Below are 57,671 nucleotides of genomic sequence, written 5' to 3'. Positions count from 1 at the left end.
AAGCCATAGATGATATGGGATTTGAGGAACCTTCTAAAATACAAGCACAAGTAATACCTGTATTATTAGATGGATTTGACGTTATAGGGCAAGCACAAACAGGAACTGGAAAGACTTTGGCATTTGGAGCACCAGTACTTAACAATATTACTTCAGCAGGAAATAAAGTTAAGTGTTTAGTTTTAGCACCAACTAGAGAACTTGCAATACAAGTAAATGAAGAATTAGTTAGAATAGCTAAACATACAAGGACTAGAATATTACCTGTATATGGCGGTCAACCTATAGATAGACAAATTAAGGCGTTATCAAGAGGTATAGACATCATAGTTGGAACACCAGGAAGAGTTTTAGATCTTATGAGAAGAAGAGTAGTTGATCTAAGAAACATAGAGTTCCTAGTTTTAGATGAAGCAGATGAAATGCTTAATATGGGATTTGTTGAAGATATTGAAGAAATAATAAAGAATACTAACGAAGAAAGACAAACTTTATTATTCTCAGCAACTATGCCTCAAGAAATAAAGAAATTAGCTAAGAACTATATGAAAGATGATGCTCAACATATATCTATCATAAAAAATGCTATGACAGTATCTACTGTAAGCCAATACTATTATGAAGTAAAACATAGTGATAGAGTTGAATCTTTATGTAGAATCCTAGACGTGGATGCACCTACAGCAGCAATAATTTTCTGTAAGACTAAAAAAGGTGTTGATGAATTAGTAGCATCTATGCAAGCAAGAGGATATAGCGTTGAAGGTATGCACGGTGACTTAAGCCAAAACTACAGAATGAATACTTTAAAGAAATTTAAAGAAGGAAACTTAGAATTCTTAGTAGCTACAGATGTTGCAGCTAGAGGAATAGATGTCGAAAATGTAACTCATGTAATTAACTATGATTTACCACAAGATACAGAATCCTACGTACATAGAATAGGAAGAACTGGTAGAGCTAATAGAGAAGGTGTTGCATACACTTTAGTTACTCCAAGAGAGTATAGAGCGTTAAAGCAAATAGAAAGAATTACAAATAGTAAGATAAAGAGAAAAAATATACCAACAATAGATGATATATTTGAAGCTAAATACAATAACATATACTCAAGAATTAAAGAAACTATTGAAGGTGAAGATTATAGTAAATTTATACCTTTAGCAGAACAAATAGATGAAGAATTCAATTTAGTACAGGTTGCAGCTTCACTTATGCACATAATCTACAATAAAGAAGTTTCTTATGATTATTCAGAAAATAATATAGGATCTACTACTTCTAAAGGAAGATATGAAAGATTATTTGTTAACTTAGGTAGAAAAGATGGAATGAATCCTAAGAGCTTTATAGCATTTTTAGGTGAAGGCTTAAGATTAAAGAAAGAAGATATAGGCGATATAGATATATTTGATAAATACTCATTTATCGATGCAACTGAAGAAGTAGCAAGAGACATAATGAAAAATTGTATAGGTAAGAGAGTTAGAGGAAGAAAAGTAAATATTGAAATCGCTAATTCGAAAAAATAAAATCCATTGGTCGCAAGGATTTGATAAGAGGTTATTCAGTGAATACCCTCTTTTTTTTCATCATATTATAGACATATAGCAAAAGAAAATTTAGAATAATCTTAATAACATAAATTATGAGAACTATGGAGAATTTAAAAGTAAGAAAGGATGAGTGAGATGAATTATAAAGAAGGAACTATATATAGTGGATTTAAATTAGAAAATATTAAAGATTTACATGAAATAAACTCCAAAGGGTTAGTGTTTACACATGAAAAAACAGGAGCTAAATTAATAAAAATAAGTAATGATGAAGATAATAAAGTATTTGCTATTACTTTTAAGACACCACCAGAAGATAGTACAGGAGTTGCTCATATATTAGAACATTCAGTTTTATGTGGATCTAAAAAATTTCCGAGTAAAGAGCCATTTGTAGAATTATTAAAAAGTTCTTTAAATACATTTTTAAATGCAATGACCTTTGCTGACAAAACCATGTATCCAATTGCTAGTAAAAATAAAAAGGACTTCTTTAATTTAATGGACGTATATTTAGATGCAGTATTAAATCCTAATATATACAAAGAAAAAGAAATATTCATGCAAGAAGGTTGGCATTATGAGATAGATAAAGAAACTGATGAACTTAAGATAAATGGAGTAGTTTATAATGAAATGAAGGGAGTATATTCATCCCCAGATTCCATTATTTCTAGAGCTAGTTCAAGGTCACTTTATCCAGATACTACTTATGGCAATGATTCAGGTGGTAGCCCAGCAGTTATCCCAAATTTAACTTATGATTATTTTGTTAACTTTCATAAAAGATATTATCATCCATCTAATAGCATTATATTTTTATATGGAGACGGCGACACTGATGAAGAATTAGCATTTATAAATGACAATTATTTAAATCAATATTCTTATCAAAATATCCCACCTAACTTAGGTGTTCAAGAAGCTTTTGAAAAACCTAAGGAAATAAAAATGTCATATGGAATTTCAAATGATGATGAAGTTAATAATAAATCCTATCTTTCTCTTAACTATTCAATAGGTAGAGCATTAGATAGAGAGTTGGTTTTATCCTTTGAAATTTTAGAATATATACTACTTACTGCTAATAATGCGCTCCTAAAAAATAAATTAATAAATAGTGGTATAGTTAAGGTAGTTACAGGAAGGTTTGAAGGTGGAATAAAACAACCATATCTTAATATAACTATTAAAAATACAGATGAAGAAAATAAGGCAAGTATAATAAACAAGATAGATGAAATTTTAACTGACATAAGTAAAAATGGAATTCCAGAAGATTTTATAACTGGAGCTGTAAATAGAAAAGAATTTGAATTAAGAGAAGCTAACTTTGGAGGGTATCCAAAAGGTCTTATATATGGAATTACGGTTCTAGAAAGTATGCTTTATGGAGGAGAACCTTTTTTAAATTTAGAATATACAGATATAATTAAATCGATAAGAGATAAATCATCAAAAGGATATTTTGAAGGATTAATAAATAAATATATTTTAGGTAATAATCACAAAACCATAATAAGTATGACTCCAGAAAAGGGATTAACTGAAAAAACTGAAATAGAACTTAAAGAGAAGCTTAAGGATATAAAGGCTACATTTACAGAAGATTATATAGAAAATATTAAAAAAGATGAAGAGAAATTAAGAAAAAGACAAATGACCCCAGATACTAAAGAGCAGTTAGATACATTGCCTAAGCTTACTTTAGAGGATATATCTAAGGATGTAGAGAAGATAAATTTAGTTGAAAAGAATATAGAAGGAATTAAAACTTTATTTACTCCTATGTTTACAAATAAGATTTCATATATAAAGTTAATCTTTGATGGAAGAGTAATAAATAAGGAAGAAGGTCAATATCTAGCTTTACTTTCATTTTTATTAGGAAGAATAAATACTCAAAATAGAAGCTATGAAGAACTTACAAATGCTATAAATATGAGTACAGGAGGAATAAGTTATTCCGCAAGAAGTTTTTATAAAAAAGATAATAAACAAGACTTCGTACCAGCATTTGTAGTAAATGGTAAGGCCTTAAGCTCTAAGATTTCTAGCTTACTTGAACTTATGACAGAGGTAGTAACTGAAACTTCATTTGAAGATAATACAAGAATACTTCAAATAGTAAGAGAAATAAAGTCTAGATATGAAGGTGCTATGGTGGCTTCAGGAAATGTTCTTGGTAGTTTAAGAGTGTTAAGTTATATGTCACCTAGAGGATATTTTGAAGACTCTATTGGAGGTATAGGATTATATAAATTTATATGTAATATAGAAAAGACACTAGAGAGTGATCCAGAGAGCGTTACTAATAAGTTAAGAGAAATAGCAGATTCAGTTTTCAATATTAATAATTTAACTATATCCTTTACCGAAGAAGATGAAAACATTTCTTTAATAGAAGATAATGTACAGATATTAAAGAAAGGTCTGATTAATAAACAAGTTAAAAATCAAGATTTTAATTATAAACTTGAAAAAATGAATGAAGGATTCTTAACTCAAGCAAACATAAACTATGTTACTTTAGGCGGCTGTTATTTAGATAAAGGATTTAAGTATTCAGGAAACATGAGAGTATTAAATACAATACTTAATTTTGATTATCTATGGAGTAAAGTAAGAGTTGAAGGTGGAGCTTATGGGGTAAGAGTTAACTTAAGTAAAGATGGATTCTTGTATTTTAGCTCATATAGAGATCCTAATATTATAAAAACATTTGATGCATATAAAGGCACTGTAGAGTATTTAAAGAACTTTAATGCAACTAAAGAAGAAATGGTGAAATATATCATAGGAACTGTAAGTAAATTAGATGTTCCTTCTAATCCGGATAGTAAAGCAGATAAAGCTGTAGTTGAGTATTATGCAGGATACACAGAAGAAGATTTAATAAGAGAACGAGAACAAGTGATAAACACTACATTAGAAGACATTAAAGCTTACGGTAATCTTATAGAAGAAAGTTTAAAAGATAATTGTATAGTTGTAGTGGGAAATGAATCTCAAATAAGATCTACAGAAAGTACATTTAATCATTTAGAAAACCTAATTAAATAGAAAATATAAAACTGCCCAATAGAAATATTGAGCAGTTTTATTTTATCTATGATTTTTCATGGCTTTAACACCTAAAACAAAAGCGAGAGTACCTACTCCTATTAAAGCCAAATGTTTTTTGCTAATGCAATAATCATGGGAGCAACAAGATATGTTAATATTATCTTCATCCATTCCCATTTCCATAGAAACAGAATTTTTGAAATCTTTTAACTTATCTTTAAGATAATCTACAGCACCATTCATTTCTTTAAAATATTTTTCACTCATATGGCATTCGCAATCATCTTCGCATTCTCTATGTCTTATTTTAGGAATTTTTGTTCTTCTAGATAAAGAAGAGTATTGTTTATCTAAGTTAACACCAAAACTACTGTACATATTAATCACCTCAGTATATAGTCTAACCAAATTTTATTAATATTAATTATATAAAAGTAAAGGATTTTATTATAAAATTAAATTATAGGTTTTAGTATACTGGTATCTTTAAAGAAATAAGAGGATAAAATACTAAAAGAAAAATTATTTTAGAAGGAGGGAAGCCTTTGAGTAATGAGAGAAGACTTAAATTTACCGGATTAGTTAACTTTAGAGATTTAGGTGGATACAAAACAAAGGATGGAAAAACTGTAAAATGGGGCAAATTATACAGGTCTGATGGATTAAATTCACTAACTGAAGAGGATAAGGTATCCTTTCTTAATCTAGGAATTAAGAGCATATTTGATTATAGAACTAAAGAAGAGGTGGATAAGAAGCCAGATCCTATCCTTGATGGAACAGAATATGTAAATATATCTGCCATGACTTTAGAAGATGGCAATGAAGTTAATTTAGATATGAAGGATCTAGCTAAAAACCTAGAACAAATAAGAGCTATAAAAAATCCATTAGATATACTTGGTAAAAGATATATACAAATGGCCTTCGGAAATGAAGCTTATAAGAAGCTAATAAATTATGCTTTAGATGAAGATAAATATCCAATACTTCAACACTGTGCCGCTGGTAAAGATAGAACAGGTATAGGAGCAGCTTTGTTATTGCTTGCAATAGATGTACCAGAAGAAACTATAATTGAAGATTATCTTTTGTCACAAGAATATTTCTATGAGTCAAATGAAGCTTATAAAAAAAGTATAAGGGATATAGAAAAGTATCCAGAGGTAGAATATCTCTTAGATGCTCTTATGGGGGTAAGGAGAGAGTATATTGAGGGTTTTTTATCAGCAATAAAAGAACGATATGAAAGCATAGACGAGTATCTAGAAACTGAATTTGGCCTTACTAAGGAAAAGAAAATAAAACTTAAAAATATGTTGTTAGAATAGAAAAACAGATGATTCTTTCCTAGAATCATCTGTTTTAATATGTTAATTTACAGTTGAAGTTTTATACTCTATTAATGCTTTTGCTAATTGATCAGCACAGGATGTTCCTTTTTGCTTACAATCAATTCCTTGAAGTTTAGATATAACTGTATCAATGTCGAGACCTTCTACTAAAGCACTTAAAGCTTGTAAATTTCCATTACAGCCAGCAACGTAAGAAACATTTTTTAGTTTATTATCATCAACATCAAAAGATATTTCCCTTGCGCATACACCTGAAGTTGTATATTTCATTTGTTATTCCTCCGAATTTATTATATAGTTGCTATCATTTCTATTTCGATTTGTGCGTCTTTTGGAAGCTTGGCTACTTGTACTGCACTTCTAGCAGGTGGATTTGCTGAGAAGTATGTTGAATAAACTTCATTCATCTTAACAAAATCATTCATATCTGCTAAAAATACAGTTGTTTTAATAACATTATCTAAGCTTGTACCAGCCTCTTCTAATATAGCTTTACAATTTTCTAAAGATTGTTTAGTTTGCTCTTCTATAGATGAAGGCATTGATCCATCTATAGGATTCAAAGGAATCTGTCCAGATGTGTATACTAGGTTTCCTATCTTTACTCCTTGAGAGTAAGGGCCTATAGCTCCAGGAGCTTTGGAAGTAGATATAATTTCTTTTTTCATTCTAACTCCTCCTAAGATTATATTGTTTAAGATAGATTTTAACATAGTAAAATCATGATTTCAATAAAGCTTAAATATAGATAAGGGAAATCCAAAAGTTACAGTTTACAGAAAATTAAAGTTTTTAGTAGATATTTATTGAATAATTAAAGAATTACTTTAAAATATAAGATAGAATAGTGTGACTGTGTAGAATTAGGGGATGAAATAAATGCGAGTAAAACTAGAAGAAATAATGGAATCATTAGTTATAACTGTAAGCTTAAGTGAGATAGCTACAAACACTACAATTAGAGAATACATAAATGGAGTAAAAACAGATAGGGTTAAAGGCGATTATATAAGTCATGCTAAGGGAACGGCTTTCATAGCATTAAAAATTTCAAACGAAATGAATTTACAATTAAGTTTGAAGAAGGATGCATATATATCTTCATATCTTCATGATTTAGGATTAGCTAAAGTTGCATTTAGAGAAGCTAACGAAGAAAAAATCTTAATGAATCATTGCGAGGACGGTTCGAAATTAATTGGAGGAATTCCTCACATAAAACATTTAGAAGAGTATATAAAATTTCATCATGAAAATGTTGATGGAACAGGCCCTTTTGGAAAAGTAGGTAAAGATATCCCCTTAATTAGTCAAATAATTAGAGCAAGTGATTTAATAGAAACTCACAATCACTTGATTGATAAAAGAGAACATAAAGAGTTATTTAAATTACTAGCCAGTAACTTGGAGAATTTTATTTCTGATGAAGTCATAAAAGCAGTGAATAGTATTACCTCAGATGAAGAATTTTGGAATGTATTAAATAATGAAAATGCTAGAGATTTATGGCTAGAACAAAATAAGCCCTTAATTAATGATGTCTTGAATGATGATGAATTTCAAGAAGTAGCTGAAGTTTATGCTGAAATAATAGACTCTAGAAGTTCTTTTACTGCAAGACATTCTAGAGGTATAGCTGAAATGGCTTATTGTATAGGTCGATACAAAGGATACGATGAAACTAAATGTATAAAACTTAAAATAGCTGGTTTATTACACGATATAGGAAAACTAGCAGTTCCTAAAGAGTTTATAAATAAAAATGGAAAACTTACTGAAGATGAATTTACCATAGTTAAAAGTCATGTTGATTATACTTATAGTGTTCTTAAACCATTGACAAGCATTAGCGAAGTAACAGAATGGGCAATAAGTCACCATGAAAAACTTGATGGAAGTGGTTATTCAAGAAAACTTTTAGCAGAGCAATTAGGAGAAGAACAAAGATTATTAGCAGTTTGTGATATATATCAAGCCCTTACAGAAAACAGGCCATATAGAAAAGGAATGGAAAAAAGTAAGGCTCTAGATATAATAGGTGAAATGGTTAAGGATAAAAAGATATGCCCCTCTGCTTACGAAGATCTAAAATCCACACTTCTGCTTATAGGTATTTAAAGTCTATACTAATATATATTAAATCGTAAAAACTACATTAATGTATATAATAATTTTAAATATAAGCCTAGGATAAAATCCTAGGCTTATATTTATACTTTTAAAGGTTGTTTCTCTTTAATTAATATGTGGATATCTTCATTAACTTTGGTTATAGCATCTATATATTTTGAGAAAGACAGGTCATAGGATTTAGTAAGTAATGCTTTAATTTCATCTGTTCCTAAAAAATAAATAAACTCTTCACCTGAGCCATACCCATCTCCAATAGGAACTACTTTATTACTTGAAACAACAGTACAAGTAGCCTTATCTACGTTGTCATCTAAAAAGTTTAAAAAACCTTCTATCTCATAGAAAGGAATTAAATCAGGACTAATAAATACCTTAGCCCAAAACGGATCATTTTTTGCATTAATCTCATATTTATTTACCCAGTAAAAATCTTTAAAAGTGTTTTCTATTCTAGCTTTCAAATCTCCAGGATTAATAACTCTTCTCTCCAAAACAATCACCAACCTTTCTTATATATTTTTAGATAAAAAGCTTGGACGTATACCTTGGAATAATTGGTGATTAAAAATAGATGCTTTTGAAAATACTACACTTAGAATAGAGTACTAAGGAGGAAAATAGTATGGATTTTACAGCAAACTTTCCAAAAAAGTTTCCTGAGCAACATCAAAATATCCAACCAGGGATAGAAAAGGAAATGAACCCTACACCAATTTTTAAATCAGGGGGTTATGGAATTATAAATGGAAAATTAAAAGATAAAGTAGCAGTAATTACAGGTGGAGATAGCGGAATAGGAAAAGCTGCAGCTATAGCTTTAGCCAATGAAGGAGCAGATATAGCTATAATATATAACAATGAAAATAAAGATGCAGAGGACATAAAAAATGAGATAGAAAAAGCAGGTCGTAAATGTATTTTAATAGCTGGAGATATCAAAATTAAAGATTTCTGCAATAAAGCTATCGAGAAAGTAATAAGTTCTTTAGGAAAGATAAATATACTAATAAATAATGCAGCTGTTCAATATGAACAACAAAATATAGAAGATATAACAGAGGAACAACTAAAAAAGACTTTTGAAACTAATATTTTTGGAACCTTTTTTATGACTCAAGCAACTATAGCTCATCTTCAAAAAGGAGATTCTATAATAAATACCACATCAATTACAGCATATAGAGGGCATGAAACTTTAATTGATTATTCTTCAACAAAAGGTGCGTTAACTAGTTTTACTAGATCATTAGCAATGAACCTTGTATCTAAAGGAATTAGAGTTAATGCGGTAGCACCAGGACCAGTTTGGACTCCACTTATTCCCGCCTCATTTGATGAAAAAAAGGTTGGAAATTTTGGAACAGATAATAAGCAAGGAAGGGCTGCTCAACCAGTGGAATTAGCAGGTGCTTATGTGTTTTTAGCATCCCAAGAAGCATCCTTTATAACAGGAACTACTATACATGTTAATGGTGGAGATATGGTAATGTCATAAAGCAGAATAATTATATATTTATTTAATGGTTATATGTTATAATATATAAAATATTTTGTTTAGGGAAAGCAAGGGGGCTTTAAATTGAATTGGGGAAGAAATATAGTAAAAGAAAGTAAAAGAATAGTAGTTAAGGTAGGAACATCTACCTTAACTTATGATAATGGTAAAATAAATTTAAAGAGAATTGATAAGCTGGCTATGGTGTTAGCAGATTTAAGAAATCAAGGGAAAGACGTGGTATTAGTATCTTCTGGATCAATTGGGGTTGGGTGTAGTAAACTTAATCTAGAAGAAAGACCTAGTACTATTAGAGAAAAACAGGCAGTAGCAGCTGTTGGACAGTGTGAACTTATGCATATCTATAGTAAGTTTTTTGGTGAATATGGAAACTTGGTTGGACAAGTTCTTTTAACAAGAGATGTAGTGGAAGACGAACATATAAGAAACAATGTTATTAATACTTTTGAAACACTATTAGAAAAAGGAGTAATTCCTATAGTTAATGAAAATGATACGGTGGCTATAGATGAGATAGAAAACATATGTAATTTTGGGGATAATGATAATCTTTCAGCAATTGTAGCAAAACTTATTAAAGGAGACTTACTTATTATATTATCTGATATAGATGGGTTTTATGATTCAGACCCTAGACATAACGAAGATTCAAAAATGATTAAAGAGATATATGAGGTAAATAAAGAACTAGAAGAATTTGCAGGTGGTGCAGGATCAGCTCAAGGAACTGGTGGAATGAAAACAAAACTTGCTGCGGCTAAGGTTGCTTTAGGAGCAGGAGTTAATATGATATTAACAAATGGTAAAGATCCAGAGATATTGTTTGATATTCTTGAAGGGAAAGACGTAGGTACGCTATTTATAAATAAAAGGGGGCTAATTAATGAGTAATTTAATTGAAATGGGAAAAGAAGCTAAAAAAGCTTCAAGATTTTTGGGGAATTCATCTACAGAAGAGAAAAATAAGGCGTTAAAAAAGATTGAAGAATTCATTCTTTTAAGAAAAAATGAAATAATAGCTGAAAATGAAAAAGATTTAGAAGTTGCAGAAGCGAAAGGCACATCAAAAGCTATGCTTGATAGATTAAGACTTACAGAAGCTAGAGTAGAAGAAATGGCAATAGGAGTAGGTCAAGTGGTTTCATTACCAGATCCAATAGGAGAAGTAGTGAGTATGTGGAAAAATCATGCGAACTTACAAATAGGTCAACAGAGAGTTCCGCTAGGGGTTATAGGAATAATATATGAAGCTAGACCAAATGTTACATTGGATGCAGCAGTACTTTGCTTAAAGACTGGTAATGCTACTATATTAAGAGGTGGAAGTGAAGCTATTAACTCGAACAAGGCAATAGTTAAGGTTATAGGTGATGCTTTAGAAGAAGTTGGGTTCCCAAGAAACTCAGTTCAGTTAGTTGGAGACACTAGCAGAGAAGTAGCTAAAGAGATGATGAAATTAAATAAGTATATAGATGTATTAATACCAAGAGGTGGAGCAGGATTAATAAAAACAGTGGTTGAAAATGCAACAGTTCCAGTAATAGAAACAGGAATAGGTAATTGTCATGTGTATGTTGATGGGGACGCAGACTTAGATATGGCTAAAAAAATACTTATAAATGCAAAATGTAGTAGACCATCAGTATGTAATGCCTGTGAAACTTTACTAGTACATGAAAACTTAGCTGAAAAATTTTTACCATTAGTTTATGAAGGCTTAAAGGAATATGATGTTGAAGTTAGAGGATGCGAAAGAACTCTAAAGATATTACCTGATGTAGTAAAAGCAACTGAAGAAGATTGGGATACAGAATTCCATGATTATATACTTGCGGTGAAAGTTATAGATTCTTTAGAAGAAGCTATAGAGCACATTAATACTCATGGAACAAAACATTCAGAGGCTATTGTAACTAACAATTACTTTAATTCTCAAAAATTCTTAAAAGAAATTGATGCAGCAGCGGTATATGTTAATGCATCAACAAGATTCACAGATGGTTTTGAGTTTGGATTTGGGGCAGAGATAGGAATAAGTACTCAAAAACTTCATGCAAGAGGCCCAATGGGGTTAAAAGAATTAACAACTATAAAATATATAATCTACGGCGAAGGCCAGATTAGGTAACCCTTATTACTGTAGAGGCTTCTTCTCAAGAGCTTCATTAAAGTCATTTTAATTAAATTAATTATGCTTATTAAAAAGCTAAAAAGGAAAATGTAATATTAAATTTAAAAAATAAATAAATCTATAAAAAAGAACTGTTGCACTGATTATTTAGTGCAACAGTTCTTTTGAATTTAATTAGTTTTTTATAAGTCTATAGCATTGAATTAATATAGTTGGAGCTAATGCAAGTCCAAATATTTGTGCTAAGTTAGTTAATGTTATAGTAGAAACTAAGAATAAAGAACTAAGTGGGGTTATAAATAATATAGCTAATAGTAGGGCTAAGCCTGTAAGTATAGCATACCAAATATATTGGTTAGTAAATAACCCTGTCTTAAGTATAGATTCTTTTCCTCTGCAGTTAAAGCTGTGGAATAATCTAGCTAAACATAAAGTTGAGAATGCAAGAGTGCTTGCCAAGTGCCTATCCCCTGTATTTAATCCTATATAGTAAGCAGCCATTGTAGCTATTGTTATTAACACACCTTCACTTAAGATGCTTTTCATAAAATCTTTAGTTAATATAGAAGCGTTAGCTTTTCTAGGTTTTTCCTTTAATAAATCACCTTTTGGTTTATCTACACCTATAGCTATAGCTGGTAGACTATCAGTTACCAAGTTTATAAATAGTAAGTGAACTGGTTCAAAAGGAAGTGGTAAACCCATAACTGAAGAATATAATACTGATAAAATACCAGCAGTATTTCCAGATAACAAGAACTTTATTGCGTTCTTGATGTTAGCATATATATTTCTTCCATTAGCAATAGCCTTTACTATAGTAGCAAAGTTATCGTCTGTTAATATCATGGAAGATGCATCTTTAGATACCTCAGTTCCTGTTATACCCATAGCAATACCTATATCAGCTTGCTTAAGAGCAGGAGCATCATTAACACCATCTCCAGTCATAGCTACTATCATTCCTAAATCTTGCCATGCACGAACTATTCTTATTTTATGTTCAGGAGTAACTCTTGCATAAACAGAAATCTTAGGAACTAATTCTTTAAGTTGTTCATCAGATATTTTGTCTATTTCTATTCCTTCTATGGCTTCAGAATCATTTTGAAGAATTCCTATCTCTTTAGCTATAGCAGAGGCTGTAATTTTATGGTCACCAGTAATCATAACAGGTTTAATTCCAGCTGATTTACAGTCTTCAACTGCTTTTGCTGATTCTTCTCTAGGTGGATCTATCATAGCCACTAATCCTACAAAAGTATAGTCAAATTCATCTTCTAAAGATATGTCTGTTTCAGCAGGAAGATTTTTATAAACTAATGCTAAAACTCTTAGACCTCTTTTTGAGAAGTTCTCATTAGCAGTTTCGATTATAGCTCTATCTTCAGGAGTTAAATCTCTTATACCTTCAGAAGTTTCTATGTGATTTATTCTATTAAGTAGTACATCTACTGCACCCTTAGTTATTAATCTATAAGAAGAATTAATTTTATGGGTTGTACTCATAAGTTTCCTGTCTGAATCAAATGGTATTTCACTTAATCTCTTATAAGAATCTCTAATTTCTTCTTCAGTCTTTGAATATTCAGAAGCAAGTTTTACAAGAGCTATCTCTGTAGGGTCACCTATTTCATTACCAGACTTTATAGAAGAATCATTACAAAGTGTTAAAGAATTAAGGAAAAAGCTATGTAAGTCATTAGATAAATTTAATTCATTGCTTTTTAAAGTAGAATTATCTATATACAACTCTTTAACTTTCATCTTGTTTTGAGTTAATGTTCCGGTTTTATCAGAGCAGATTATTGAAACAGAACCTAAACTTTCAACAGATTTCAGTTTTTTAACAATAGCACCTTCATGGGCCATTTTTTGAGTTCCTAAAGCTAAAACAATAGTTACTATAGAACTTAATGCCTCTGGAACAGCAGCAACAGCAAGAGCAACAGAGAACATTAATGAGTCTATTATTGGTAAGCCTCTATAAATATCTACTAAGAAAATAACCAAACAGATTGCAAGTATACCGATTGTAAGTTTTTTACCAAAATCATCTAAGCTTATTTGTAAAGGTGTTTTCTTTTCTTGAGTATTTTTAAGTAATTGAGCTATTTTACCTATTTCTGTATCCATACCAGTTCCAGTTATTAATACAGTTGCTCTTCCATAAGTTACAAGAGATCCTGAAAAAACCATGTTTTTTCTATCAGCTAAAGGTATGTTTTCATCGATTATTATCTCCGAATGTTTATCAATGTTTAAAGATTCACCAGTTAGGGAACTTTCATTAACTTGTAGTGAAAAGTTTTCTATAACTCTACCATCAGCAGCTATAAAATCTCCAGCTTCTAGAAGAACAATATCTCCAGGTAAAACCTCTCTAGATGGTATTTCTATTTTTACTCCATTTCTGATTACTTTAGAATTTGGAGCCGAGAGAGCTTTTAAACTTTTTAGTGAGGCTTCCGCTTTTACATGCTGGATTGTACCAAGTAAGGCATTAACAATAAGTACTATTAGAATTACTATGGTACTTTCTTTGTTTCCTACAGCAAAAGATACTATTGAAGCAGCTAGTAATACCCCAACTATAAAATCCTTGAATTGTTCTAGGAAAATTACTATTAGACTTTTTCTTTCGCTTTCAATAAGTTCGTTAAAACCATGTTTATTTCTTAATGAGTCCAAAGAGCTTGAATCAAGTCCGTCATTAGAAGTATTAAATTCGTTAAATAATTCATTGCTGGTCTTGTTGAAATGATTTTTCATATTGAATCCCCCTTTTTTGTAATAAAAAAGACCTTTAATATAATTCCTAATTTACAAAGAATTATATTAAAAGTCTCGTAACCTAAATTATTAGGTACACAACACCAGACTAAAAATAGTCGTACTGTTGATGGTGTGTTTGGAACTACTCCCTTTTAATCAAGTTTTAATTACCTTATAAAGTTATCATATATAATTTAAAATGTCAATATATATAATTTTACTTTAAACATAACAAAAAGGTTTAGTCAATAGACTAAACCCAAAGCAGTTAGTCATTAATTTTTTTTCTCATCTTTTCCTGCTTTTTAAGAACATCGGATTCACTTAATCCAGTTTCTTCAACTATTTGAGCTAAACCTATGTTTTTTTCAAGCATATCTCTTGCTTGCTCCATTTGTTTTTCATGCATTCCTTTTCTAACCAATCAGAATCACTCCTTTCTAACACTTACATAAAATATTGTTTTCATTTATCAGTTATTTTACCCGTAATATTGTGATAGAATATTTTGTATAAAGTGAAGGGAAACGAAATTATGAAAGAGTATACTTTAATTACAGGTGCTACTTCAGGTTTAGGCTATGAATTTTCAAAAATTTTTGCTCAAAACGGAAATAATCTTATACTTATAGGAAGAAGATTGGAAAAGCTTCAAGAGATAAAAAAAGAGTTAGAAAATCTAAACAACATAAAGATAGAAATTATTTCTGTAGATTTATCTAAAAAGGAATCTGTGGATTACATATATGATTTTGTGAATAAAAAAAATATCTTTGTGGATAATTTAATAAATAATGCTGGTTTTGGATCTTATGGAGCATTTTATAAAGTTGAAGAAGCAAAAGATTTAGAAATGATCGATGTGAATATTTATGCATTAACTAAATTAATAAAAAAATTCCTTCCGAGTATGATTGAAAAAAATAAAGGCGGGATTCTTAATGTAGCTTCTACAGCAGCTTTTGCACCAGGAGTTAATATGAGTGTTTATTATGCAACTAAGGCATATGTTTTATCCTTAACAGAAGCATTATATGAAGAGTGTTTAGGTTATAATATAAAAATTATGGCTTTATGTCCAGGGGCAGTAAAGACAGAGTTTCAGGAAATGGCTAAAGTAGAAAAGTCGGATATTTCGAAAAATAATCTAATGGATGCTACTTATGTAGTAAAAAAAGCTTATGAAGAATTTACTTATAAAAAAAGTGTTTTATTAGTACCTGGTTTTAAAAATAAATTCTTAATTCAAGCAGTGAGATTTATGCCTAGATGGGTTACTAGAAAAATTATAAAGAAAGTAAATAAAGGATAACTTTTAAATATTGGTATCAAATCATAATAATATGACGTTAAGATACTATATAGTTCTTAACGTCATAAACACAAAGTTATATTTTTACTGATTGGAAGATTTCTTTTGATATATCTTGTAAAATAGAAAAATTCTTTTGATCAGGACAAACGATTGCAATTTCTTCAATTCCTATATGAGAATCTAAAAAAATCTTAACTTCCTCTAAAGCTATGAAGGCCATTTCCTCCACAGGAAAGCAGTATACTCCACTATTCATAAAAGGAATAGCTATATTTTTTATTGGATGTTTATCAATATAATCTTGAGTCGAAAGAGTTAAGTCCTTTACTAAATGAGAAAATCTATTTTCATGTAACCTTCTTTGTTGTCTTTCAATTGCCTCTAGTGTTTGTTTTAGATATATATCTTTGTAATCAATACATAAACCTAAAGCATTTTTATAAGCATTTCTTAAAATGGTATGTTCATTATGTGTACCTCCCTGCCAAATAGGATTGACCATATGAATAATCCAGTAGATACCATTATCAGCTAAATTATAGGATTTAGTTATCTTAGCATATCCAAATTTACATCCCTCAAGAGATTTACACTCTTTCAATAAGCTATCACCACAGGTTCTATGAATTACTCCGTCTATCCCACCTCCCCCTAATAAAGAAGAGTTTGCGTTATTTATGATGGCTGTATAGTTTTCTTTAGTTATATCACCTAAAATTAATTTCAACTTACCCATAATATCACCCTTTTATTATTAAAAATATATAACACTATTAGTATATCCATGATATACCATATAATATGTATAATAATGGCTGTGTTAAATAAAAAATTAAATATATAAAGTAAGAGAAAAATCTTTTGGTCATTGATATAAATGGTAAATATTGATAGACTAAACTTAATAAATAATTGATAAGAGGTGAAATAATGTTAGAAATAAAGGAATTAAGTAAAAGATTTAAGAGTGTAAATGTAGTAGATAAACTTTCGTTTACAGTCAATGAAGGAGAAATAGTAGGACTACTTGGTGAAAATGGTGCAGGTAAAACTACAACTTTAAGAATGATATCTACTATGCTAAAACCAACAGAAGGTAGTGTGGTGGTTAATGGATATGATGTTATAAAACAGTCAGATAAGGTTAGGAATGAGATAGGGATCTTATTTGGGGGAGATGTAGGTATATATGATAGATTAACTGCTAAAGAAAATATTCAATATTTTGGTAGGTTATATGGAATGGCTGATGAAGAAATAAATAAAAGAATAGAGGAGCTATCTAAGGATTTAGATATGAAAGAATATATAGATAGAAGAGCTGGTAAGTTTTCTAGAGGTATGAAACAAAAGGTTTCAATAGCAAGAACAATAGTACATTCACCAAAGGTAATGTTGTTTGATGAGCCTAGTACAGGCTTAGATGTTTCCGCTGCTAGAGTTATACATGACTTTATAATTAAGTGTAAGGGAGAAAATAAAACAATTCTCTTATCATCTCATTCTATGAGGGAAGTTGAAAAACTTTGTGATAGAGTAGTAATAATTAATAAAGGAAAACTTGTAGAACAAGGAACTGTAAATGAGTTAAAAGCAAGATATAGAAATGAAGACTTAGAAGAAGTGTTTGTAGGGCTGATAGGAGGTAAAAATAATGAATAATTTTTGGGTTATTTTAAAGAAAGAATTAAAAGACATATTCAGAGATAGGAAAACTTTGATATTCACTATATTACTTCCAGTAATAATATATCCAGCTATGTTTAAAATATTAGATGTGACAATGAAGGATACAGTTAGTTCTGTAGAAAAAAATGTTACATTAGCCTATAAAGGAGACAAAGAGTCTTCGCTATACAAGATTATTGACGGTATGGATAACATAACTATAGATGAGAGTGGAAATGAAGAAGATAAATTAAAAAAAGGAGACATATCTCTTATAATAGATGTTCCAAAGGATTTTGATAACCAAGTCGTAAATGAGAAAAAGAGTGATGTTAAAATAATTTATGATGATGATTCAAATAAGTCTAAAATAGCTTCATCAATGATAAGAGAAGTATTTAATGAGTACAGTAAAAATATAGTAAATACAAGGTTACAACAAAAGGGCATAGACAGCGAAATCTTGACTCCGTTTGAAATAAAAGAAGAAACTTTAAGCAAGCAAGAACAAAATGCCATGGCATATGCTATTTTGAGTATGCTTCCAACTTTAATAATCATACTTATGATAAGCCCTACTGTAGGAATAGCTGCTGATTTAGTTGCTGGAGAAAAAGAAAGAGGAACTTTTGAACCTTTATTATCTACTTCTGTGGGAAGAACCTCTATATTTTGGGGTAAGCTTATAGCTATAGCGTCCATAGCATTAATAACATTGATAACTAGCTTAGCAACTATGATTGGAACCACTATATATATGTTCTCAAGTGGTGGTAAGATGACAATTCCAATAGGTGCATTTGGTGTTATAGGAATAGTAGCTATATTTGTTTTAATAGCTTTAAGTTCCTTAGAAATAGCAATAAGTATATTTGCTCGTTCTATGAAAGAGGCCAATACTTATTTAGGCGGTCTATTATTACCAGTAATGATTTTAACTTATATTCCATTTATGATGGATGCAAAAAGTATAGGTTTTGTGTTTTTCAATATACCTATAGTTAATTCTGTGGTTGTTATGAAAGAAGCTATGGCAGGAATTTTTGATCCTATGCACATAGGATTAGTCTTGGGGTGGCATGTTATATATATAATAGCGGCAGTATTGTTTGCCAAATATATGTTTTCAAAGGAAGAGGTTGTTTTTAGATCTTAATCTAAAGTTAAGGAGCAATTATGAGACTAGAAAGAGATTTTTTTGCAAGAGATACTTTGATTGTTGCAAAAGAGTTATTAGGAAAAGTTATAGTTAGAGAAATAGATGGTGTAAGGTTATCTGGGAAAATAGTAGAAACAGAAGGATATATAGGATCTATAGATAAAGCTTCTCATGCCTATGGAGGTAAAAAGACTCCTAGGGTGGAGCCCTTATATGGAGAGCCTGGGATTAGCTATGTTTTTTCAATATATGGAATGTATGAATGCTTTAATGTCATTTCAAAAGAAAAAGGATCTCCAGAAGGGATACTTATAAGGGCAGTTGAACCCATAGATGGACTTGAGAAAATAGCTCAAAATAGATTTCGTAAATCCTATGATACTCTTACTTTTAAAGAAATAAAAAATCTTACAAATGGACCATCTAAATTGTGTATAGCTCTGGATATAAATAAGAAGGTGCATAATTTTATGGATTTAGTAAGCTCAAAAGAACTGTATATAGAGGATGGGGATATAATTAATTCATCTGATATAGTTGAAACAACTAGGATTGGAATTGACTATGCAGAAGAGGCTGTTGACTTTCCATGGAGATTTTATGTGAAAAACAATATTTATGTATCCAAAAAGTAGATATTAGGTAAATAGAAAAAGATGATTAACATTTTAAGTTATAGAAATGTTAATCATCTAAATCTATTAATGTACATGTCTAATAGCAGATAAAACTATCTATCCTATTTAAATCTAAACCGAAATAGACCCATCTCCAGCCAGCCCATCTCCACCCAGCAATAGATTTAGGTCCTACATAAGTTAAGTAAGACCAATAGGAGTAGTCGTTTTTTTGCCAAATATAAACAAACTTTCGTATACAAGGTTTCATAGACCCTGGATCTACGGCTTTAGTTTGAGCAGAACTTGTTAAACTAACGGCTTTTTTATCATTTTTGGATGGAATGAAATTAGGTGGTTTACTCATAGGACCTTGAACACCTTGAGGATTTTGAGCGTCAAAAGGAGCTTGAGAAATAGGATTTCCTAGAAATGGAGGAGGAGCTTGTTGTTCTCTAAAATCTCCGCCAAATTCTTCTTCAGAATCAACAATGCTAAAAAGTGCTGGAATTACATAATTAACATCCATTTCAAATTCGCCTACTTCATCAACTTCCTCATCTAAAGAGAAATATCTTACACTTGCAGAATCAAAATTACAATTGTCTTTTGAAATGTACATAAATGCTTCCTTATGAATTAATCTCATAAACAATATATGTTATATACCTTAATATGTTACAAAAAGAGGAAATGAAAAAGTTGATATGGTGATATAGTTAAAATTTATTTGACATAATTGGTGGAATAGATAATAATAAAGATGGCTTTAAATTAAGACAAGACCTTTATTAAGACTAAAGGCAAAAAATGGTTACTTCTATAAACAAGGAAGTAACCATTTTTTTTGTATATATTTAGGTGTAAATCTAAACATATACCGAATACTTTAAGTAGCTATGTTTAATTGGAAAACATTTTTATGAAAAAATAGTATTGTTTTAGATGTAATAATAAAATTATTAATCGGAATATTTATGCACAATAATAGCATAAATATAATTAAAAGCTTGAATAAATGAAGAGGAAAATATATAATATAGCTATAAAACATAATTGGGGCTATACATCTTAATACTACATTTATGTATAAAAGATGTATATTTTATTAAGTCTTAAGGTATCCTCTAAGTTTAGGAATGGGTATTGTACCAAGAGTTTGGTTTTGATTGGCTTCTTGACAAAGTATGTCATATCAAATACAATAGGTTTAAAAATAAAGTTTGAATACACTTTAAATTGGTCCTGTGAGGCCAGAAAGGAGTATGTTGTTATGGTATCATTAAAAATTAATAACTTAACAGCTTTGTCTTTATACCCATTTTTGTGGTTAGATATATGGAGGATAGTAGAGAGATTATAACTTAATTAATCTCTTTATTATCCTTTTCTTTTCGCAAAAACAAAAGACTTTATAAAATATAAGGTGTATTTTTGGCTTTAATAGTTTATTTAGGAGGGCTATTATGAAAGCAAAGCTAATATTAGAAAACGGAACAATATTTGAAGGTACAGCTTTTGGTTATCTAGAAGAAAGTGTTGGAGAGGTAGTTTTCAATACTGGAATGACAGGATATCAAGAGGTTTTAACAGACCCATCTTACTATGGACAGATAGTTACTATGACCTATCCTCTCATAGGTAATTATGGGATAAATATAGAAGATACAGAATCAAAATCAATTAAAGTTAAAGGCTTTATAGTTAGAGAAAAATGCTCATCACCTAGTAATTTTAGATGCGAGTTTCAATTAGAAGATTACCTAAAGCAAAATAAAATAATAGGTTTAGAGGGAATTGATACAAGAGCTTTAACTAAAATGTTAAGAAACAATGGAACAATGAAAGGAATAATAACCTTAGAAGAGTTAGTCTTAGAAGATGTTCAGGAAAAACTTCAAAGCTTTTCTAATGAATATGCTGTAAAATCAGTGTCAACAGATGTGGTAAAACAAGTAGAGGGCGCTGGCAAACATGTAGCTATATTAGATTTTGGAATAAAACAAAATATAGTAAGAAATTTTGTGAAAAGAGGCTGTAAAGTTAGTGTATTTCCTTATGACGCATCTTCAAATGAAGTATTAGCTGTAAATCCTGATTTAATATTTTTATCAAATGGCCCAGGAAATCCAGAGGATTTACCAGGGTCAATAGAAAACATTAAGAACTTGATAGGTAAGAAACCAATAGTAGGAATTTGCTTAGGACACCAACTTCTAGCTTTAAGCTTAGGTGGAAAAACTAGTAAGCTAAAATTTGGACATAGAGGAAGTAATCATCCGGTTAAAGATTTAGAAGAAAATAGAGTGCATATAACTTCTCAAAATCATGGGTATGTAGTTGAACAACTTCCAGAAGAATTTGAGGTTACACATGTGAATTTAAATGATGGAACAATAGAAGGAATGAAGCATAAAACATTGCCTATATATTCAGTACAATTCCATCCAGAAGCGTGTCCAGGACCTAAAGATTCTGAATATATATTTGATAAATTCATGAAATATGCACTATAGTAGGGGGGTAGCAAAATGCCATTAAAAAATGATATAAAAAAAGTACTAGTTATAGGGTCAGGTCCTATTATAATAGGGCAAGCAGCAGAGTTTGATTATTCAGGAACTCAAGCTTGTCAGGCTTTGAAAGAAGAAGGTATAGAAGTTGTTTTGGTTAACTCTAATCCAGCAACTATTATGACAGATAAAGAGGTAGCGGATAAGGTATATATTGAACCATTAACGGTTGAATTTGTAGAGAAAGTAATAGCAAAAGAGAGACCAGATTCCCTTTTAGCAGGAATGGGAGGACAAACAGGTTTAAACTTAGCTGTTGAGTTATATGATCAAGGAGTATTAGAAAAGTATAATGTTAAGGTTATAGGAACATCAGTAGAATCTATAAAAGAAGGTGAGGACAGGGAATTATTCAGATCTATGATGCAAAGAATAAATGAACCTGTAATTCAAAGTGAAATAGTAACTACTCTTGAAGAAGGAAGAAAAGTTGCTAGAGAAATAGGTTATCCTGTTGTTGTAAGACCAGCATATACTCTTGGTGGAACTGGTGGAGGAATAGTAAATAATGAAGAAGAACTTAACGAAACTCTTGAATCAGGGCTGCAATTAAGTTCCATCCATCAATGTTTAGTTGAGAAAAGTGTAAAGGGATGGAAAGAAGTTGAATACGAAGTTATGAGAGATTCTTATGGAAACTGCATAACAGTGTGTAACATGGAAAATATAGATCCAGTTGGAATACACACAGGAGATTCAATAGTTGTAGCACCATCACAAACTTTATCAGATAAAGAATATCAAATGCTTAGAACTGCATCTATAGATATAATAAATGCTGTAGGAATAGAAGGTGGATGTAATGTGCAGTTTGCATTAAATCCTAACTCTTTTGAATATGCAGTAATAGAAATAAACCCTAGAGTGTCTCGTTCATCTGCATTAGCTTCAAAGGCTACTGGGTATCCTATAGCAAAAATGGCAGCTAAAATAGCTTTAGGTTATGGACTAGATGAAATAGAAAATGCCGTTACTAAAAAAACTTATGCTTGTTTTGAACCAACCTTAGATTATGTGGTTGTAAAAATACCTAAATGGCCTTTTGATAAGTTCTTTGCAGCTAATAGAACATTAGGAACTAAGATGATGGCAACAGGTGAAATTATGGCAATAGGGGCTAATTTCGAGGCAGCATTCTTAAAAGGAATAAGGAGCTTAGAAATAGGTAAATATTCTATGTTTCACAAGAAATTTGTGAATTCAAGTATGGAAGAATTAAGAGCGTGGGTTATGGCTCCAGATGATGAGAGAATATTTGCACTTGCAGAAATGTTAAGAAGAGATTATAGAGGGGAACATGTTGCTAGAATAACAGGAATAGATCCTTTCTTCATTGATAAATTAAAGTGGATTGTACAGGAAGAAGAAAAATTAAGAGCAAGCACGCTAGAAGATTTAGATAAAGAGTGGCTTCATAATTTAAAGAAAAGGGGATTTTCAGATAAGGGTATAGCTGATATGTTATCTGTAGTTCCAGAAGAAATAAATAAATTAAGAAGTATCTGGAATATAAAACCAAGTTACAAGATGGTTGATACTTGTGGAGGAGAGTTTGAAGCGTTATCTCCATATTATTATTCAACTTATGAACAATACGATGAAGTAGAAGTATCAGATAAGAAGAAAGTGATGGTTATAGGATCTGGTCCTATAAGAATTGGGCAAGGAATTGAGTTTGATTATGCATCAGTTCATTGTGTAATTGCTCTTAGAAAATTAGGCATAGAGACTATAATAGTAAATAATAACCCAGAAACAGTAAGTACAGATTTCAACATGTCAGATAAGCTGTATTTTGAACCATTAACTGAGGAAGATGTATTAAATATAATAGAAAAAGAAAATCCAGATGGAGTTATACTTCAATTTGGTGGTCAAACAGCTATAAAGCTAGCAAATTTCCTAAAAGAGAAAAATATAAAGACATTAGGAACTACAGCAGATCAAATAGATATGGCAGAAGATAGAGAAAAATTTGATGAGATGTTAGAGAAATTAGGAATAGTAAGACCTAAAGGAAAAGGTGTTTGGGGTGTTGAAGAAGGTATTTCTGAAGCTTCGAAACTTGGATACCCAGTTTTAGTTAGGCCATCATATGTTTTAGGTGGTCAGGGTATGGAAATTACTCACGATGAAGAGGAATTAAAATACTATTTAAAAAATGCCTTTGAAAAAGATAAAAAAAATCCAATCCTTATAGATAAGTATCTAATGGGAAGGGAAATAGAGGTAGACGCTATTTCAGATGGAGATGACATACTTATACCAGGAATAATGGAACACTTAGAGAGAGCTGGAGTGCATTCAGGAGATTCTATAACAATGTATCCAAGTCAAAATCTAAGCAGATATATAAAAGATGAGGTTCTAAACTATACTAAAAAGATAGCTAAAGAAATTGGTATAAAAGGAATGATAAATATACAGTTTATAGAGTTTGAGGGTGCTTTATATGTAATTGAGGTTAACCCTAGAGCTTCAAGAACGGTTCCATATATATCAAAGGTTAGTGGAGTTCCAATAGTTGATATAGCAACTAGAATAATGCTTGGAGAAAAGCTTAAAGATTTAGGTTATGGAGTAGATGTATATAAAGAACCAGAATTAGTTTCGGTTAAGGTTCCTGTATTCTCAACTCAAAAGTTACCAAATGTTGAAGTATCTTTAGGACCTGAAATGAAATCTACAGGGGAAGTATTAGGTATAGGTAGAAATTTAGAAGAGGCACTTTATAAAGGTATGGTAGCTGCAGGAATGTATGCTAAAAAGAATACTGGTAAGATTTTAGCAACTATCAAAGAACATGATAAAAAGGAATTCTTAGAAATTGCTAAACAACTAGACGAATTAGGGTATAAATTTATAGCTACAAAAGGAACTGCAAGTATTTTAAGAACTATTGGAATAGATGCAGAAGTAGTTAGAAAATTAAATGAAGAAGAACCTAATATAATGGATGTTATAAGGAATAAAGAAGTGGATTTAGTTATTAATACTCCTACTAAAGGAAATGATTCTAAGAGAGATGGATTTATCCTTAGAAGAGCAGCTGTAGAAAGAAATATAGGCGTAATAACAGCTTTAGATACTTTCAGTGCATTAGTAGATATAAAAAGAAAAAAAGTATGCGATAGAGATTTAGAGGTATTTGATATAGCACATTAATTATCATCGAGAGTTTTGTAAAAAAATGCAGAACTCTCGATTTTTTTTGTTGACAACAAAACGTGTGTTCGCTAAAATATAAATATCGAATATATGTTCGAGAAAGTTTTTAGGAATATATATAAAGTTTAAGCATATGATTTATTATGTAAATAGATTGAGATTATATAAGGGGGAAATCACAATGAAAAAAACTAGTGGGATATTTGTTAAAATTAATTACAAATTAGATAAGGAAAATAAGGGGTATATAAAAGATAACAGATCTAATAGTAAAGCTAATGCCTTCAGTAAGTATTTGTTATGCGGTGGAAAGTATAATAAAGATGGAGGAACTATGATATTCCAAGTTGAGGATTTAAGAGAAGCAGAAGAGATAATAAACAATAATCCTTTTAAGCTTGCTAGTTTTTATTCTTATGAGATTTTAAGCAAAAACTATATAAACTTATATAATTAAAATTAATAGTATTTAAATACAAAAGAGTACCGCTAACTACGTACGAGGTAGTTTTGCGATACTCATTATATTTCATATTGGATTGAAGAAATTACTAAAGAAAGCTCAGTTAATAGATTTATGTTAACACCAACTCTATCATTATCTATAGAACTTTTAAGTATTTTAATTGTTGGCCTAAGTGGATAGTTAGGTGGAGTTTCTTCAACCATAGCTATTTCACCATTGCTAAGTTTAACAATAGTTCCAGTAGGAAAAGGAACTATGACTTTAGTGAAGGCCTCAACCAAGTCTGGGTCAAAGTGAGTTCCTGAGCCAGCCATTATGAATTCTAAAGCTTCACATGGAGAAAGTGCCTTACGATATGGTCTGTCTGAAGTCAAAGCATCGTATACATCTGTAATGGCCACTATTTTTGCAAGTAAGCTTATCTTATCTCCTTTTAAAGCCATTGGGTAACCCGAACCATCTTCTTTTTCATGATGTTGCAGTATAACAAGTTTCGAATTAGAACTAAGATTAATAGCATTTGATAGATACTCATATCCTTTTGATGGATGAGTTTTCATTAAAGCAAACTCATCGTCAGTTAAGGATGAGTTTTTAACGATAATTTCTTTAGGAACAAATACTTTTCCGATATCATGAATAAGAGCACCTACACAGAGATCTTTAAGATCATTTTTAGGTAAATTTAAGGACATTCCCATAACTAAGGAAAGTACAGCTACGTTAACACAATGTTGGTAGGTATAGGCATCCATACTTTTTATATCTACTAAATTTACTAACATTTGTTTATTAGATAAAATGTTTTCTATTAACTCAGTTGCAACATTTAATATGTCATCAAAATATTCTTCTCTCTGTTTTATTAAAAGGTTTTTATTTCTAGAAGATAAATTTTGTGTGTCCAACGAGGTTAATATTCTTTCTACACTTGAAAAAGTCTCACGAACAACTCTAATAGATTTTTGTCTTAGTTCTGGCTGAATTATATCTTCAATTTCTCCATTACTGTATTCATCTGTTATATATAAAGAAAATATATTTATGCTTCTTATTCTTTTTACAAGGTTATCAGTTAATCTAACCCCTTCTCTCAGTAGTATTCTACCGTTTTCATCAAAAATAGTTTTAGCTAGATAACACCCTTCTTTTACACATTCAATAGGGATAAGCCTCATTTTAACACCTCATAAGTTAAGAATATGTATAATTATACTATAAATTATCGTAATAAGCCATAATTTGAAAGGTAATTAGTTATAATTAGACATGAAAAAATTAAGACACAATGATGTAAAATAATCATAATGAAAAATGTATTTATTTATAGTATATAAAGGTATAAAATAATTGGTAGAAGAACATAAGTTGATGGAGTGATATGATATGAGCAAAAATATGAAAGATAGGCCTATAGGTTTTTTTGATTCTGGATTAGGTGGCTTAAGTGTTATGAAGAAAGCGATAGAAGATATGCCAGAAGAAGAATTTATATATTTAGGAGATTCTATAAATGCTCCATATGGAATTAAAGAAAATATAGAGATAAAAAGGTTAACTCTAAATGGTATAGAGTTTCTTATAGATAAAGGAGTAAAGGGTATAGTAGTAGCTTGCAATACTGCTACATCTGTTGCTATAGAAGATTTAAGAATGAAGTACAAGGACATTCCTGTAATAGGAATAGAACCTGCCTTAAAGCCAGCTGTAGAATTAAAGAGAGATGGAAAAATAATTATAATGGCCACCAATGCTACATTAAAGGAAAAGAAATTTGAGAAATTAATGGGAAAATATGCACAGGATAATGTAATAGTACCTCTCCCATGTCCTGGATTAGTGGAGTATATAGAAAACGGCATTTTAGAAGGTACAGAAATTGATGATTTTTTAAGAAATTTATTGAAGGAACATATTGGCAGTAAAATAGGATCAATTGTATTAGGATGCACCCACTATCCATTCATTAAAAAAGCAATCTCTAATATAGTAGGAGATGAAGTAGCTATTGTTGATGGTAGCAAGGGTACTTCTAGAGAATTAAAAAGACAATTAATGGAGATGAAATTAGTAAGTGATAGAAAAAGCAGAGGGAATATTGAAATTTTTAATACTTTGGGAAAAGACAAAATAGATTTATCGTTTTCATTAATAAATGTAAAATAAAGTTTTAAAAATTTAAGGAATTCTAAAATCCTTAAATTTTTTTATAAAAAACTTTGTTAAAATATTGACAAAAAACTAGCAAGCTGATATTATAATAATATAAAGTAAATATTCAGAAAATTTAAAAAAAGCAATGAATTAAGATTAAAATATATTAAAAATATTAAGGGGTGCGTTGTTATGGAAATAAGAGTAATGGATTATTTAGGAGAAAACTTTGCAATAGAGGACGCAATATTACTAAGAAGCGTTATATCAGACAATATTGGAAGTGATATAGTTCTAGACTTTGATGGAGTTGATAGAATTCCTTCTACATTCCTATGCTGCTTGTTCAATGACTTGATATATGCCCAAGGAAGAGACTTTATTATTAACCACATTAATGTGAAAAACTTATCAAATTATGCTGACTATTCAAGAGTAGTAAAAGGAACAACATTTAATTAATAGAATTTGCCCATATGAAGCTATCCATTTGGATAGCTTTTATATTTTTATAAAATAGTATATAATCATTAATAAATGACAGGAATTATTTGGTGAGAAAAATATAATAATATATTATGAAACTAAATAAACCTAAGTAATTTATTAATTTTTTATATTTGGAAGGAGATTAAAAATGACTAAACCTTTAGTAACAATAACTATGGCAAATGGAAAAGAAATAAAAGCAGAGCTATATCCAGAGATAGCTCCAAATACAGTAAAGAATTTTATAAGCTTAATTAATAAAGGATTTTATAATGGATTGGTATTTCATAGAGTTATACCAGGATTTATGATACAAGGAGGATGCCCAGAAGGCGTTGGAACTGGTGGACCTGGATATTCAATTAAAGGTGAGTTTTCAGCTAATGGCTTTAAAAATGATTTAAAGCATACTAAGGGAGTTCTTTCTATGGCTAGAGCTATGCACCCAGATTCAGCAGGAAGCCAATTTTTTATTATGGTAGCAAACTCTCCACATTTAGATGGACAATATGCTGGATTTGGAAAAGTTATAGAAGGATTAGATGTGGTTGATGAAATAGTAAGCGCAAAAACTGATTTCAGTGATAAACCATATGAAGATCAAGTAATGAAAGAAGTTAAAGTTGATACTTTTGAAGAAAAATACGACGAACCACAAACTCTATAAATCAAGGAGAAAATAGTATGTTAAACAATCATAAATCTATATTAATTTATGGGCTTGATAAAGAGGGACAGCAGGCTTTGATAGCACCTAATTGTAGTACTATTGTTATCTCAAAAGAAATGGCTAATATGAAGCTTAAAGAGATTATAGATGGTTATAAGTTTGAGAGCAATGATAAGGAACTTCCAGAAGAAAAAGTAGTTATATTTAACAACTTCACTGATGAAGAACTTCAAGGAATGATAAAACTAATTAGAGCTGTAGCACCAGGCTGTATACTTGCAGTAGTTACGCCAACATCAATAGATTGGACATTTGCTTATTTAGTTGAACATTTGATGGAAGAAAGAGAGTGGTACAGAAGTCAGCAGAAAGGAAGAGCTTAGTTGAGTAGAGTCGGAGATAGGATAAAGATAGCTAGAGAAAGTAGTGGATTATCACAAAAAGCATTAGCTAAAAAACTTGGATTAGCAGAGAAGTATGTTAATGAAGTTGAGCTAGGTAGAAAAGTCATAAGCGAAGCTTTAATAGCTAAAATAGGGAAAGTTTTAAATACAGATTTAAATGATATCAGCATGGTTGTTACAGATGAAGATTTGAAAAAGGAACAACATATTGAAGCTCCAAAGAAAAAGATTTCTTCTGTTTCAGCGCCTAAGATGAATTTATCAGAAGTAAATGAAGATTGGAGCAGTGCATTTAGTTCGGTATTAAAAAAGGTACCTATTTACAACTATAGTTTTGATAAAGAGTATGGTTACAGGGAATTGCCTATTCATTCAAACAAAATAAATGGATATTCAGTAGATAAAGTTTTTTATATATCAATTGAAGAAAATGATATGATGGGCTTTAGAATAGTAAAAGGTGATATAGCCTTAGTACATTCTGTAAAAGAAATTGAATCTAATGGTATATACTTAATTGAACACCAAAATAGTAGAGTGATAAGACAAATAAAGAAATTAGATGGAAATAAGATTCTATTAATAAGTAATAAGGGATCTATAAGTACTGAGACTGTTAATAGTAAAGAAATTAAGCTTTTAGCTAAATTAGATTTATTAGAAATTAAGTTATAAAAAGATAAGAAGTCATGGAGAAATTTCCTGACTTCTTATCTTTTTTATTATATATTTATTTCCAAAAACATAAAATGTTATATATAGTGTTTGAGGGGTGGTCATCGGTATAATTGAACATCTTTTAGCACAATATGAAATCTAAAACCATATAATGGATACTAGTAATTATGATAAAGGAGTTTTATGTTTTGGCAATTGGTAGATTAAAAATGCAATGTCTTTTAAAAGGAAGATATATACCTGTTGATAATTGTAAGATAACAATTACGCCTCAAAGTGGGGAGGCACAAACGTACACTCTTTCAACTGATAGCTCTGGATTGACTCCAGAAATTGATATCACAGCACCTCCTTTAGAATATTCTCAACAACCTATGGAATTAATGCCATATAGTTTATGTGATATCGCAGTAGAAAGAAGCGGCTTTAATCCTGTTTTCATAAGGGGATGTCAAATATTCCCTGAGAATACGGCTATTCAGGAAGTTAATCTAGATGAAAATATGCAAAGAGCTGAAAGAGCAGAGATAATAAATATAGAAGCCAATACTCTTTTTGGAAACTTTCCTCCTAAGATACCTGAAGATCCAGTTAAACCACTTCCGCCACCATCTAGCGGAGTAGTATTATCTCAGCCAGTAGTACCAGAATTTATAATAGTTCACCAAGGAGGACCGAATTCTGCAGGTCAAGACTATACAGTAAGGTATAACGATTATATAAAAAATGTAGCATCATGTGAGATTTATTCAACCTGGCCTGAAACAACTATAAGAGCGAATATATTTTGTATAATATCTTTTACATTAAATAGAATCTATACTGAATGGTATAGAGGAAAAGGAAAGCCATTTGATATAACAAACTCAACAGCTTTTGATCATGCGTTTAATTATGGAAGAAATGTATATGAGAACATAAGTGTAATTGTAGATGAAATATTTTCAACCTATATAAAGAGACAAGGGGCTAGACAACCTCTTCTAGCTCAATATTGTGACGGAGTTAAAGTTCAATGTCCAGGATGGCTTACACAATGGGGAAGTAAATATTTAGGAGATCAAGGAAGAACTCCTTATCAAATAATAACTAACTTTTATGGAAGTGATGTTGAGCTTACTACTGCTGAGCAAGTGCAAGGAATTCCTAAATCATATCCAGGATATACTTTGACAATTGGTTCATCAGGTACTCCTGTAAGAACAATACAAGGATATTTAAATAGAATATCTCAGAATTATCCACTTATACCTAAGGTAAGTGTTGATGGACAGTATGGAGCTAAAACTGCTGAATCAGTAAGAGTATTTCAAAGCATATTCTCTCTTCCACAAACAGGGAATGTAGATTATGCTACATGGTATCAGTTGTCTAATATATACGTAGGAGTTACTAAGATAGCAGAATTGAGAGGCGTAGAGGATGATAGAAACAGGATATTTATACCACCTAAAGGAATTACGGATTTTTATAATCCAGTAACCCCTTCATTTGTATATTCAGATGATTTATTATAAATATGTAAAAGCAAAAGAGCTAGGGTATCCTAGTTCTTTTGCTTTTAAACACCTTCATTATTGAATTTAGGAACAAAGGTATTAGAATCTGTGCCGCTCTCTTGGATAAAACCTTTAGTTATACCTATAGAAACTGCATAATCAATTAAAGAATCATAATGTTTAGGGTTTAGTGATTTATTTATTTCAGGGAACTTAAAGGCCTTGTTAAGAGGAGTATATTGATTCATTAAGCTTATATAAACAGAATCACTAAAAATAGAGTATATCTCATCTAATACCTTCTTGGAATCAAATAAAAGACCAGGAAGCATTAAATGCCTTATTATTAACCCTTTTTTTACAATTCCATTATCATCAAACTCAACTTCTCCAACCTGTTTAAACATTTCTTTCAAAATAGAAATAACATTATCATGATAATTATTAGAATCGGAATATTTAAGTGCATATTTATCATTAAAATATTTAAAATCAGGAAGATAAACATCAATATAACCTTCCAAAAGCCTAATGGTTTCTATAGAATCATACCCATTAGAATTATATACTATAGGGATAGATAAACCATTACTCTTAGCTATCTTTATAGCTTCAATTATTTGAGGAACATAGTGAGTTGGTGTAACTAGATTTATGTTATTAGCTTTTTTTGCTTGAAGTTCTAAGAATATTTTACTAAGCCTATCTATAGAAACTATCTTACCATTATAATCTTGACTTATTTCGTGATTTTGACAAAACACACAAGAAAGATTACAGTGAGAAAAGAATACTGTTCCAGAGCCATTTTCACCAGAGATACAAGGCTCTTCCCAAAAATGAAGTTCAGCTCTTGCCACCTTTAAATCTACTCCTGCTTTACAGTATCCTAATATTCCTTTTGTTCTGCTTACTCTACATTTTCTGAAACATAATATACAACTATCTAATTCATTCATATAGTTCATAATAACACCTCAGAAAGATTATACATCCTAATGGGCTTTTAACCAATACTGCTTTACGTAGAAAAATACACATTGGAAAATAAATAGTAGGCTAAGTACACCAAATACAGGATACAATACAGAAATTAAATTAGTGAAACCTATTTGAGAAATAGGTAAAGCAAATAAAATAACTATAAATATTCCTTTCTTAAAAGAAATATTAAAACTCTCCTCTAAACTTTTACTTATTGAATATACATCTGATACCTCTGTAGAAAACATTTCTAATAATATTATTATAAGAAGCATAACTTGAATAACTTTACCAAAACGATTAGCTATATATAATAATGGAATCTCATATCTGTATATATAAGGTTGATTAAGCATCAGCATTATATTAATTAATATACATATAAAAGTTAAACCTAGAGCACCTAAAGTAATTCCCCAGATTAAAGTACTTTTCTTTTTAATTTCTTTGCTAAGAGGAGCTAGTACACCACTACAGCAAAGGATATTATAACCTGAGTATAAAATAGTAGATAAAAGCCAATTACTTTTCTGAACTGGGAATGATACTAAGGTCTTTATATTTATAGCATCTCTATAAAAAAATACGTAAAGAAGCATAATAGTAACTATGACCGTTATTAATGATGGGACTATAAAAGAATTTATTTCAATAAGTCCTTTAGTTCCTCTGAGCAATGTTAATATTGCGAATGCTGCCATAATTAAGGTTCCTACTAATTTTGGAATTCCAAAAAATTGATTAAGTAAAGCACCAGAACCAGCTAAGATTATTGAGGCACTTGATATTATATATAAAGTTGTAATTGATCCTAATATTTTTCCTAAAATATTAGGACTTACTTTATTTATAACATGAGAATAAGAATTTAAATTATAATCTACACTGATTTTAGATATTATAGAGCCCATAATTATATAAAATATTCCACATATAATTATTCCAATAAAACTTTTAATACCGTAAGAAGTAAAAAATTGTGTTATCTCTTTACCAGAAGCTAAGCCAGCACCTACTATAGTTCCTATAAATACGGCAGCGACTTGAAAGATTTTTTGAATTTCTTTACTCAAATATATCCCTCCTAAATATGTTAACTCACATATGATAAATATATATATTTACCTATCCGTTTATTCCAGTATTAGCAGAATAAATACTTTAAATTATTTTGGAAAAGCTAATAATATAAATTAAAATTTGGAGGGATAAAGGTGAAGAAATTTCTGGCTTTTTTTATAATAGTTATAATGAGTACATTTTTTGTGGGTTGTTCGCAAAAAGAGAAAAATACTGAAGAAACTTTGCAGGATGCCTTTGACTACGAAAAGGGACAAAAGATAGCTGATCAATACATAGAAAACCTAGCTAAAGGACAGTTTCAACTTTTAGAAGATTTAAGTACGACAGACCTAAGTAATAGTAATAAATTAATAACAGAAAAAGGCGAAAAAATTATATCTTATAAAAAGATGGATACTAAAGAAACAGGAAAGAGTATGTACTACAGATATAGAGTTAATAGATGCAAAGAAGGATCTCCAAGAACTGATTTAGATGATATAATCATCCAAGTTGAGAGAAGTGAAAATGGTTATCTAGTATCAGACGTAACTGCTTCAACGGAAGTAGAAGTGTTTTCAACAGCCTCGTCTCTACGTATAAAATATAAAGATGAGGTTAGAAATTACTTGCTCTTAAGAATAAATAATTTGCCAAAGGAAACTTACCCTAAGATAAATAAAGCTCCTATATATAAAGAAACAATACCAACAGAAGAATTTGGGAGTATAAATCTTGCTTATGAAGGCAAAAAGATAGCTATAACATCAAAAGATAAGACTAAGACATTTATAGGTATAGTTGAAATAGATCCAGAAGAAAAAAAGAAATCAACAGCTGATACAGGAAATTCAGAGATGACAGAGCAATTAGAACTTTTGGAAAGACCTATAGGTAAAAAGATAATATCTTTAGATTTAATATATGATAAAAATGTAGAACAGCTTATCTTTTCTAAAGATGAAGATTCACTAGTAGTTCAGTATTCTGAAGCTAATAAGGGAAAGGGTATAAATATATATAAATCAAATAGTGGTGAGCTTCAAGATGTAAGACTTGATGACATGTTCCCTAGAGAAAAATATAATGTTTTAATAAATAAATTAAATGAAAAAGATTTATACATAAAAATAACCCCATTAGAAGGAGTAAAAGGTATAAGAGAAGACGTCATAGGGGAATATTCCGTTAATTTAAAGGATTTAAATATAACCAAACTATAATATAATACTTATATAAGATAATATTATAGAAAAAGGTGAGAACATGGATAATAAACTTTGGGGGAATAAAAGATATTTAAGCTTAAACCATTTCTTAAGAGAGAAGTTTGGAGAAAAGATATTTAAGATATCCTTAGATGCTGGATTTTCTTGCCCCAATAGAGACGGAAAGATAAGTAAAGGCGGATGTTTATTTTGTAGTGAAAGAGGTTCAGGCGATTTTGCTGGAGATAGGAATTTTTCAATAGAAAATCAGTTTGTTGATATAAAAAATATGATGGCTAACAAATGGAAAAGTGGAAAGTATATAGCTTATTTTCAAGCTTATACTAATACATATGCACCAATAGATATCTTAAGAGAAAAATATGATGAAGCTCTTAAACAAAAGGACGTTGTAGGATTAGCTATAGCAACAAGACCAGATTGTCTATCAGAAGAAGTTCTGGACTTATTAGAAGAGATAAATAAAAAGGTGTATGTTTGGATAGAGCTAGGTTTTCAAACAGTAAGTGATGAAACAGCAAGACTTATCAATAGAGGTTACACATTAGATGTTTTTGAAAAAGCTCTAGAGGATTTAAGAAAAAGAAATATAGATGTTGTTGTACATACTATATTTGGATTACCTAAAGAAAATAAAGAAGATATGCTTAATACCATAAGATATTTAGCTGATAAAGATATTCAGGGAATAAAATTTCATCTTCTTCATTTGATGAAAGATACACCAATGGTAAAACTATATGAAAAAGGAATGATAGAGTTCCTATCTAAGGAAGACTATATAGATTTAATATGTCAATCAATTTGCATGTTACCACAAAATGTAGTTGTACATAGACTAACAGGAGATTCTCCAAGAGAGCTATTAATTGGACCAATGTGGAGCTTAAAAAAGTGGGAAATATTAAATGAAATAGATAAGACAATGGAAGATAATGATTATTATCAAGGAAAATTTAAAAAATAGTTAGAAGGAAAAACAGAGTAGATATTTTTATCAACCCTGTTTTTTTTATTTACTAAAGTTTTGTGTATGGGAACAGTAGGCAATTGGAATAATATTTTAAGATTAGTAAAAAAATAGTTTAGCAAAAGTTTTTTAGAGGAGGGTTAAACCTAATGAAAAAAATAATGAAAACTATGGATGGGAATGAAGCAGCAGCTTATGCATCCTATGCATTTACAGATGTAGCAGCAATATATCCTATAACTCCATCAACACCTATGGCTGAGGGGGTAGATGAATGGGCGGCTCATGGTAAAAAGAATATGTTTGGTCAAACCGTAAGAGTTGTTGAGATGCAATCAGAGGCAGGAGCAGCAGGTTCAGTACATGGATCACTTCAGGCAGGAGCATTAACAACTACTTATACAGCATCTCAAGGATTACTATTAATGATTCCAAATATGTATAAAATGGCTGGAGAATTATTGCCAGCAGTGTTTCATGTGAGTGCTCGTGCTATTGCAACTCATGCTCTTTCAATATTTGGAGACCATCAAGATGTTATGGCATGCAGACAAACAGGTTTCGCTTTATTAGCGTCCTCAAATGTTCAAGAAGCAATGGATCTTGGATGTGTAGCACATCTTTCAGCAATAAAAGGAAGAGTTCCTTTTGCCCACTTCTTTGATGGATTTAGAACATCTCATGAATACCAAAAGATTGAGATTATTGACTATGAAGATTTATATAAAATAGTGGATCATGATGCCATTCAAGCATTTAGAGATAGAGCGTTAAGTCCAGAACATCCAGTAGCTAGAGGAACAGCTCAAAATCCAGATGTATATTTTCAAGGCAGAGAAGTTTCAAATCCATTCTATAATGCAATACCTGATATTGTAGAAGAATATATGGTGAAAATAGAAAATATAACAGGAAGAAGATATCGTCCTTTTGATTATTATGGAGATCCAAGTGCAGAGAACATAATAGTAGCTATGGGTTCGGTGTGTGATACCATAGAGGAATCTATAGATTATTTAAGAGGAAAAGGAGAAAAGGTTGGAGTAATTAAAGTTCATTTATATAGACCATTTTCAACTAAATACTTCTTTGATGCGTTACCTAAAACAGTTAAGAAAATAGCTGTTTTAGATAGAACTAAAGAACCGGGATCAATAGGAGAACCTCTTTATCTAGACGTAACAAAACTTTTTTACAATGAAAGCGAAAAACCAGTTATTATTGGAGGAAGATATGGTTTAGCATCTAAAGACACAAGACCATCACAGATTTTAGCTGTGTTTGATAATCTAAAACAAGAAAGTCCTAAAGACAACTTTACAATAGGTATAGTAGATGATGTTACTAATACTTCTTTAAAAGAAGGACCAAGTGTAGAAACCACAGCAGAAGGAACTATAAGCTGCAAGTTCTGGGGATTAGGTTCAGATGGAACTGTTGGAGCAAACAAATCAGCAGTAAAAATAATTGGTGATAATACAGAACTATATGCACAAGCTTATTTTGCTTATGATAGTAAAAAATCTGGAGGAAGTACCATATCTCATTTAAGATTTGGGAAGGAAAGAATAAGATCCCCTTATCTAGTTTATGAAGCAGATTATATAGCTTGTCATAATAGGTCTTATGTGTATAACTTTGATGTAATAAAGGGATTAAAGAAAAACGGTACATTTGTACTTAATTGTCCTTGGAGCGAAGCTGAATTAGATGAAAAACTGCCAGCATCACTTCGTAGATACATAGCAGAAAATAATATTAATTTTTATACAATAGATGCAGTAGGAATAGCTAGAAATATAGGACTTGGCGGTAGAATCAATATGATAATGCAAAGTGCTTTCTTTAAGCTTGCAAAAGTTATCCCAGTAGAAGATGCCGTTAATTATCTTAAAACCTCAGTAGAAAAAACTTATGGCAAAAAGGGTCAAAAAATAGTTGATATGAACAAAGCAGCCATAGACCAAGGAACAGAAGCATTAATAAAAGTTAATATACCTGAAGCTTGGAAAAATGCAAAAGATGAAGCTGTAAAAGAAAAAGATGAACCTGAATTTGTAAAGAAAATTCAAAGAGTAATGGCTAAAAATGAAGGCGATGATTTACCTGTTAGCGCATTTGTAGGATTTGAGGATGGAACATATCCACTTGGAACCACTGCATATGAGAAGAGAGGAATAGCTGTAATGGTTCCAGAGTGGCAGATGGAAAAGTGTATTCAATGTGGTCAATGTGCATATGTGTGTCCTCATGCAACTATTAGGCAATTTTTATTAGATGAAGAAGAGGCTAATAATAAACCTGAAACTCTAGTAACAAAACAAGCAACAGGAAAAGGGTTAGAGAAGTATCAATATCGTATTGCAATAAGTCCATTAGACTGTACTGGTTGTGGTAACTGCGCAGACGTATGTCCAGCTCCAGGAAAAGCTTTAATTATGAAATCAGCAGAAGAACAAATAGAACTTCACAAAGATCACTGGGAATTTGTTATGACCCTTAAACCTAAAGAAGATTTAATGGATAGAAATACATTAAAAGGAAGTCAATTAATAAGACCGTTATTAGAATTTAATGGAGCATGTCCTGGATGTGGAGAAACTCCATACATAAGACTATTAACTCAATTATTTGGTGAAAGAATGATGATTGCAAATGCAACTGGATGTTCTTCTATTTGGGGAGCAAGTGCTCCATCAATTGCTTATACAACTAATGCAGAAGGAAAAGGTCCAGCTTGGGCAAATTCTCTGTTTGAGGATAATGCAGAGTTTGGATATGGTATGTATTTAGGAACAAAGCAAATAAGAGATAAGTTAGCAAGTCTTATAGAAGAAGCTGCTAACTCTGACATAGATGAAGAATTAAAAGAAGCCTTTAACTCATGGTTAACAGGGATGGACAGTGGAGAAGAGTCAAAGATGGCAAGTAAAAAGATTCTTAGCCTATTAAAAGATGGAAAATATTCTAGTGATGAAAAGCTTCAAGAGATTTTAAAGAGAAAAGACTATTTAGTAAAACAATCTCAATGGATTATTGGAGGAGATGGTTGGGCTTACGACATTGGATTTGGGGGCTTAGACCATGTATTAGCTTCCGGAGAAGATGTAAATATATTCGTAATGGACACAGAAATATATTCCAACACTGGTGGTCAATCTTCTAAATCAACTCAAACAGCTGCTATAGCTAAATTTGCGGCCAGTGGTAAAAAAGTAAGAAAGAAAGACCTTGGAATGATGGCTATGAGTTATGGCTATGTGTATGTTGCACAGATTGCTATGGGTGCTAACATGAATCAAACAATAAAAGCTATAAAAGAAGCTGAAAGCTATAAAGGGCCATCAATAATTATAGCTTATGCTCCTTGCATAAGCCATGGTATTAAGATCGGTATGGGAAGTAGCATAAAAGAAGAAAAGAAAGCAGTAGACTCAGGATATTGGCATCTATATAGATACAATCCACAACTTAAGGATGAAGGAAAAAATCCATTTACACTTGACTCAAAAGAGCCTAAGGAAAGTTATAAGGACTTCTTAAATGGAGAAATTCGTTTCTCATCACTAATGACTGTATTCCCAGAAATTGCAGATAAGATGTTTGATGCAGCTGAAAAAGATGCAAAAGAGAGATATGGAAACTACAAGAGATTATCAGAAATGAATTTTAGTGAATAGTTTTAGCTAAGTAGATATGTATCTAAGTAAATAATTAGATACGTAATTGCATACTTAATTATCTAAGTATTTAATTACTTAAGTATCTGATTATCTAATTACCTAAGTACCTAATTAGGTAATTACCTGATTACTTAATTACCTAATTATCTAATTATTTATACACCAATAGATTATTAGTAGCATAAAAAGAGGCATCTCATTTTTTTTGAGACGCCTCTTTTTCTACTTCTCGTTAGCATCTACCCAATCCTTTGCATTACGTACTTCAGACTCATTAGGTATAGATACCTTTGATACAGGTTTTAAATCTTCTATATTTGCCCAAGCGGCAGTTTCATGGTTTTCTATAGGTAAAGACATATCCTTTTCTTTTTCATTAATATTTTTCTTAGTCATATAATCACAATCCTTTCTTGAAATATATTAGCTTTATTAGTATTTGCAAGATTAATGATATATTTCATATATTCTTAATGGTTAATGAGGAAAAATAAAACAATATTGCTATTGATTAACCAAGAAAAAGTTGTTAAAATAAAAACATAAATATTAATGAAAATCATTATCATTAGGAGGGAATTATGAAAAAGGTAGCAGTAATTTATTGGAGTGGTTCAGGTAATACTGAAGAAATGGCTAATTTAATAGCAAAAGGAGCTACAGAAGAAGGTGCAGAAGTTAAAGTTCTTTTAGTTTCAGATGCAACACTTGAAGATGTTAAAGATGCTGATGTAGTTGCTTTAGGTTCACCAGCTATGGGGGATGAAGTAATTGAAGAAGGCGAAATGGAACCATTTGTTGAATCTATAAGTGGTGTTATAACAGGAAAACCTGTAGGTTTATTTGGATCATACGGCTGGGGTTCAGGAGATTGGATGGTTAGCTGGGTTGCTAGAATGAATGATTATGGTGCAAATGTTATAGAAGAAGGATTAATAGTAAATGAATTCCCACAAGGGGAAGAAGCTGATAAATGTGTTGAATATGGAAAGAAAATAGTGAAATAATAATCATAAAGTATTTTTTAGAGAGAGGTAGAAGAATGGAAAAAGAGAATAAACTTTTTTTTGAAATACTTAGTAAAATGGGTGAGGAAGATTATCTAAAAAACTTTTTTACTTATCTGTTATCTCCAGTCATAGCTGGTATTAAACCATCTTCTACTATTACGTTAACAAGAGGAGCAAAAGGTTTATACAATCTATGGCAGTCCATGGGAAAAAGATTTTTAGATGAAATAGGATTAAAGTCTATAAATTTAAGAGAGGATGAAAAGTCGTTAGTTGCTCTTGTTTATAACGAAAAAGCTCTAGAAGATACATTGTCTCAAGAATGTAATTTAACTTTTCTTGAAGACATAGGGTATTGTAGAGAGGATAACATAGAAGATTTATTAAGTGGCTTAATATCTAGATATAAAGAAGTTCACTGTCCTCATGAATTAGGTATATTTTTAGGGATTCCTCTTGAAGATGTGAAGGCGTTTATGGAGTGTACTAGAGAGAATTGCTTAATGTGTGGATATTGGAAGGTGTATGGAGATAAAGAAAAAGCCACCAAAATATTTAATCATTATGATAAAAGCAAAGATATAGCAATGAAAGGTATTATGAAAGGGGTCACCCTTAATAATATAATTTATGATATAAGAGAGAATTGGTATATGTAAAAAAAGAGAGTTCCTGTGGGTAAGGAGCTCTCTTTTTAGAATTATATAACTTGGAATATGTAGAATTTTAAATAATATGATTCATCTGATCCCCAAAGTATAGGATGGTCTGAAGATTGAGTTCTAAATTCCACTTGACGAAGTTGTCTTTTAGCATCTTTTGCAGCATCCATAATTGTCTCAGAAAGCAGCTCTTCACTCATATAATGTGAGCAAGAACAAGTGATTAAATAACCACCTTTTTTAACCATCTTAAGACCTCTAAGGTTTATTTCCTTGTAACCTCTTTTAGCACCTTTTATAGTATCTCTGCTTTTTGTAAAGGCTGGAGGATCTAAAATAACAACATCATATTGTTTACCTTCTTTAGACCAGTCAGCTAAAACATCAAAAGCATTATGACATTCAAACTTAACTGTATCAGATAAGTTATTAAGCTTTGCATTTCTTGTTGCAAAATCAACAGCATGTTGAGATATATCTATTCCTAATACAGATTTAGCTCCAGCTATTCCAGCGTTTAAAGCAAAAGATCCAGTGTGAGTAAAGCAGTCTAATACATCTGCATCCTTACATATTCTGTGGATAGCTTTTCTGTTTTCTTTTTGATCTAAAAAGAAGCCAGTTTTTTGACCATTTTCAATATCTACATAATACTTAACTCCATTTTCAACTATTTGAACCATAGTATCAAAAGGTTCTGTTAAGAATCCTTTCTTTTGTTCTAATCCTTCAATTTCTCTAGTTGAAATATCACTTCTTTCATAAATACCTTTAGCATTAAAATCTTCTTTTAAAATTTTAACAACGGTATCTCTGTATTTATCCATACCTAAAGTAGATATCTGAATTACATAATAATCTTCAAACTTATCTACAGTAAGACCAGGAAGAAAATCTGCTTCTCCAAAAATAAATCTGCAAGAAGAAGTGTCGATTATTTTTTCTCTATACTGCCAAGCCATAGAAAATCTTTCTCTAAAGAAAGCTTCGTCTATTTCTTCCTCAATGTTTTTAGTCATTATTCTTATAGTAATCTTTGATTTATCATTAACATACCCCTTGCCTAAAAATATACCCTTAAAGTCATAAACTTCAACTATGTCACCATTAACATAGTCTCCATCGTATTCATTTATTTCATTGATATATATCCAAGGACGTCCGTGTAAAGACTTTTTGGTTAAACCTTTATGTAAATAGAATTTAGAATCCATAATTTCACTCCTTAAATTAGACTAATATAAATTATAGCATAAAAGATTTGATTTACTAGAGGGCATTATTTCTATTGAAAAATATCTGATAAATTATTACTATTATAATGTGAAGTAAATCTTGATTCAGATAAACTGGAGGGTAATTATATGAAAGAAAGAAAAAGAGGTATACTTATAACTATATTTTTAGTGCTTCAAGGAATTGGTGCCTTTTATGGAATGTTTGTTTATTATACTAATAAATGGGCTTATAATATGGCAAAGTCTAATTCACTACTTGCAGATACCTATCAGGTATTATCAAATACGGAAGTTGTAATAAATACGATAGTTTCATTAATAACTTTAATAGCTATTGTTGGAGTATTTAGGTGGTATAGTGGTTCTATTTATTTATATGTTGTAATTAATGCCATATCTTCAATTACAGGAATAATGTTTCAACCTAGTGCATCCATAATTGTATCGTACATAGTTAAAATGATTATAGTAGTGGCTATTGCAAAAAGCCTATTAGATAAAATAAAAACCCAATAGTTTGCATAATAAAAATGCTCTTCATTTCTAATACTATTATAGTAAGAAAGGAGGAGTGTTTTTATGTCTTGGGATAAAATAAGAGAAATGAACCTGTTTGATAAACTAAAGGATGAGGTGAAAAATATTCCTAGTGTGGACTCAAGCAAAATTGAAGAGTATATAACCGACCCAGAAAAATTGCAAGCTTTTAAAGATTATATTCATCAAGGATATGATTCTAGATCATTAGGAGAAGAAATGGGTCTAACTACTAATCAAGTTGAGATAATAAAGGAACTTTTAGGAAAATTATAATAAAAAAGATGTTGCTATAAATTTAATTAGCAACATCTTTTTTTTTGTTTTTAAAAGCACAAAAAAAGTAATATTAAATAAAATATTAGCAGAAGAACTTGTTTGTAAAATAAAAAATTGGAATATAAAAAAGTTCTTCTCAATATTAATTTTATATGAACACTAAATATAGTGAAAAGGGAGACTAATAATGGGAGTTATAAGATACCCTAAATATACTCAAAGAGACTTATCTAGAAGTTTATTTGATATTAAAGGCGATAGATGTTTTAAACTAAGTATTAACTTATCAAGAGTTAAAAAAAATAAGGTTCTAATTATAGGGAGAAATCCCAAAAGACTAGAGGATGATAGTTGTAATAATGTAACTAAAAGAATAGTAAAATTTTTGAGAGCCAAAGAAGAGTATGGTAATTATATAAGTACTGTAGAGATGGTTAACCTTTTTGTGGTTTATGATTTCGAAGAAGTTCAATACAATAAGGGCTATAGAAATTTTATATGTGGAAATGAAGATAAATTTGAAATAGATGGGAAGCGTATAAAAAATGATGTGGTTATAAAACAGGCAATAGAAGAATCAAGCGAAATTATATTAGCATGGGGTGAACCTATAAAGGGAATAGAAAGTCTTTATAATGAAAGAATAGAAAAGGTATTAAAAATATTAAGAGACTGTTTAATAGAGTCTAATGAAGAAAAAAATATATATACAATAGGAGATCTTAGTGTAAAAGGATATCCTAAACATCCTTTAGCTTGGAGTTTTAGAGATGCTGTTAAAGTATACTAAAACATAAGATAAAACAGATACCCCTGTGATTTCACAGGGGTATCATAATAGGGAGATATAAAATGTTTACTAATACGAATAAGGGGAATACTATTCAAGAGATAACTGGCTATTAATTAACTCTTGAATCTTAGGAGTACATCTTCTTCCACAACAACCACCGGAACCAGCGCCTGTTGCTTTTTGTACTTCCTGAACGGTGTGTGCACCGTTTTTTATAGCATATTTAATTTTTGATCTAGGAATAGCCTTACATAAACAAACCTTAGTCAGTTTATCAAGTATCTCCTGATTTAAGTTGTTGTCCATAAGACTATAACCTCCAATCATTATTGGTTAAGGGGATAAATAGGTATTTGGAAAGTGGTTATTTCCTTGTACCTATATTAAAACATATTGCTATATGAAAGTCAATACTAATTAATAAAAATTATTAATTAAATAAATTAAACTTAAGTTTAAACCTTCACATGAAAAGTTTTATTTTATGATAAAGTATCACATTGACTTTTTAAAATCGCTATTATATAATTCATTTAAAGACTATGAACAGGGCAAGTACTTAGTTTTCTTTGTTTTTAGAGAGTAACTGGTTGGTGGAAAGTTACAACAAGAATTAAGGAAAATCACCTGGGAGTTGGAGGCTGAAATTAATAATATAGTAAGCTTTTCCCGTGTTCTTGCGTTAAAGGATAAAGTATGTTAGTACTTGATTTAATACTACTTCGCATAAAGTCGTTGAAATTTAGAAGTAGTTCGAACCTAAAGGTGGGATTGCGAATATAACTTCGTCCGTTAGGATGAGGTTTTTTTTATTGCTTTTTATAAAGAAAGGAGAATACAAATGTATAAAAAGATAGACACATCTAATGGCTTTTTGGATATGGAAAAACAAATAGCAAGTTTTTGGAAAGATAAAGATGTAATTAAGAAAAATTTCGATATGAACGAAGATGGAGAGTTTTTTACCTTCTATGATGGTCCTCCAACTGCAAATGGAAAACCTCACGTAGGTCACGTTTTAACAAGGGTTATGAAAGATATAATCCCTAGATTTAAGGTAATGAAAGGTTTTAAGGTAGTTAGAAAAGCTGGGTGGGATACTCACGGACTTCCAGTAGAACTTGAAATAGAAAAGAAGCTAGGTATATCAGGAAAAGAACAAATAGAAGAGTACGGTGTTGAAAAATTTGTTCAGGATTGTAAAGAAAGCGTATTTACTTACGTTAGTATGTGGGAAGAAATGACTAATAAAATAGGTTACTGGGTAGATATGGAGAACCCATATGTAACTTATCACAACACTTATATAGAGTCAGTATGGTGGGCTTTAAAACAAATGTGGAATAAGGATCTTTTATATAAAGGTCATAAAATAATGCCATATTGCCCAAGATGCGGAACTGGGTTATCTTCTCATGAAGTTTCTCAAGGGTATAAAGATGTTAAAGACTTAACTGCTATAGCTAAGTTTAAGGTTAAGGGAGAAGAAAATAAGCATATATTAGCTTGGACAACAACTCCTTGGACGTTACCTTCAAACGTTGCTTTATGTATAAATAAGGCATATACCTATGTTGAAGTTAAAAAAGAAGAGGAAGTTTATATACTTGCTAAAGATTTAGTTTCTAAAGTATTAGGTGAAGAAGTTGAAGTTATAAAAGAATTTAAGGGCGAAGAGTTATTAGGCTTAGAGTATGAGCAACTACTACCTTTTGCTAAAGTTGAAGGTAAAGGCTTCTATATAGTTCATGGAGACTATGTTACTTTATCAGATGGTACTGGTATAGTTCATATAGCGCCTGCTTATGGTGAAGAGGATAGTTTAATAGGAAGAAAGTATAATCTTCCTTTCGTTAATTTAGTTAATGGAAAAGGAGAATTTGAACCAGAGGTTACTCCTTGGGCTGGAAAGTTTGTTAAAAAGTGCGATGATGATATAGTTAAATATCTAGATGAGCATAATAAGCTTTTAAAAGCAGAAAAACATCTTCACTCATATCCTCACTGCTGGAGATGTGATACACCATTATTATATTATCCAACAGATAGCTGGTTTGTAAGAACTACATCTTTAAGAGATAAACTTCTTGAAAATAACAACAAAATAAACTGGTATCCAGATAACATTAGAACAGGAAGATTTGGTAAGTTCTTAGAAAATGTTATAGACTGGGGAATATCAAGAAACAGATATTGGGGTACTCCACTTCCTGTTTGGGAATGTGAATGCGGGCATCAAGAATGTATAGGAAGCATTGAAGAATTAAAACAAAAAGGAATTAACGTTCCAGAAGATATAGAATTACACAAACCTTATATAGATAATGTTCATTTAAATTGTGAAAAGTGCGGAAAGGAAATGAAGAGATATTCAGAAGTTATAGACTGCTGGTTTGATTCAGGATCTATGCCATTTGCACAATTACATTATCCATTTGAAAATAAGGAAGCTTTCGAGAAAAACTTCCCAGCACAATTTATATCAGAAGCAGTAGACCAAACTAGAGGATGGTTCTATACTCTACTAGCGATATCTACAGCTATATTTGATACAAATTCTTTTGAAAATTGTATAGTTTTAGGTCACGTATTAGATAAAAAAGGTTTAAAGATGTCTAAGTCTAAGGGTAATGTTGTTGCACCTAATGATGTTTTAGACACAGTAGGAGCAGATGCTACTAGATGGCATTTCTATACTGCAAGTGCACCATGGTTACCTACAAGATTCTCAAAGGATGATGTTGCAGACACTCAAAGAAAGTTCCTAAGCACTTTATGGAATGTATACTCATTCTACGTTCTATATGCTGATTTAGATAAATTTGATGCAACTAAATACTCAGATTTTAAATCATCTAATGTAATGGATAAATGGATATTATCTAAGCTAAACACACTTATAAAAGTGGTTGAAGATAATTTAGAAGGTTACAAGATAACTCAAGCTGCATTAGCTATTGAAGAATTTGTAGATGAATTATCTAACTGGTATGTAAGAAGAAATAGAGCTAGATACTGGACTACAGAATTAAATGAAGATAAGATAGGAGCATATACAACTTTATATAAAGTTTTAGTTACTTTATCAAAAATAGGTGCACCATTTGTACCATTTATGACAGAAGCTATATACCAAAGTTTAGTTGTTTCTTTAGATGAAAATGCACCTGAAAGTGTACATTTAACTATGTGGCCAGAATATGATGCTTCAGCTGTTAATGAAGATTTAGAAAAAGAAATGGATTTAGCTTATTCTATAGTTAAAATGGGAAGAAGTGCTAGAAATACTGCTAACATCAAGAATAGACAGCCACTTTCAGAAATGTTAGTATCAACAGATTCTCTTCCAGATTATTATGGAGACATCATAAAAGATGAGCTTAATATTAAAGTTGTTGAATTTGGAGCTGATCTTTCAAAATATGTTAATTTTGAAATAAAACCTAACCTTCCTGTTTTAGGTAAGGCTTATGGAAAGATGATTCCTGGCATAAGAAAAGAAATAGCTGCTAGAAATCAAATGGATTTAGCTCAAAAGATACAAAACGGAGAAGTAGAAGTTATTAATGTAGATGGAACTGAAATAGAGTTAAATAAGGAAAGCCTATTAGTAACTATGCAGGGATTAGAAGGTTATGCTTTCTCTGGAGAAGGTTCTATAGGAGTAGTTTTAGATACAACAATAACTGAAGAACTAAAAGAAGAAGGACATTTAAGAGAAATAATATCTAAGATCCAAAACATGAGAAAAGAAAGTGGTTTTGAGGTTGCAGATAGAATAAACCTATACGTTTCTGGAAATGAGTTATTAGAAAAAGTAGTTGATAAATTCCAAGCAAATATTAAGACAGATACTTTGACTGATAATATTTTCTATAATGAAGATAAAAACTATGTAGAAGCTAATATCAATGGTGAAAAGCTTAGTATGTTAGTAGAAAAATTAAGTTAAATATTAATAAGCAATATGCCTTAAGGGTATATTGCTTATTGAATGTATATTATATTTTACGCTGAGGTGAAATTATGGAAAACAAAGGTAAAAAAGAAGGATTCTCCTCGTCTTTAGGAGTTTTCTTTGCTACACTAAGTGGGGCTATTGGATTAGGAAATATATGGAAGTTTCCTTATGTAACTGGGGCTAATGGGGGAGCGGCATTTATACTTATATATTTTATATTTGTATTATTATTAGGAATTCCTTTGATGTTAAGTGAATTTTATATTGGAAGAAGTACTAAAAGAAATCCTTTTGGATCAATTGGGGCCATAGAAGAAAGTAATTATCATAATTTTAAGTTTAACTTTCTAAATAAGATAAGAAAAAGTGGAATCTTTAAACTTATAGGATGGCTGGGAGTTACAACAGCAGCATTTATAATGTTTTATTATTCAGCAGTTGCCGGATGGGTTTATGAATATTTATTTAAGGCAATAAAGGGTGACTTCTCACCACTTAAAAATCTTACAGGAGAAGAAGCTGTAAAGTTTACTTCAGACACATTTAACAATAGTGTTAATGGTACATATACTCCTATGATATGGCAATTAGTTGTTTTAGTTGTTGTATCTATAGTATTAGTAGCGGGAGTTAAAAATGGGATAGAGAAGGTCACAAAAGTATTAATGCCATTATTCCTACTTCTTATACTTCTTTGTGATATAAGATCATTAACTTTATCTAAAGCTGGAGAAGGATTAAGTTTTCTTTTTACTCCAGACTTTTCTAAAGTAACAGCTGGAACATTACTTACAGCTTTAGGGTTAGCATTTTTTAAGCTAGCTTTAGCTATGGGAATATTAATTGTTTACTCAAACTATTATAAAAAAGATACAAACCTAATGGGCAACTCAGTTAAAGTAGCTATATCTGATACGGTAATATCATTAATGGCAGGAGTAGCTATATTTCCAGTAGTTTTTGAATTTGGGATAAGTCCAAGTTCAGGTCCAAGTTTACTATTTAAAAGTATACCACTAGCATTTGCACAATTACCTTTTGGGAATGGACTCTTGGCTATTTTCTTCTTATTAACAGCAATAGCAGCAACTACAGCTATGATTTCTCTAGTGGAAGCACCTGTAAGAATGTTCATGGAAGAATTTAATATGAGTAGAATTAAATCTGTAGGAATAACTTCAACAATAATATTTATAATAGGTGCTATTACAGTACATCCTAAGAGTATATTTGGAGCTGTACTTATTGGAAACAAAAATTTCTTTGATTTATTTGGTTTCCTAACAGATAATGTTATGATGCCTTTTGCTGCATTATTAACAGCAATATTTATAGGATACTTTATTAAAAAAGACAGCTTTAAACAAGAACTTACAAATTACGGACAGCTAAATAAAAATGTTAAGTATCTACCATACCTTAGAGTGTGTTTAAGATATATAATTCCTATATTAATTACAGTTATTTTCTTAAATAGTATAGGTGTATTTAATTAATTTGTTAAATTATATAAAAAATAGTAGAAATCAGCCCTAAATTTGTCATTTAGGGTTGATTTTAATTTTATAATTGATAAAATGGTAATTAGCTTATGAAAATAATTGAAAACTTTATTAAACTTTCGTATAATTAAGGGAGGAAAACGTTTAGTACGGATTAATTTAATAAAAGTGTTTAAAATATAATAAGAGCTGAACTTAGTAAAGTACCAAGTGGAAATAAATATAAAAAAATATTGTGATAAGCGGGAGTGATTTAGTTATGGCGACTTCTATTAAAGACGTTGCAAGAGAAGCGGGAGTTTCAATAGCAACAGTTTCAAGAGTTTTGAATGACATCGATGTTGTAAATGAGGAAACAAAAAAGAAAGTTGTAGATGCGATTAAGAAATTAGGCTACAGACCCAATATAGTTGCAAGAAGTTTAAAAACTCAAAGAACAAAGACAATAGGTATACTTATACCAGATATATCTAATCAATTCTATCCAGAAGTGGTTAGAGGAGCAGAAGATGTAGCTAATATTTATGATTATAATGTTATGCTATGTAATTCTGACTTTGATGTAGAAAAAGAAAAAGAATATTTAAGAGTTCTAAAAGAAAAAATGGTAGATGGAGTTTTATATATGAGTTCTTCTCTACAAGATGAAATTTTAGGATTAATAAATGAATTAGACGTAAAAACAGTGTTAATTGAAACTAAAGATAAGGAAAGTAAGTTACCAAGTGTTACTATAGATAACGAAAAGGCAACTTATGAAGCTACTAGATATCTATTAGATAAAGGGCTAAAAAAGATAGCTTATATAGGAATAGAAAAAGAAGAATTAAATGCTTGGGCAGAGAGATTTAATGGTTATGAAAAAGCTATGAAAGAATCAGGATTTGAAATAGATCCTAAGAGAACATTCTTTGGTCCATTAAAAGTTAAAACTGGTAGTGAAGGCGTAGAGGCTATAGTTTCTTCAGGTGAATCTATAGATGGAATAATATGTGGTTCAGATGAAGTAGCTATGGGGGCTATAAATGCCTTAAGAGATAAGGGAATAAGCGTTCCAGAAGACGTTAAAGTTATGGGCTTTAATAATATCTACTCATCAGCTGTTTTCTATCCTAAGATAACAACAATAGCTCAACCTATGTATGATATGGGATCGGTAGCTATGAGAATGCTTATTAAGCTTATAAATCAAAAAGAGTTAGAACAAGGACATTATGTTTTAGAACATGAGTTAATTGAAAGAGATAGCTGTAAATAGCATTTAGGAGTTCCAAAAAAATTGGGGCTCCTTTATTTTTAGGATACTTTGGAGAGAATTTAAAATGAATTTTAATTATAAGGTAATTGTAAGTGAGAGAAGAAAAACAGTAAGAGTAAAAATAGCCTCAGAGAAAGAAGTAATCATATATTCTCCTTATAGAATTAGCAATAAGGAAGCAGAAGCTATAATTAATTCAAATATAAAACAAATAGAAAAACTTATAGACAAACTAGCAAAGCTTAGGGGTCCATCCATACTAGAAAGAGGTTGGTTGTATATTTTAGGTGAAAAAGTTCCTGTAACTATAATTGAGAAAAAAGAAGAGGGGATAAGTTTAAAATACGATGGGCAAAGAGTCTATTTATCTATAAATCCTAATCACAATCAAGATGAAGTAAGGGAATTAATAAAAAAATGGTATAAAAAAATTGCCAAAGAGTATCTAATAAGGCTCACTGTTGAAATGGCTGAGAAATACAACTTCACAGTAAACAGTGTAAGAATTAAAGATGTGAAAACTAGATGGGGAAGCTGTTCCTCAAAAAGAAATATTAATTTAAGTTATAAACTTATCATGGCACCTAAAGAGGTTATAGGGTATGTGATTGTTCATGAATTATGTCATTTAAAAGAAATGAATCATTCAGAAAAGTTTTGGAGAGAGGTCTCCAATATAATCCCTAATTATAAAGTTTATTTAGAACATCTGAAAAAGTTTGGACACAATTATGAAGTATAAGATGATTGAAAATTGACAAAGTGCAATTGACAATTTTTTTAGTGGAGAGTGGAGAATTGAGAGTTTGAGTTAATAGTGAATAATTAAAAGTTAATAGTAATGGATGTTTTTACAACTGTAAAAAACTACAAATTAATTCAGAAATTCCCTTAAGGAATTTCAACCACCACTATTAACTATTCTCTCTTAACTGCTTTTTAAAGCTCTGCCAAATTTTATCCTCCATAACTTTCAACTTTCCCCTCTCAACTCTCAACTAAACTAAAGAATTCCTTCAGTTTTTAATATATCCTCAAGTTCTTGAACTTTTTGAGAAAGAGTCATAAACTTTTCTTTTAGTACATCTTTTGAGTTATTGTCATCAATAACTTTTTCTATATCTTCTACAGTTCTTAAAGCTTCGTCAACTTCATGTTGAGCTAATTTTAGTTTGCTTTCTTCCATTTGAAATCTCCTTTTTTTCTTTGGGTTAATATTAATAATTAAATATATCTGCAATTTTATCCTATCACGTATTAATAAGTGCTTCAAGAAATTATTCTATAAAACAACTAAGGTGCATATAGATTATTATGTCCAGAATTAGTAGAAAGGAGTACAAAATGATAAATTATATATGGTTCTTTATGATAGCCTTAGGAATAATAGTTGGAATGGTGACAGGAAAAGGTGCAGATATAAGTAAAGGGATAGTGGACTCATCAGCATCTTCAGTAGAAATAGTTGTTGGACTAGTAGGAATGATGTGTTTTTGGTGTGGAGTAATGAAAGTTGCCGAAAAAAGTGGATTAACAGAAAAACTAGCTAAAGTTATGAAACCATTTTTGAGAATAATTTTTAAGGAAGCTTCCAAAGATGAAAAAGCTCTCGGAGCTATTGTTATGAATATTACTGCAAATATGTTTGGGTTATCTAATGCGGCTACTCCTTTTGGAATAAAAGCTATGGAGGAAATGCAGAGATTAAATAAAGATAAAAGTAGAGCCTCCAATGATATGGCATTATTTTTAGTATTAAATGCTGCTTGTATACAGTTAGTACCATCAACAATCATATCAATAAGAGCATCACTAAATTCAGAGAACCCAGCAATTATAATAATTCCTGCAATGATAGCAACTGGCAGCGCAGCTTTGGTAGGAATAATATGCTGTAAAATATTACAGAGATATTTTTAGGAGGAGTCATGCTGAGATATTTAAGTTTGAGTATAATACCGATAATATTATTTATTATAATAACTTATGGAATGATCAAAGATAGAAAAGTTTACGAGTGGTTTGTAGAAGGGGCAAAGGATGGCTTAAGTGTATGTATTAGAATATTTCCATACCTTTTAGCTATGGTAGTAGGAGTAAAAATATTTAGAGAAGCAGGACTAATAGATATATTGAATTTTTTATTATCTCCGATAACAGTATTAATAGGATTACCTAAAGAGATACTCCCTTTAATCCTAATTAAACCTCTTTCAGGAAGTGGAGCAATAGGAGTATTTACAGATATTCTTAAAACCTATGGTGTAGATAATTATATAGGTTTGGTCTCTTCTGTAATTATGGGAACAACAGAGACAATTTTCTATACAATTACAGTGTATTTTGGAGCTGTAAAAATAAAAAAGATAAGACATACTCTATGGGCAGCGGTTATGGCAGATATGACTGCTATAATTATGGCTTTAATAATTGTAAAAACAATACTGTAAAATTCTTGACAAAAGGTATATATTACCTTATTATAAGATTATGGATAATGTTTAATAATTTTATAATTATGAGGTGATTAGGGTGATAGAAATAATCAATGCAACTAAAAGCTATAATGGTAGAGTTAATGCCGTGGATGACATATCACTTACCATTAACAACGGAGAAATATTTGGTTTCTTAGGACCAAATGGAGCAGGAAAAACAACTACGATAAAGATGCTTACAGGCATAGCTGAGGCTACAAAAGGTGAGATTTTAATAAATGGAATAAGCATAACTAAAGATCCTATACTTTATAAAAAACAGTTTGGATATGTTCCAGATAATCCAGATATGTTTTTAAGAATGAAGGGAATAGAATATCTAAACTTTATTGGAGATGTTTATGATGTTTCTGCAGATGAGAGAAAAAAAGTAATTTCTGAATTAGCAACAAGGTTTTCTATGGAAACTGCTTTAAGGGATAAGATACAAAGCTACTCTCATGGAATGAGACAAAAAATAGTATTAATGGGAGCACTCCTTCATAAACCAGATGTTTGGATATTAGATGAACCTATGACTGGTTTAGATCCAAAATCAGCATATATACTTAAGGAAATGATGAGGGAGCATGTTGAAGAAGGAAAAACAGTATTCTTTTCAACTCATGTTTTAGATGTAGCAGAAAAATTATGTGATAGAGTAGCTATTATAAATAAAGGAAAATTATTATTTTGTGGAACTCTCGAAGAAATAAAAGATCAATTTAAGGTAGATGAATCCTTAGAAAAAATGTTCTTGGAGATGACTGAAAATGAATAAGTTAGTTACTATAACCAAGTTTTTTTTAAGAAATTTCTATGAGAGTTTAACATCTAATGTAAAGTCAGGCGGACAAAAGGCATTAACTATAGTAGCCATGGGATTTATTCTTATAATGCTTGCGGTTCCAATTACTCTTTTTGTAACAGTAAGCTATGGAGTATTAGACCACTTTAATCAAAGTGAGCTAATTTTAGGAACCTTGTTTAATGGAGCTTCCACAATTATATTTTTATTTGGGATAGCTGGAGTAATGAGTATATTTTATTTTAATAATGATATAGAATGGATACTTCCATTACCCATAAAAGCATCTCATATAGTCATAGGAAAATTTCTAACATTACTAGTTTATGAATATATAATATTGTCAGTTATAATACCAGCACTTATAGCTTATGGAGTATTATCTGGTAGCGGTATATTTTATTACATAACCGCATTAATAGTCTACATTACTATTCCAGTTATTCCTATAGCTTATGGAGTTATATTGAGTTTTATATTGATGAGATTTACGAATCTTTCTAAATATAAGGATGCATTTAAAGTAGTTACTGGTTTAATAGGATTGTTTTTAGGTCTTGGGATTAATTTCTTAGGTCAGAGGATAGGAAATGGTGCAATGACTATGGATAATGCTCAAGATATTCAAGAAATATTTGGGCAAGGGTCTCTTTTAGATAAAATGAATACAGTATTTATAAACACTAAAGTTTCTGCTTATGCTTTAAGTGAAAGTGGAACTTCTAAAGGATTTATTAATTTAGGACTACTAATTTTAATTGTTTCTTTAGTAATGATAGTTCTATATGTTTTAGCAGAAAAAGTTTATATAAAGGGAGTAGTTGGATTATCAGAATCCTCTTCAACTAAAAAGAAGTTAAGTAATGAGGAGCAAAAAAGTCTTATAAAGCAAAACTCTGCTCTTAAGGCTTGGATTATGAGAGAAATAAAAATATTATTTAGAACTCCTTCCTATATAGTTAATTGTATATCAACATTGATATTACCTATAATTATATTCGTTATTCCAATGTTAAGTACAGGTTCAGGAGGAATATATCAAGTTTCTAACTTTATAAATAGCTTAGATAACAAAATTATAATAGTAGGAATATACATGGCGTTTTTAGCTTTTTCAGTAAGTGCAAATTCAATAGCTGCAACTTCAATATCTAGAGAGGGTAGAGAACTTCTTATAATAAAATATCTACCTACAGATACAAGAGTTAAGTTGTTTGCTAAGGTTATTGTAGGCATACTTTTAAGCAGTGTTACAAATATAATATGTAGTGTAGCCCTAGTAGTGTTTAAAGTAGATGTGTATGTAATTCTATTATCACTTTTAATGGGTGAGGTTGTAATAACTTTAATAAGCATTATTGGAGTTATAGTAGACAGCTATAGTCCTAAACTTTATTGGGAAAATGAGCAGCAGGCAGTTAAAAACAACTTAAATTCCTTAAAAGTTATGGGAATAGGTATTGTTATAGGAATTTTAGGCTTAGTAATTTTTGTTGCTGGTAATTTAATTTCTAATGTGATTGGTATTTTAGGTATTTTAATATACTTAATAATATTAATAGGGGTAAGTTACAAACTTCTAATAAGCAAGGCTACAAAAAAAGTTGAAAAACTTGAATAAAAAGAGAACTTTTATGAGACTTTAATCGTCTATATATATGAAGGAATAAAAAAAGAGGAGAGGGAAATGGAAAGGGATAAGTTGAACTCTACAGATGGGGATATCACAAGAATAAGTTATGGAATAGCCTTTGGATCAGGTATAGGAGTAGTATTAGGAGCAATCATAAGCAATGTTCCTCTAGGATTTTCATTAGGAGGAGTCAGCGGTATCCTAATATCTATTGTGTATAACTTTGTAGTAAAAAGTAAAAAAGGCAAAGAGTAATGATTATTAATATAAAGAAGCAGCTTTAAGAATAAAAATCTTAAAGCTGCCTATTTATTTTTGAGCCACTTTTTTAAATTTTTTCCTATATAATAAGTAAACCAATGAGCCATCTATTATCCATTGAAGAGTTGTTATAATCCAAACATAAACAACTGATAGTTTAAGTGTATAAATAACAATAAACATTAAAGGCAGTCGTATTATCCAGGAAGAGAACAATGCAACCTTAAAGGGAGTTTTTGTATCTCCAAGTCCTTTTAAGCTACCACCAACAATCATAGATATTGCCATAAAAGGTTGTTCTATAGCTGCTATCATTAAACAATAAGTACCTAATTTTATAACCTCGGTTTCAGAAGGAGTTATAAAAAGTCGTATTAATAGATTTGGGATTACTAAAAATAAAATTGAGCAAAATAGCATAACTATAACACCTAGAAAAATAGAGGTATTAGCATATTCTCTAGCTTTTTTATAATCGCCTTGTCCTACCTTATGGCCTACTAAAGTTGTAGCAGCTACGGCAAACCCCCAACCAGGCATAAAGCTTATAGATTCAATAGTGGTTGTAATTTGATTAGAAGCAAAAGCTATGGTTCCAAGAGAAATTATAAAAATATTGCTTAAAAGTCTGCTTATACTGAAAGCACCTTCTTGAAGGGAAGAAGGGATAGATAATCTTATAAGTGAAGAAAATCTTTCAAACTTAAATTCTGTTATATATTTTAATCTAGGTTTAATAGTTGAGTATTTAGAAATATAAATTAGGATAAATATAAAGCCTACAATTTGAGCTAAAGAGGTAGCAATAGCAGCTCCCTTAACTCCTAACTCAGGAAATCCAAACTTTCCGAATATAAGCAGATAATCAAAAGGTATATTAATAAGATTTATTATTATAGAAGCTAAAAGAGGGATTTTAGTATTACCAGAACCTCTTAAAGCACCATTTAAAGCGTTCATAAGCATAGAGAAAAATATTCCTATTGAAGCAATCTTTAAATAAGCTTTTCCTAAATTTATAACCTCATTATCAGCACCGGCTAACTTTAAAATATTCTCGGAGAAAAAGAAAAAGGATAAGGATAATATAAGAGCTATAACTAACCCAGAAGCAAATCCTAAGGTAGCATATTCTTCAGCCTTGTCTTTTTTATTTGCTCCAATATTTCTAGCAACTAAGGAAGTTATACCTATAGATATACCAGAAGCTATAAGCATGTTAGAAAAGGTTGAGATTATTTCTGAACCAAGACCAACAGTGCTTACCGCAAGATTTCCTCCATATCTTCCTACCATCATGGTATCGAAAACCCATATCATCATGTAAAGTATCATTTCGCCTACAGCAGGTAAGGCAAGCCTTAATACTTCACCAATAGTATTTTTATTAATGTTCATAAAAACTCCTTTCAAAACAGTTTTTAAACCAACATTAACTATTATATACTAACCTAATAAAAAGGCAAAAAAATAAGGAAATTCCATAAGGAAAATCCTAAAATCATTGGGATATTTTCTCTATCTTAAATTTTATTTAGAGACTAATTAATTGTTTGTTTTATGGGTATAAGGGTTCTAAAAGCTTTTTCTCAGGGCTTAGCCCCATGCCTGAGATGCTTTTAGAAATTATGTATAATAGCCCCCTTAAATGCCTAAGGCATGAATGTATTGTATCACAAAAATATACTAACTCATCTTCAAACTTAAAAAGTAGACAAGATATCAAGAAAAACAAAGAATGCCATATAAAAACAAGTATATTTTCATAAAGTGGCTTAATTTAGCCTATTATTATTATTATTCAAATGTTATAATTTATGCAGAAACACAAATTAAGGACAAATGTATTTCTCTGAGAAACACAAAGGAGTGATAAAGTGAATGAAGAGAAGTTTTATATAGTAAATGGAAAGATATTGCCTGATATATTTA

General features: G+C 30.4%; 54 protein-coding genes and 1 other annotated feature (2 of these 55 cut by a window edge). Of the genes, 38 read left to right on the top strand and 16 right to left on the bottom strand.

Translation table 11 applies throughout. The features are described 5' to 3' along the window. Together L1S49_RS07425 and L1S49_RS07420 are read left to right on the top strand one after the other, a co-directional pair. On the top strand, positions 1–1,532 hold the 3' portion of the coding sequence (locus L1S49_RS07425; protein WP_073020273.1) for a DEAD/DEAH box helicase. 49 nt of this gene lie to the left of the window's left edge; only the last 1,532 of its 1,581 coding nucleotides appear in the window; its start codon lies off the left edge, out of view; the stop codon is at positions 1,530–1,532. Positions 1,533–1,691: 159 nt separating this feature from the next. After that, complete coding sequence (locus L1S49_RS07420; protein ID WP_238903324.1) at positions 1,692–4,619, top strand: insulinase family protein; 2,928 nt, start codon at positions 1,692–1,694, stop codon at positions 4,617–4,619. A 42-nt stretch (positions 4,620–4,661) separates the two neighbouring features. Here the strand turns inward: L1S49_RS07420 and L1S49_RS07415 are convergent, their stop codons facing one another. Beyond that, positions 4,662–5,000 (bottom strand): hypothetical protein, encoded by a 339-nt coding sequence (locus tag L1S49_RS07415; protein ID WP_073020277.1) that lies wholly within the window; start codon positions 4,998–5,000, stop codon positions 4,662–4,664. A 167-nt stretch (positions 5,001–5,167) separates the two neighbouring features. Between L1S49_RS07415 and L1S49_RS07410 the strand changes: the two genes are divergently transcribed. After that, complete coding sequence (locus L1S49_RS07410; RefSeq protein WP_238903323.1) at positions 5,168–5,953, top strand: tyrosine-protein phosphatase; 786 nt, start codon at positions 5,168–5,170, stop codon at positions 5,951–5,953. A 42-nt stretch (positions 5,954–5,995) separates the two neighbouring features. Here L1S49_RS07410 and L1S49_RS07405 read toward each other — a convergent pair whose 3' ends face one another. Continuing rightward, entirely contained in the window at positions 5,996–6,247 is a 252-nt protein-coding gene (locus L1S49_RS07405) for a TIGR03905 family TSCPD domain-containing protein (protein WP_238903322.1), read from the bottom strand. Between the two features lie 20 nt (positions 6,248–6,267). Beyond that, positions 6,268–6,645 (bottom strand): RidA family protein, encoded by a 378-nt coding sequence (locus tag L1S49_RS07400; protein WP_238903321.1) that lies wholly within the window; start codon positions 6,643–6,645, stop codon positions 6,268–6,270. Positions 6,646–6,856: 211 nt separating this feature from the next. Between L1S49_RS07400 and L1S49_RS07395 the strand changes: the two genes are divergently transcribed. After that, on the top strand, positions 6,857–8,095 hold the full coding sequence (locus L1S49_RS07395; protein WP_238903320.1) for an HD domain-containing phosphohydrolase: 1,239 nt from the start codon (positions 6,857–6,859) through the stop codon (positions 8,093–8,095). Between the two features lie 92 nt (positions 8,096–8,187). Here the strand turns inward: L1S49_RS07395 and L1S49_RS07390 are convergent, their stop codons facing one another. After that, positions 8,188–8,601 (bottom strand): hypothetical protein, encoded by a 414-nt coding sequence (locus L1S49_RS07390; protein WP_238903319.1) that lies wholly within the window; start codon positions 8,599–8,601, stop codon positions 8,188–8,190. Positions 8,602–8,732: 131 nt separating this feature from the next. Between L1S49_RS07390 and L1S49_RS07385 the strand changes: the two genes are divergently transcribed. From L1S49_RS07385 to L1S49_RS07375, 3 genes are all read left to right on the top strand, one after another. Then, the gene (locus L1S49_RS07385; RefSeq protein WP_238903318.1) at positions 8,733–9,605 is read left to right on the top strand and encodes an SDR family oxidoreductase; all 873 of its coding nucleotides are present in this window, start codon (positions 8,733–8,735) and stop codon (positions 9,603–9,605) included. 84 nt (positions 9,606–9,689) lie between these two features. Then, a complete protein-coding gene (gene proB, locus L1S49_RS07380; protein WP_238903317.1) occupies positions 9,690–10,517 on the top strand; it encodes a glutamate 5-kinase in 828 nt (275 codons plus the stop codon). Beyond that, positions 10,510–11,754: a glutamate-5-semialdehyde dehydrogenase gene (locus L1S49_RS07375; protein ID WP_238903316.1), complete on the top strand. Its 1,245-nt coding sequence runs from the start codon at positions 10,510–10,512 to the stop codon at positions 11,752–11,754. Before proB ends, L1S49_RS07375 begins: the two co-directional genes overlap by 8 nt. 177 nt (positions 11,755–11,931) lie before the next feature. On the opposite strand, the gene L1S49_RS07370 is transcribed toward L1S49_RS07375, so the two are convergent. Beyond that, a complete protein-coding gene (locus L1S49_RS07370; protein WP_238903315.1) occupies positions 11,932–14,529 on the bottom strand; it encodes a calcium-translocating P-type ATPase, PMCA-type in 2,598 nt (865 codons plus the stop codon). A gap of 271 nt (positions 14,530–14,800) precedes the next feature. After that, complete coding sequence (locus L1S49_RS07365) at positions 14,801–14,956, bottom strand: hypothetical protein (protein ID WP_021804300.1); 156 nt, start codon at positions 14,954–14,956, stop codon at positions 14,801–14,803. 111 nt (positions 14,957–15,067) lie between these two features. Between L1S49_RS07365 and L1S49_RS07360 the strand changes: the two genes are divergently transcribed. Next, positions 15,068–15,844, top strand: coding sequence for an SDR family oxidoreductase (locus L1S49_RS07360; protein ID WP_238903314.1), 777 nt, complete (start codon positions 15,068–15,070; stop codon positions 15,842–15,844). A gap of 76 nt (positions 15,845–15,920) precedes the next feature. Here L1S49_RS07360 and L1S49_RS07355 read toward each other — a convergent pair whose 3' ends face one another. Next, a complete protein-coding gene (locus tag L1S49_RS07355) occupies positions 15,921–16,583 on the bottom strand; it encodes a macro domain-containing protein (protein ID WP_238903313.1) in 663 nt (220 codons plus the stop codon). Between the two features lie 194 nt (positions 16,584–16,777). On the opposite strand from L1S49_RS07355, the gene L1S49_RS07350 reads away from it, so the two are divergent. From L1S49_RS07350 to L1S49_RS07340, 3 genes are read left to right on the top strand one after another with little or no spacing between them, the layout of a single operon-like run. Continuing rightward, entirely contained in the window at positions 16,778–17,509 is a 732-nt protein-coding gene (locus L1S49_RS07350; RefSeq protein WP_238903312.1) for an ATP-binding cassette domain-containing protein, read from the top strand. Next, entirely contained in the window at positions 17,502–18,671 is a 1,170-nt protein-coding gene (locus tag L1S49_RS07345) for an ABC transporter permease (RefSeq protein WP_073020297.1), read from the top strand. Before L1S49_RS07350 ends, L1S49_RS07345 begins: the two co-directional genes overlap by 8 nt. A 20-nt stretch (positions 18,672–18,691) precedes the next feature. Continuing rightward, positions 18,692–19,309: a DNA-3-methyladenine glycosylase gene (locus tag L1S49_RS07340; RefSeq protein ID WP_238903311.1), complete on the top strand. Its 618-nt coding sequence runs from the start codon at positions 18,692–18,694 to the stop codon at positions 19,307–19,309. A gap of 79 nt (positions 19,310–19,388) precedes the next feature. Here the strand turns inward: L1S49_RS07340 and L1S49_RS07335 are convergent, their stop codons facing one another. Further along, a complete protein-coding gene (locus tag L1S49_RS07335) occupies positions 19,389–19,913 on the bottom strand; it encodes a hypothetical protein (RefSeq protein WP_021804306.1) in 525 nt (174 codons plus the stop codon). An 844-nt stretch (positions 19,914–20,757) separates the two neighbouring features. Between L1S49_RS07335 and L1S49_RS07330 the strand changes: the two genes are divergently transcribed. The 3 genes from L1S49_RS07330 (at position 20,758) to L1S49_RS07320 (ending at position 25,489) form a co-directional block, all read left to right on the top strand. Continuing rightward, the gene (locus L1S49_RS07330) at positions 20,758–21,807 is read left to right on the top strand and encodes a carbamoyl phosphate synthase small subunit (protein WP_238903310.1); all 1,050 of its coding nucleotides are present in this window, start codon (positions 20,758–20,760) and stop codon (positions 21,805–21,807) included. A gap of 15 nt (positions 21,808–21,822) precedes the next feature. Beyond that, complete coding sequence (gene carB / locus L1S49_RS07325) at positions 21,823–25,029, top strand: carbamoyl-phosphate synthase large subunit (protein ID WP_238903309.1); 3,207 nt, start codon at positions 21,823–21,825, stop codon at positions 25,027–25,029. 184 nt (positions 25,030–25,213) lie between these two features. Next, the gene (locus L1S49_RS07320) at positions 25,214–25,489 is read left to right on the top strand and encodes a hypothetical protein (RefSeq protein WP_238903308.1); all 276 of its coding nucleotides are present in this window, start codon (positions 25,214–25,216) and stop codon (positions 25,487–25,489) included. A 65-nt stretch (positions 25,490–25,554) separates the two neighbouring features. On the opposite strand, the gene L1S49_RS07315 is transcribed toward L1S49_RS07320, so the two are convergent. Beyond that, positions 25,555–26,676: an HD-GYP domain-containing protein gene (locus L1S49_RS07315; protein ID WP_238903307.1), complete on the bottom strand. Its 1,122-nt coding sequence runs from the start codon at positions 26,674–26,676 to the stop codon at positions 25,555–25,557. 208 nt (positions 26,677–26,884) lie between these two features. Here L1S49_RS07315 and murI point away from each other — a divergent pair, with 208 nt between their 5' ends. The 6 genes from murI to L1S49_RS07285 all read left to right on the top strand — a co-directional run bounded on the left by murI (position 26,885) and on the right by L1S49_RS07285 (position 31,410). Next, the gene (gene murI / locus L1S49_RS07310) at positions 26,885–27,664 is read left to right on the top strand and encodes a glutamate racemase (protein WP_238903306.1); all 780 of its coding nucleotides are present in this window, start codon (positions 26,885–26,887) and stop codon (positions 27,662–27,664) included. Positions 27,665–27,844: 180 nt separating this feature from the next. Next, positions 27,845–28,114, top strand: coding sequence for an STAS-like domain-containing protein (locus L1S49_RS07305; RefSeq protein WP_021804312.1), 270 nt, complete (start codon positions 27,845–27,847; stop codon positions 28,112–28,114). A gap of 175 nt (positions 28,115–28,289) precedes the next feature. Beyond that, the gene (locus L1S49_RS07300) at positions 28,290–28,808 is read left to right on the top strand and encodes a peptidylprolyl isomerase (protein ID WP_073020311.1); all 519 of its coding nucleotides are present in this window, start codon (positions 28,290–28,292) and stop codon (positions 28,806–28,808) included. Between the two features lie 17 nt (positions 28,809–28,825). Continuing rightward, positions 28,826–29,194 (top strand): DUF3783 domain-containing protein, encoded by a 369-nt coding sequence (locus tag L1S49_RS07295; protein WP_238903305.1) that lies wholly within the window; start codon positions 28,826–28,828, stop codon positions 29,192–29,194. Beyond that, positions 29,195–29,890, top strand: a complete 696-nt coding sequence (locus L1S49_RS07290; protein ID WP_238903304.1) for a S24 family peptidase — start codon at positions 29,195–29,197, stop codon at positions 29,888–29,890. It begins immediately after the preceding gene. A 170-nt stretch (positions 29,891–30,060) separates the two neighbouring features. After that, positions 30,061–31,410 carry a peptidoglycan-binding domain-containing protein gene (locus tag L1S49_RS07285; RefSeq protein ID WP_181601727.1) on the top strand — a complete coding sequence of 450 codons (1,350 nt, stop codon included), beginning with the start codon at positions 30,061–30,063 and terminating at the stop codon, positions 31,408–31,410. 44 nt (positions 31,411–31,454) lie between these two features. Here the strand turns inward: L1S49_RS07285 and L1S49_RS07280 are convergent, their stop codons facing one another. Both L1S49_RS07280 and L1S49_RS07275 read right to left on the bottom strand, forming a co-directional pair. Beyond that, complete coding sequence (locus L1S49_RS07280; protein WP_238903303.1) at positions 31,455–32,360, bottom strand: radical SAM protein; 906 nt, start codon at positions 32,358–32,360, stop codon at positions 31,455–31,457. Between the two features lie 27 nt (positions 32,361–32,387). Further along, the gene (locus L1S49_RS07275) at positions 32,388–33,449 is read right to left on the bottom strand and encodes a transporter (RefSeq protein WP_238903302.1); all 1,062 of its coding nucleotides are present in this window, start codon (positions 33,447–33,449) and stop codon (positions 32,388–32,390) included. 141 nt (positions 33,450–33,590) lie between these two features. Here L1S49_RS07275 and L1S49_RS07270 point away from each other — a divergent pair, with 141 nt between their 5' ends. The 3 genes from L1S49_RS07270 (at position 33,591) to nifJ (ending at position 39,317) form a co-directional block, all read left to right on the top strand. Beyond that, entirely contained in the window at positions 33,591–34,661 is a 1,071-nt protein-coding gene (locus tag L1S49_RS07270) for a hypothetical protein (RefSeq protein WP_238903301.1), read from the top strand. Between the two features lie 43 nt (positions 34,662–34,704). Beyond that, positions 34,705–35,634, top strand: coding sequence for a TIGR01212 family radical SAM protein (locus L1S49_RS07265; RefSeq protein ID WP_238903300.1), 930 nt, complete (start codon positions 34,705–34,707; stop codon positions 35,632–35,634). 152 nt (positions 35,635–35,786) lie between these two features. Continuing rightward, on the top strand, positions 35,787–39,317 hold the full coding sequence (gene nifJ / locus L1S49_RS07260; RefSeq protein WP_238903299.1) for a pyruvate:ferredoxin (flavodoxin) oxidoreductase: 3,531 nt from the start codon (positions 35,787–35,789) through the stop codon (positions 39,315–39,317). Positions 39,318–39,542: 225 nt separating this feature from the next. On the opposite strand, the gene L1S49_RS07255 is transcribed toward nifJ, so the two are convergent. Continuing rightward, entirely contained in the window at positions 39,543–39,716 is a 174-nt protein-coding gene (locus L1S49_RS07255) for a DUF3787 domain-containing protein (RefSeq protein WP_238903298.1), read from the bottom strand. A 185-nt stretch (positions 39,717–39,901) separates the two neighbouring features. On the opposite strand from L1S49_RS07255, the gene L1S49_RS07250 reads away from it, so the two are divergent. Further along, positions 39,902–40,327, top strand: coding sequence for a flavodoxin (locus L1S49_RS07250; RefSeq protein WP_073020331.1), 426 nt, complete (start codon positions 39,902–39,904; stop codon positions 40,325–40,327). Positions 40,328–40,362: 35 nt separating this feature from the next. Continuing rightward, positions 40,363–40,989 carry a DUF3793 family protein gene (locus L1S49_RS07245; RefSeq protein WP_238903297.1) on the top strand — a complete coding sequence of 209 codons (627 nt, stop codon included), beginning with the start codon at positions 40,363–40,365 and terminating at the stop codon, positions 40,987–40,989. A 41-nt stretch (positions 40,990–41,030) separates the two neighbouring features. Here L1S49_RS07245 and L1S49_RS07240 read toward each other — a convergent pair whose 3' ends face one another. Next, positions 41,031–42,206: a class I SAM-dependent rRNA methyltransferase gene (locus L1S49_RS07240; protein ID WP_238903296.1), complete on the bottom strand. Its 1,176-nt coding sequence runs from the start codon at positions 42,204–42,206 to the stop codon at positions 41,031–41,033. 150 nt (positions 42,207–42,356) lie between these two features. Between L1S49_RS07240 and L1S49_RS07235 the strand changes: the two genes are divergently transcribed. The 3 genes from L1S49_RS07235 (at position 42,357) to L1S49_RS07225 (ending at position 43,836) form a co-directional block, all read left to right on the top strand. Next, positions 42,357–42,746: a hypothetical protein gene (locus L1S49_RS07235; RefSeq protein WP_073020337.1), complete on the top strand. Its 390-nt coding sequence runs from the start codon at positions 42,357–42,359 to the stop codon at positions 42,744–42,746. Between the two features lie 63 nt (positions 42,747–42,809). Further along, positions 42,810–43,043 carry a hypothetical protein gene (locus L1S49_RS07230; protein ID WP_073020339.1) on the top strand — a complete coding sequence of 78 codons (234 nt, stop codon included), beginning with the start codon at positions 42,810–42,812 and terminating at the stop codon, positions 43,041–43,043. Positions 43,044–43,233: 190 nt separating this feature from the next. Further along, on the top strand, positions 43,234–43,836 hold the full coding sequence (locus L1S49_RS07225) for a DUF1643 domain-containing protein (protein ID WP_073020340.1): 603 nt from the start codon (positions 43,234–43,236) through the stop codon (positions 43,834–43,836). A 90-nt stretch (positions 43,837–43,926) separates the two neighbouring features. On the opposite strand, the gene L1S49_RS07220 is transcribed toward L1S49_RS07225, so the two are convergent. Further along, on the bottom strand, positions 43,927–44,145 hold the full coding sequence (locus tag L1S49_RS07220; RefSeq protein WP_021804327.1) for a (2Fe-2S)-binding protein: 219 nt from the start codon (positions 44,143–44,145) through the stop codon (positions 43,927–43,929). A 227-nt stretch (positions 44,146–44,372) separates the two neighbouring features. Further along, positions 44,373–44,635, top strand: a binding site (T-box leader). Between the two features lie 45 nt (positions 44,636–44,680). Between L1S49_RS07220 and ileS the strand changes: the two genes are divergently transcribed. The 4 genes from ileS to L1S49_RS07200 all read left to right on the top strand — a co-directional run bounded on the left by ileS (position 44,681) and on the right by L1S49_RS07200 (position 51,302). Further along, positions 44,681–47,791, top strand: coding sequence for an isoleucine--tRNA ligase (gene ileS / locus L1S49_RS07215; RefSeq protein WP_238903295.1), 3,111 nt, complete (start codon positions 44,681–44,683; stop codon positions 47,789–47,791). 74 nt (positions 47,792–47,865) lie between these two features. Further along, positions 47,866–49,296 (top strand): sodium-dependent transporter, encoded by a 1,431-nt coding sequence (locus L1S49_RS07210; RefSeq protein WP_238903294.1) that lies wholly within the window; start codon positions 47,866–47,868, stop codon positions 49,294–49,296. 265 nt (positions 49,297–49,561) lie between these two features. Further along, a complete protein-coding gene (locus L1S49_RS07205) occupies positions 49,562–50,560 on the top strand; it encodes a LacI family DNA-binding transcriptional regulator (RefSeq protein ID WP_238903293.1) in 999 nt (332 codons plus the stop codon). Positions 50,561–50,624: 64 nt separating this feature from the next. Beyond that, positions 50,625–51,302: a SprT family zinc-dependent metalloprotease gene (locus tag L1S49_RS07200; RefSeq protein WP_238903292.1), complete on the top strand. Its 678-nt coding sequence runs from the start codon at positions 50,625–50,627 to the stop codon at positions 51,300–51,302. Between the two features lie 261 nt (positions 51,303–51,563). Here L1S49_RS07200 and L1S49_RS07195 read toward each other — a convergent pair whose 3' ends face one another. Then, positions 51,564–51,746, bottom strand: coding sequence for a hypothetical protein (locus L1S49_RS07195; protein ID WP_238903291.1), 183 nt, complete (start codon positions 51,744–51,746; stop codon positions 51,564–51,566). 158 nt (positions 51,747–51,904) lie between these two features. Between L1S49_RS07195 and L1S49_RS07190 the strand changes: the two genes are divergently transcribed. The 5 genes from L1S49_RS07190 (at position 51,905) to L1S49_RS07170 (ending at position 55,733) form a co-directional block, all read left to right on the top strand. Beyond that, positions 51,905–52,480, top strand: a complete 576-nt coding sequence (locus tag L1S49_RS07190) for a nucleoside recognition domain-containing protein (protein ID WP_238903290.1) — start codon at positions 51,905–51,907, stop codon at positions 52,478–52,480. An 8-nt stretch (positions 52,481–52,488) separates the two neighbouring features. Continuing rightward, complete coding sequence (locus tag L1S49_RS07185; RefSeq protein ID WP_021804334.1) at positions 52,489–53,010, top strand: nucleoside recognition domain-containing protein; 522 nt, start codon at positions 52,489–52,491, stop codon at positions 53,008–53,010. A gap of 82 nt (positions 53,011–53,092) precedes the next feature. After that, a complete protein-coding gene (locus L1S49_RS07180) occupies positions 53,093–53,818 on the top strand; it encodes an ABC transporter ATP-binding protein (protein ID WP_073020351.1) in 726 nt (241 codons plus the stop codon). After that, the gene (locus tag L1S49_RS07175) at positions 53,811–55,466 is read left to right on the top strand and encodes a hypothetical protein (protein WP_073020353.1); all 1,656 of its coding nucleotides are present in this window, start codon (positions 53,811–53,813) and stop codon (positions 55,464–55,466) included. The genes L1S49_RS07180 and L1S49_RS07175 overlap by 8 nt, the downstream gene beginning before the upstream one ends. 66 nt (positions 55,467–55,532) lie before the next feature. Beyond that, positions 55,533–55,733, top strand: a complete 201-nt coding sequence (locus L1S49_RS07170; protein WP_238903289.1) for a hypothetical protein — start codon at positions 55,533–55,535, stop codon at positions 55,731–55,733. Between the two features lie 54 nt (positions 55,734–55,787). Here L1S49_RS07170 and L1S49_RS07165 read toward each other — a convergent pair whose 3' ends face one another. After that, entirely contained in the window at positions 55,788–57,137 is a 1,350-nt protein-coding gene (locus L1S49_RS07165) for an MATE family efflux transporter (protein ID WP_238903288.1), read from the bottom strand. 479 nt (positions 57,138–57,616) lie between these two features. On the opposite strand from L1S49_RS07165, the gene L1S49_RS07160 reads away from it, so the two are divergent. Then, on the top strand, positions 57,617–57,671 hold the 5' portion of the coding sequence (locus L1S49_RS07160; protein WP_073020360.1) for an ACT domain-containing protein. It continues 386 nt past the right edge of the window; the window shows 55 of its 441 coding nt (coding positions 1–55); the start codon lies at positions 57,617–57,619; the stop codon falls past the right edge of the window.

Origin of the sequence: Clostridium sp. YIM B02506 (assembly GCF_022324845.1) — a bacterium.
GTDB classification, from domain to species: domain Bacteria; phylum Bacillota; class Clostridia; order Clostridiales; family Clostridiaceae; genus Clostridium_T; species Clostridium_T intestinale.
The sequence above is the reverse complement of the archived record's forward strand: the minus strand, read 5'-3'. Positions and strand labels throughout refer to the sequence as shown.

What these genes read in the sequence shown, in the direction of transcription:
- nifJ (WP_238903299.1), top strand. Translation starts at nt 35,787, where the DNA reads ATGAAAAAAATAATGAAAACTATGGATGGGAATGAAGCAGCAGCTTAT.
- L1S49_RS07265 (WP_238903300.1), top strand. Translation starts at nt 34,705, where the DNA reads ATGGATAATAAACTTTGGGGGAATAAAAGATATTTAAGCTTAAACCAT.
- L1S49_RS07335 (WP_021804306.1), bottom strand. Translation starts at nt 19,913, where the DNA reads ATGTACATTTCAAAAGACAATTGTAATTTTGATTCTGCAAGTGTAAGA.
- L1S49_RS07315 (WP_238903307.1), bottom strand. Translation starts at nt 26,676, where the DNA reads ATGAGGCTTATCCCTATTGAATGTGTAAAAGAAGGGTGTTATCTAGCT.
- L1S49_RS07210 (WP_238903294.1), top strand. Translation starts at nt 47,866, where the DNA reads ATGGAAAACAAAGGTAAAAAAGAAGGATTCTCCTCGTCTTTAGGAGTT.
- L1S49_RS07220 (WP_021804327.1), bottom strand. Translation starts at nt 44,145, where the DNA reads ATGGACAACAACTTAAATCAGGAGATACTTGATAAACTGACTAAGGTT.
- L1S49_RS07165 (WP_238903288.1), bottom strand. Translation starts at nt 57,137, where the DNA reads ATGAACATTAATAAAAATACTATTGGTGAAGTATTAAGGCTTGCCTTA.
- L1S49_RS07255 (WP_238903298.1), bottom strand. Translation starts at nt 39,716, where the DNA reads ATGACTAAGAAAAATATTAATGAAAAAGAAAAGGATATGTCTTTACCT.
- L1S49_RS07300 (WP_073020311.1), top strand. Translation starts at nt 28,290, where the DNA reads ATGACTAAACCTTTAGTAACAATAACTATGGCAAATGGAAAAGAAATA.
- L1S49_RS07415 (WP_073020277.1), bottom strand. Translation starts at nt 5,000, where the DNA reads ATGTACAGTAGTTTTGGTGTTAACTTAGATAAACAATACTCTTCTTTA.
- L1S49_RS07280 (WP_238903303.1), bottom strand. Translation starts at nt 32,360, where the DNA reads ATGAACTATATGAATGAATTAGATAGTTGTATATTATGTTTCAGAAAA.
- L1S49_RS07405 (WP_238903322.1), bottom strand. Translation starts at nt 6,247, where the DNA reads ATGAAATATACAACTTCAGGTGTATGCGCAAGGGAAATATCTTTTGAT.
- L1S49_RS07190 (WP_238903290.1), top strand. Translation starts at nt 51,905, where the DNA reads ATGATAAATTATATATGGTTCTTTATGATAGCCTTAGGAATAATAGTT.
- L1S49_RS07250 (WP_073020331.1), top strand. Translation starts at nt 39,902, where the DNA reads ATGAAAAAGGTAGCAGTAATTTATTGGAGTGGTTCAGGTAATACTGAA.
- murI (WP_238903306.1), top strand. Translation starts at nt 26,885, where the DNA reads ATGAGCAAAAATATGAAAGATAGGCCTATAGGTTTTTTTGATTCTGGA.
- L1S49_RS07185 (WP_021804334.1), top strand. Translation starts at nt 52,489, where the DNA reads ATGCTGAGATATTTAAGTTTGAGTATAATACCGATAATATTATTTATT.
- L1S49_RS07400 (WP_238903321.1), bottom strand. Translation starts at nt 6,645, where the DNA reads ATGAAAAAAGAAATTATATCTACTTCCAAAGCTCCTGGAGCTATAGGC.
- L1S49_RS07230 (WP_073020339.1), top strand. Translation starts at nt 42,810, where the DNA reads ATGTCTTGGGATAAAATAAGAGAAATGAACCTGTTTGATAAACTAAAG.
- L1S49_RS07330 (WP_238903310.1), top strand. Translation starts at nt 20,758, where the DNA reads ATGAAAGCAAAGCTAATATTAGAAAACGGAACAATATTTGAAGGTACA.
- L1S49_RS07320 (WP_238903308.1), top strand. Translation starts at nt 25,214, where the DNA reads ATGAAAAAAACTAGTGGGATATTTGTTAAAATTAATTACAAATTAGAT.
- L1S49_RS07205 (WP_238903293.1), top strand. Translation starts at nt 49,562, where the DNA reads ATGGCGACTTCTATTAAAGACGTTGCAAGAGAAGCGGGAGTTTCAATA.
- L1S49_RS07170 (WP_238903289.1), top strand. Translation starts at nt 55,533, where the DNA reads ATGGAAAGGGATAAGTTGAACTCTACAGATGGGGATATCACAAGAATA.
- L1S49_RS07175 (WP_073020353.1), top strand. Translation starts at nt 53,811, where the DNA reads ATGAATAAGTTAGTTACTATAACCAAGTTTTTTTTAAGAAATTTCTAT.
- L1S49_RS07235 (WP_073020337.1), top strand. Translation starts at nt 42,357, where the DNA reads ATGAAAGAAAGAAAAAGAGGTATACTTATAACTATATTTTTAGTGCTT.
- L1S49_RS07240 (WP_238903296.1), bottom strand. Translation starts at nt 42,206, where the DNA reads ATGGATTCTAAATTCTATTTACATAAAGGTTTAACCAAAAAGTCTTTA.
- L1S49_RS07395 (WP_238903320.1), top strand. Translation starts at nt 6,857, where the DNA reads ATGCGAGTAAAACTAGAAGAAATAATGGAATCATTAGTTATAACTGTA.
- L1S49_RS07200 (WP_238903292.1), top strand. Translation starts at nt 50,625, where the DNA reads ATGAATTTTAATTATAAGGTAATTGTAAGTGAGAGAAGAAAAACAGTA.
- L1S49_RS07295 (WP_238903305.1), top strand. Translation starts at nt 28,826, where the DNA reads ATGTTAAACAATCATAAATCTATATTAATTTATGGGCTTGATAAAGAG.
- L1S49_RS07355 (WP_238903313.1), bottom strand. Translation starts at nt 16,583, where the DNA reads ATGGGTAAGTTGAAATTAATTTTAGGTGATATAACTAAAGAAAACTAT.
- L1S49_RS07375 (WP_238903316.1), top strand. Translation starts at nt 10,510, where the DNA reads ATGAGTAATTTAATTGAAATGGGAAAAGAAGCTAAAAAAGCTTCAAGA.
- L1S49_RS07370 (WP_238903315.1), bottom strand. Translation starts at nt 14,529, where the DNA reads ATGAAAAATCATTTCAACAAGACCAGCAATGAATTATTTAACGAATTT.
- L1S49_RS07350 (WP_238903312.1), top strand. Translation starts at nt 16,778, where the DNA reads ATGTTAGAAATAAAGGAATTAAGTAAAAGATTTAAGAGTGTAAATGTA.
- L1S49_RS07285 (WP_181601727.1), top strand. Translation starts at nt 30,061, where the DNA reads ATGATAAAGGAGTTTTATGTTTTGGCAATTGGTAGATTAAAAATGCAA.
- L1S49_RS07360 (WP_238903314.1), top strand. Translation starts at nt 15,068, where the DNA reads ATGAAAGAGTATACTTTAATTACAGGTGCTACTTCAGGTTTAGGCTAT.
- L1S49_RS07245 (WP_238903297.1), top strand. Translation starts at nt 40,363, where the DNA reads ATGGAAAAAGAGAATAAACTTTTTTTTGAAATACTTAGTAAAATGGGT.
- L1S49_RS07420 (WP_238903324.1), top strand. Translation starts at nt 1,692, where the DNA reads ATGAATTATAAAGAAGGAACTATATATAGTGGATTTAAATTAGAAAAT.
- L1S49_RS07195 (WP_238903291.1), bottom strand. Translation starts at nt 51,746, where the DNA reads ATGGAAGAAAGCAAACTAAAATTAGCTCAACATGAAGTTGACGAAGCT.
- ileS (WP_238903295.1), top strand. Translation starts at nt 44,681, where the DNA reads ATGTATAAAAAGATAGACACATCTAATGGCTTTTTGGATATGGAAAAA.
- L1S49_RS07340 (WP_238903311.1), top strand. Translation starts at nt 18,692, where the DNA reads ATGAGACTAGAAAGAGATTTTTTTGCAAGAGATACTTTGATTGTTGCA.
- L1S49_RS07385 (WP_238903318.1), top strand. Translation starts at nt 8,733, where the DNA reads ATGGATTTTACAGCAAACTTTCCAAAAAAGTTTCCTGAGCAACATCAA.
- carB (WP_238903309.1), top strand. Translation starts at nt 21,823, where the DNA reads ATGCCATTAAAAAATGATATAAAAAAAGTACTAGTTATAGGGTCAGGT.
- L1S49_RS07345 (WP_073020297.1), top strand. Translation starts at nt 17,502, where the DNA reads ATGAATAATTTTTGGGTTATTTTAAAGAAAGAATTAAAAGACATATTC.
- L1S49_RS07225 (WP_073020340.1), top strand. Translation starts at nt 43,234, where the DNA reads ATGGGAGTTATAAGATACCCTAAATATACTCAAAGAGACTTATCTAGA.
- L1S49_RS07305 (WP_021804312.1), top strand. Translation starts at nt 27,845, where the DNA reads ATGGAAATAAGAGTAATGGATTATTTAGGAGAAAACTTTGCAATAGAG.